53 protein-coding genes and 1 pseudogene (2 of these 54 cut by a window edge) are annotated in these 56,078 nt (G+C 69.5%); 25 read left to right on the top strand and 29 right to left on the bottom strand.

Going from position 1 to position 56,078, the window contains the following annotated elements; translation table 11 throughout:
- Positions 1–93, top strand: partial view of a nucleoside deaminase gene (locus tag FN821_RS01325; RefSeq protein WP_131170743.1) — the 3' portion only. It extends 390 nt beyond the left edge of the window; only the last 93 of its 483 coding nucleotides appear in the window; its start codon lies beyond the left edge, outside the window; the stop codon is at positions 91–93.
- A gap of 26 nt (positions 94–119) precedes the next feature.
- On the opposite strand, the gene FN821_RS01320 is transcribed toward FN821_RS01325, so the two are convergent.
- Complete coding sequence (locus tag FN821_RS01320; protein ID WP_131170742.1) at positions 120–305, bottom strand: hypothetical protein; 186 nt, start codon at positions 303–305, stop codon at positions 120–122.
- Positions 306–479: 174 nt separating this feature from the next.
- Here FN821_RS01320 and FN821_RS01315 point away from each other — a divergent pair, with 174 nt between their 5' ends.
- Positions 480–1,955 carry a glycosyltransferase gene (locus FN821_RS01315; protein WP_131170741.1) on the top strand — a complete coding sequence of 492 codons (1,476 nt, stop codon included), beginning with the start codon at positions 480–482 and terminating at the stop codon, positions 1,953–1,955.
- A gap of 185 nt (positions 1,956–2,140) precedes the next feature.
- Here FN821_RS01315 and FN821_RS01310 read toward each other — a convergent pair whose 3' ends face one another.
- The 4 genes and pseudogenes from FN821_RS01310 to FN821_RS14575 all read right to left on the bottom strand — a co-directional run bounded on the left by FN821_RS01310 (position 2,141) and on the right by FN821_RS14575 (position 6,738).
- On the bottom strand, positions 2,141–3,169 hold the full coding sequence (locus tag FN821_RS01310; RefSeq protein WP_131170740.1) for an aldo/keto reductase: 1,029 nt from the start codon (positions 3,167–3,169) through the stop codon (positions 2,141–2,143).
- Positions 3,170–3,226: 57 nt separating this feature from the next.
- Positions 3,227–5,527, bottom strand: coding sequence for a heavy metal translocating P-type ATPase (locus FN821_RS01305; protein WP_131170739.1), 2,301 nt, complete (start codon positions 5,525–5,527; stop codon positions 3,227–3,229).
- Positions 5,528–5,763: 236 nt separating this feature from the next.
- Positions 5,764–5,961: pseudogene (locus FN821_RS14995) on the bottom strand (heavy-metal-associated domain-containing protein); the annotation flags it as partial.
- A 507-nt stretch (positions 5,962–6,468) separates the two neighbouring features.
- On the bottom strand, positions 6,469–6,738 hold the full coding sequence (locus FN821_RS14575; protein WP_241660041.1) for a metal-sensitive transcriptional regulator: 270 nt from the start codon (positions 6,736–6,738) through the stop codon (positions 6,469–6,471).
- Between the two features lie 675 nt (positions 6,739–7,413).
- Here FN821_RS14575 and dnaB point away from each other — a divergent pair.
- The 4 genes from dnaB (at position 7,414) to FN821_RS01275 (ending at position 11,937) form a co-directional block, all read left to right on the top strand.
- A complete protein-coding gene (dnaB, locus tag FN821_RS01290; protein ID WP_131170737.1) occupies positions 7,414–8,772 on the top strand; it encodes a replicative DNA helicase in 1,359 nt (452 codons plus the stop codon).
- 218 nt (positions 8,773–8,990) lie between these two features.
- A complete protein-coding gene (locus FN821_RS01285; RefSeq protein ID WP_131170736.1) occupies positions 8,991–9,617 on the top strand; it encodes a hypothetical protein in 627 nt (208 codons plus the stop codon).
- A 751-nt stretch (positions 9,618–10,368) separates the two neighbouring features.
- A complete protein-coding gene (locus FN821_RS01280; protein ID WP_131170735.1) occupies positions 10,369–11,241 on the top strand; it encodes an HAD family hydrolase in 873 nt (290 codons plus the stop codon).
- Between the two features lie 9 nt (positions 11,242–11,250).
- Positions 11,251–11,937 (top strand): hypothetical protein, encoded by a 687-nt coding sequence (locus FN821_RS01275; protein WP_180319724.1) that lies wholly within the window; start codon positions 11,251–11,253, stop codon positions 11,935–11,937.
- Positions 11,938–11,968: 31 nt separating this feature from the next.
- On the opposite strand, the gene FN821_RS01270 is transcribed toward FN821_RS01275, so the two are convergent.
- The 8 genes from FN821_RS01270 to FN821_RS01235 all read right to left on the bottom strand — a co-directional run bounded on the left by FN821_RS01270 (position 11,969) and on the right by FN821_RS01235 (position 21,056).
- Positions 11,969–13,048: an IS630 family transposase gene (locus tag FN821_RS01270; protein ID WP_131170734.1), complete on the bottom strand. Its 1,080-nt coding sequence runs from the start codon at positions 13,046–13,048 to the stop codon at positions 11,969–11,971.
- A 154-nt stretch (positions 13,049–13,202) separates the two neighbouring features.
- Entirely contained in the window at positions 13,203–14,129 is a 927-nt protein-coding gene (locus tag FN821_RS01265) for a Pycsar phage resistance system uridylate cyclase PycC (protein ID WP_131170733.1), read from the bottom strand.
- A 39-nt stretch (positions 14,130–14,168) separates the two neighbouring features.
- A complete protein-coding gene (locus FN821_RS01260; protein ID WP_131170732.1) occupies positions 14,169–14,777 on the bottom strand; it encodes a Pycsar system effector family protein in 609 nt (202 codons plus the stop codon).
- Positions 14,778–15,167: 390 nt separating this feature from the next.
- Positions 15,168–15,755, bottom strand: coding sequence for a nucleotidyl transferase AbiEii/AbiGii toxin family protein (locus tag FN821_RS01255; protein ID WP_131170731.1), 588 nt, complete (start codon positions 15,753–15,755; stop codon positions 15,168–15,170).
- On the bottom strand, positions 15,752–15,967 hold the full coding sequence (locus FN821_RS14990) for a hypothetical protein (RefSeq protein WP_221929103.1): 216 nt from the start codon (positions 15,965–15,967) through the stop codon (positions 15,752–15,754). Before FN821_RS14990 ends, FN821_RS01255 begins: the two co-directional genes overlap by 4 nt.
- Positions 15,968–16,451: 484 nt before the next feature.
- On the bottom strand, positions 16,452–17,501 hold the full coding sequence (locus FN821_RS01245) for an MBL fold metallo-hydrolase (protein WP_131170730.1): 1,050 nt from the start codon (positions 17,499–17,501) through the stop codon (positions 16,452–16,454).
- On the bottom strand, positions 17,501–19,759 hold the full coding sequence (locus tag FN821_RS01240) for a hypothetical protein (RefSeq protein ID WP_131170729.1): 2,259 nt from the start codon (positions 19,757–19,759) through the stop codon (positions 17,501–17,503). Before FN821_RS01240 ends, FN821_RS01245 begins: the two co-directional genes overlap by 1 nt.
- A 52-nt stretch (positions 19,760–19,811) precedes the next feature.
- Positions 19,812–21,056: a patatin-like phospholipase family protein gene (locus tag FN821_RS01235; protein WP_165489184.1), complete on the bottom strand. Its 1,245-nt coding sequence runs from the start codon at positions 21,054–21,056 to the stop codon at positions 19,812–19,814.
- Positions 21,057–21,288: 232 nt separating this feature from the next.
- On the opposite strand from FN821_RS01235, the gene FN821_RS01230 reads away from it, so the two are divergent.
- The 3 genes from FN821_RS01230 to FN821_RS01220 all read left to right on the top strand — a co-directional run bounded on the left by FN821_RS01230 (position 21,289) and on the right by FN821_RS01220 (position 24,579).
- Complete coding sequence (locus FN821_RS01230; RefSeq protein WP_131170727.1) at positions 21,289–21,771, top strand: glutathione peroxidase; 483 nt, start codon at positions 21,289–21,291, stop codon at positions 21,769–21,771.
- Between the two features lie 290 nt (positions 21,772–22,061).
- Positions 22,062–23,183 carry a 6-phosphofructokinase gene (locus FN821_RS01225; protein ID WP_131170726.1) on the top strand — a complete coding sequence of 374 codons (1,122 nt, stop codon included), beginning with the start codon at positions 22,062–22,064 and terminating at the stop codon, positions 23,181–23,183.
- A 199-nt stretch (positions 23,184–23,382) separates the two neighbouring features.
- Complete coding sequence (locus tag FN821_RS01220) at positions 23,383–24,579, top strand: MFS transporter (RefSeq protein ID WP_131170725.1); 1,197 nt, start codon at positions 23,383–23,385, stop codon at positions 24,577–24,579.
- Here the strand turns inward: FN821_RS01220 and FN821_RS14985 are convergent.
- A complete protein-coding gene (locus FN821_RS14985) occupies positions 24,550–24,789 on the bottom strand; it encodes a DUF6508 domain-containing protein (protein WP_221929102.1) in 240 nt (79 codons plus the stop codon). The genes FN821_RS01220 and FN821_RS14985 overlap by 30 nt on opposite strands.
- A gap of 157 nt (positions 24,790–24,946) precedes the next feature.
- On the opposite strand from FN821_RS14985, the gene FN821_RS01215 reads away from it, so the two are divergent.
- Both FN821_RS01215 and FN821_RS01210 read left to right on the top strand, forming a co-directional pair.
- Complete coding sequence (locus FN821_RS01215; RefSeq protein ID WP_131170865.1) at positions 24,947–27,274, top strand: ATP-binding cassette domain-containing protein; 2,328 nt, start codon at positions 24,947–24,949, stop codon at positions 27,272–27,274.
- 147 nt (positions 27,275–27,421) lie between these two features.
- The gene (locus tag FN821_RS01210) at positions 27,422–28,084 is read left to right on the top strand and encodes a LuxR C-terminal-related transcriptional regulator (protein WP_131170724.1); all 663 of its coding nucleotides are present in this window, start codon (positions 27,422–27,424) and stop codon (positions 28,082–28,084) included.
- A gap of 236 nt (positions 28,085–28,320) precedes the next feature.
- On the opposite strand, the gene FN821_RS01205 is transcribed toward FN821_RS01210, so the two are convergent.
- Positions 28,321–30,084 (bottom strand): sensor histidine kinase, encoded by a 1,764-nt coding sequence (locus FN821_RS01205; protein WP_131170723.1) that lies wholly within the window; start codon positions 30,082–30,084, stop codon positions 28,321–28,323.
- Positions 30,085–30,678: 594 nt separating this feature from the next.
- Here FN821_RS01205 and FN821_RS01200 point away from each other — a divergent pair.
- Positions 30,679–31,092, top strand: coding sequence for a hypothetical protein (locus FN821_RS01200; RefSeq protein ID WP_131170722.1), 414 nt, complete (start codon positions 30,679–30,681; stop codon positions 31,090–31,092).
- Positions 31,093–31,124: 32 nt separating this feature from the next.
- Here the strand turns inward: FN821_RS01200 and FN821_RS01195 are convergent, their stop codons facing one another.
- Together FN821_RS01195 and FN821_RS01190 are read right to left on the bottom strand one after the other, a co-directional pair.
- Complete coding sequence (locus tag FN821_RS01195) at positions 31,125–31,928, bottom strand: SDR family NAD(P)-dependent oxidoreductase (RefSeq protein WP_131170721.1); 804 nt, start codon at positions 31,926–31,928, stop codon at positions 31,125–31,127.
- 30 nt (positions 31,929–31,958) lie between these two features.
- Complete coding sequence (locus FN821_RS01190) at positions 31,959–32,387, bottom strand: GNAT family N-acetyltransferase (protein WP_131170720.1); 429 nt, start codon at positions 32,385–32,387, stop codon at positions 31,959–31,961.
- A gap of 110 nt (positions 32,388–32,497) precedes the next feature.
- Here FN821_RS01190 and FN821_RS01185 point away from each other — a divergent pair, with 110 nt between their 5' ends.
- Positions 32,498–32,809: a hypothetical protein gene (locus tag FN821_RS01185; RefSeq protein ID WP_131170719.1), complete on the top strand. Its 312-nt coding sequence runs from the start codon at positions 32,498–32,500 to the stop codon at positions 32,807–32,809.
- 104 nt (positions 32,810–32,913) lie between these two features.
- Here the strand turns inward: FN821_RS01185 and FN821_RS01180 are convergent, their stop codons facing one another.
- Positions 32,914–33,429, bottom strand: a complete 516-nt coding sequence (locus tag FN821_RS01180) for a hypothetical protein (protein ID WP_131170718.1) — start codon at positions 33,427–33,429, stop codon at positions 32,914–32,916.
- A 122-nt stretch (positions 33,430–33,551) separates the two neighbouring features.
- Between FN821_RS01180 and FN821_RS01175 the strand changes: the two genes are divergently transcribed.
- The 6 genes from FN821_RS01175 to FN821_RS01150 all read left to right on the top strand — a co-directional run bounded on the left by FN821_RS01175 (position 33,552) and on the right by FN821_RS01150 (position 39,114).
- Complete coding sequence (locus FN821_RS01175) at positions 33,552–34,163, top strand: LON peptidase substrate-binding domain-containing protein (RefSeq protein WP_131170717.1); 612 nt, start codon at positions 33,552–33,554, stop codon at positions 34,161–34,163.
- A gap of 138 nt (positions 34,164–34,301) precedes the next feature.
- Positions 34,302–35,366: a glycosyltransferase family 1 protein gene (locus tag FN821_RS01170; protein WP_131170716.1), complete on the top strand. Its 1,065-nt coding sequence runs from the start codon at positions 34,302–34,304 to the stop codon at positions 35,364–35,366.
- A gap of 71 nt (positions 35,367–35,437) precedes the next feature.
- Positions 35,438–35,893: a YdeI/OmpD-associated family protein gene (locus FN821_RS01165; protein WP_206661938.1), complete on the top strand. Its 456-nt coding sequence runs from the start codon at positions 35,438–35,440 to the stop codon at positions 35,891–35,893.
- 74 nt (positions 35,894–35,967) lie between these two features.
- Positions 35,968–36,624 carry a hypothetical protein gene (locus tag FN821_RS01160; protein ID WP_131170715.1) on the top strand — a complete coding sequence of 219 codons (657 nt, stop codon included), beginning with the start codon at positions 35,968–35,970 and terminating at the stop codon, positions 36,622–36,624.
- 366 nt (positions 36,625–36,990) lie between these two features.
- Complete coding sequence (locus tag FN821_RS01155) at positions 36,991–37,983, top strand: Gfo/Idh/MocA family protein (protein WP_131170714.1); 993 nt, start codon at positions 36,991–36,993, stop codon at positions 37,981–37,983.
- An 87-nt stretch (positions 37,984–38,070) separates the two neighbouring features.
- The gene (locus FN821_RS01150) at positions 38,071–39,114 is read left to right on the top strand and encodes a glycosyltransferase family 2 protein (RefSeq protein WP_165489183.1); all 1,044 of its coding nucleotides are present in this window, start codon (positions 38,071–38,073) and stop codon (positions 39,112–39,114) included.
- Positions 39,115–39,210: 96 nt separating this feature from the next.
- Here the strand turns inward: FN821_RS01150 and FN821_RS01145 are convergent, their stop codons facing one another.
- Positions 39,211–39,684, bottom strand: coding sequence for a YbaK/EbsC family protein (locus FN821_RS01145; protein WP_131170712.1), 474 nt, complete (start codon positions 39,682–39,684; stop codon positions 39,211–39,213).
- A gap of 949 nt (positions 39,685–40,633) precedes the next feature.
- Between FN821_RS01145 and FN821_RS01140 the strand changes: the two genes are divergently transcribed.
- Positions 40,634–41,002: an iron chaperone gene (locus FN821_RS01140; RefSeq protein WP_131170711.1), complete on the top strand. Its 369-nt coding sequence runs from the start codon at positions 40,634–40,636 to the stop codon at positions 41,000–41,002.
- Between the two features lie 160 nt (positions 41,003–41,162).
- A complete protein-coding gene (locus tag FN821_RS01135) occupies positions 41,163–41,756 on the top strand; it encodes a LysE/ArgO family amino acid transporter (protein WP_206661937.1) in 594 nt (197 codons plus the stop codon).
- 118 nt (positions 41,757–41,874) lie between these two features.
- On the opposite strand, the gene cax is transcribed toward FN821_RS01135, so the two are convergent.
- On the bottom strand, positions 41,875–43,014 hold the full coding sequence (gene cax, locus FN821_RS01130) for a calcium/proton exchanger (RefSeq protein WP_206661936.1): 1,140 nt from the start codon (positions 43,012–43,014) through the stop codon (positions 41,875–41,877).
- A 316-nt stretch (positions 43,015–43,330) separates the two neighbouring features.
- Positions 43,331–44,218, bottom strand: coding sequence for a DMT family transporter (locus FN821_RS01125; protein ID WP_131170710.1), 888 nt, complete (start codon positions 44,216–44,218; stop codon positions 43,331–43,333).
- A 233-nt stretch (positions 44,219–44,451) separates the two neighbouring features.
- Here FN821_RS01125 and FN821_RS01120 point away from each other — a divergent pair, with 233 nt between their 5' ends.
- Together FN821_RS01120 and FN821_RS01115 are read left to right on the top strand one after the other, a co-directional pair.
- The gene (locus FN821_RS01120) at positions 44,452–46,284 is read left to right on the top strand and encodes a DUF1737 domain-containing protein (protein WP_131170709.1); all 1,833 of its coding nucleotides are present in this window, start codon (positions 44,452–44,454) and stop codon (positions 46,282–46,284) included.
- A gap of 55 nt (positions 46,285–46,339) precedes the next feature.
- On the top strand, positions 46,340–46,735 hold the full coding sequence (locus FN821_RS01115; protein WP_131170708.1) for a VOC family protein: 396 nt from the start codon (positions 46,340–46,342) through the stop codon (positions 46,733–46,735).
- Positions 46,736–46,788: 53 nt separating this feature from the next.
- Here FN821_RS01115 and FN821_RS01110 read toward each other — a convergent pair whose 3' ends face one another.
- From FN821_RS01110 to FN821_RS01100, 3 genes are all read right to left on the bottom strand, one after another.
- The gene (locus FN821_RS01110; RefSeq protein ID WP_131170707.1) at positions 46,789–47,100 is read right to left on the bottom strand and encodes a Dabb family protein; all 312 of its coding nucleotides are present in this window, start codon (positions 47,098–47,100) and stop codon (positions 46,789–46,791) included.
- Positions 47,101–47,109: 9 nt separating this feature from the next.
- Positions 47,110–47,583, bottom strand: a complete 474-nt coding sequence (locus FN821_RS01105) for a hypothetical protein (protein WP_131170706.1) — start codon at positions 47,581–47,583, stop codon at positions 47,110–47,112.
- Positions 47,584–47,645: 62 nt separating this feature from the next.
- Positions 47,646–48,395 carry a dienelactone hydrolase family protein gene (locus tag FN821_RS01100; RefSeq protein WP_131170705.1) on the bottom strand — a complete coding sequence of 250 codons (750 nt, stop codon included), beginning with the start codon at positions 48,393–48,395 and terminating at the stop codon, positions 47,646–47,648.
- 260 nt (positions 48,396–48,655) lie between these two features.
- Here FN821_RS01100 and FN821_RS01095 point away from each other — a divergent pair, with 260 nt between their 5' ends.
- Together FN821_RS01095 and FN821_RS01090 are read left to right on the top strand one after the other, a co-directional pair.
- Positions 48,656–49,597, top strand: coding sequence for an EamA family transporter (locus tag FN821_RS01095; RefSeq protein ID WP_131170704.1), 942 nt, complete (start codon positions 48,656–48,658; stop codon positions 49,595–49,597).
- Between the two features lie 51 nt (positions 49,598–49,648).
- Positions 49,649–50,209, top strand: coding sequence for a glycerophosphoryl diester phosphodiesterase membrane domain-containing protein (locus FN821_RS01090; protein WP_142640432.1), 561 nt, complete (start codon positions 49,649–49,651; stop codon positions 50,207–50,209).
- 191 nt (positions 50,210–50,400) lie between these two features.
- On the opposite strand, the gene FN821_RS01085 is transcribed toward FN821_RS01090, so the two are convergent.
- The 5 genes from FN821_RS01085 to FN821_RS01065 all read right to left on the bottom strand — a co-directional run.
- A complete protein-coding gene (locus tag FN821_RS01085) occupies positions 50,401–51,612 on the bottom strand; it encodes an NAD(P)-dependent oxidoreductase (protein WP_131170702.1) in 1,212 nt (403 codons plus the stop codon).
- A 290-nt stretch (positions 51,613–51,902) separates the two neighbouring features.
- Complete coding sequence (locus FN821_RS01080; RefSeq protein WP_131170701.1) at positions 51,903–53,849, bottom strand: penicillin-binding transpeptidase domain-containing protein; 1,947 nt, start codon at positions 53,847–53,849, stop codon at positions 51,903–51,905.
- 62 nt (positions 53,850–53,911) lie between these two features.
- The gene (locus FN821_RS01075) at positions 53,912–54,994 is read right to left on the bottom strand and encodes an N-acetylmuramoyl-L-alanine amidase (protein ID WP_131170700.1); all 1,083 of its coding nucleotides are present in this window, start codon (positions 54,992–54,994) and stop codon (positions 53,912–53,914) included.
- A 263-nt stretch (positions 54,995–55,257) separates the two neighbouring features.
- On the bottom strand, positions 55,258–55,680 hold the full coding sequence (gene trxA, locus FN821_RS01070; RefSeq protein ID WP_131170699.1) for a thioredoxin: 423 nt from the start codon (positions 55,678–55,680) through the stop codon (positions 55,258–55,260).
- Positions 55,681–55,717: 37 nt separating this feature from the next.
- A protein-coding gene (locus FN821_RS01065) for an HsmA family protein (protein WP_131170698.1) crosses the window boundary here: on the bottom strand, positions 55,718–56,078 show its 3' portion. 5 nt of this gene lie beyond the right edge of the window; only the last 361 of its 366 coding nucleotides appear in the window; its start codon lies off the right edge, out of view — the gene reads right to left on this strand; the stop codon is at positions 55,718–55,720.

Raw genomic sequence — 56,078 nt, 5'->3', positions numbered from 1 at the left:
TTCGCCCGCGGCCAGAAGGCGATCGAGGTGGTGGGCCCGTTCCCCGAGTTGGCCGCGCTGGCCGCCTCGGTGCACGAGGGCTACTGGGGCTGAGCTACGCGGGCCGATACCCCGGGACGTCAGTGCAGGCCGGGACCTGCCGACATGTTGCCGGCGATGGACGCGTTGGTGACCGCCTCCGGACCCGTCGCCTGGCGCCGATCGGGGTAGAGGATGTCCAGGTCTTCCTGCCCGTGCCGGACCTCGTAGAACACCGCGGCCAGCCAGCCGAAGAACGCCTTGAAGGGCTTCAGCAACGCGTCCATGGGTGCTCCTCGGGGTTGAGATCCGGGCGGGTGGCCCGTCGGCTCCAGTGTAACCGTGGGCGCGTCCGAAGTCATGGCTCGGACGCCGATCGTGCGGACCTGTGACACCGCGCGTGCCGGCCGTCGGTGGTGGGGCGGGAGGGCCTCGCGCGCCGAGCGCAATAGAGTGCAAGGGTGAACGAGGGGGATGCGGGTCCGAACCCAGCCGACGCGCGCGCGTCCGAGCCGGCCGTGCCGGAGGCAACGGACGACGCCCAGCGACGCGCGGCAGACGGGGTTGCGGTGCCCGCCGCCACGGACGCGCCGGAGGCCGCGGCGTCCGTGATCGATGCGGAATCCGGCCTGGGCGACGCGCCGTCGCGCCGCCTGCGGGTGGCGCTGTTCACCGACAACTACGGCCCCGGGCACTCGGGCGTGCTGTACGCGGTGCAGTTCCTGGAGGAGGCGCTGCTGAGCGCCGGGCACGAGTGTCTCGTGGTCGCGCCGGCCTGCGACGGCCCGAATCCGCACGCTGACAAGCCCGGACGCCGCGAGCTGCGGCTGCCGTCCATCCTGCTGCCGGGCGTGCCGGCGCGGCTGGCGTCCGGACGAGGATTTGAAAGGGCACTGGACGCCCTGGCCACCGATCCGCCGGACGTGATCCACGTGCACGGCCTGGGCTCGGTCGGCCTGCTCGGGGTGTGGGCGGCGCAACGGTGCGGCGTCCCTCTGCTGGTCACCTGGCACACCGACTTCGAGGCGTACGCCGACCACTACGCGCAGCTGACGCCGTTCCTGGACGCCTGGGTGCGGCTGATCAAGATGAACGCGCACGGCTTCGACCGGGCGTCGGTGCGGGAGCAGCTGCGGGGGCTGAAGGGCTTCCTGCGTCCGCGGCGGGGCATGTCGCGGCTGGCGCTGCTGAGCGCGGCGGCGGACATGCTGATGTCGGCGGCGCTCGTCACGACGCCGTCGGACAAGACGGCCGTCCGCGTGAAGGAGTTGGCGCCCGAGGCGCGCGTCCGCGTGTCGCCGAACGGCGCGGACGCGCTGCCGCCCGGGCCGGCCGTGGCGCGGGGCGCGGGTCCGCGGATCATCTACATCGGACGCATCGCACCCGAGAAAGGCATACCGCTGCTGCTGGACGCCTTCAGCTGGGTCCGCGAGGCGATGCCGGACGCCGAGCTGATGATCGTCGGCGACTGGACGAAGTCGCCGCTCCTCAAGCAGCGGCTCGCGCGGGCGCGGCGACGCGGCGGCGTCACGCTGGTCGGCGAGGTCGACCGCGACCTGCTGGCGCCCTACTACGAGTCGGCGGACGTGTTCGCGTTCCCGTCGCTGACCGACACCCAGGCGCTGGTGCTGCACGAGGCCGCGCATGCCGGGCTGCCGATCGTGAGCGTGGACGCCGAGCTGAAGCTCGTCATCGACGAGGGCGTCAACGGCCTGTTCGCGCGTCCGTCGCCGGAGTCGTTGGCCCGCGTCCTGGTGCGGATGCTGCGCAAACTCGAGGATCCGACCGCGCGCGCGATCGCCCGGGCGCGCAGCCGCGAGATGGCGTCCTGGTGGACGATTGAGCGGCAGTCGGCCGAGATGATCGGCTTCTACGAAGACCTTGCCGCCGGACGCGTCGTCCCCGAGTCGATGCACGCGATCCCGCCGTGGGGCTGACAGGCCCTTGGGCTTTGGGGTGGCGTGACAGGGACGCATGCGGGCTTCGACAAGCTCAGCCAACGACCCGAGTTCCCAGTTTCCTGAGCGAGTCGAGTGCCTTGCCGAACTCGTTCCCTGAGCTTGTCGAAGGGCCCAGCGCCCTTTACTGAGCTACGCGCCCCGTCCCTGAGCCTGTCGAAGGGTCAGCGGGCGCCTTGGACGTTGCGGCTGCGCTGCTCGATGCCGAGCTCGCCGTACGGGTAGTCCGGCAGGTCGAGGGCGCTGACGGCGTCCAGGCGGGCCGAAGCGTCGGCGTCCAGATGCATGTGGGCGACCGCGAGGGAGCCGGCCAGCTGCTCGGTCGTGCGCGCGCCGATGATCGGCGACGTGACGCCGGGGCGGTCAGCGACCCAGGCGAGGGCGGCCTGGGCCATGGTGATCCCGGACGCGTCCGCGACCTCGGCGAGCACATCGAGGACGCGGTAGGTGGCCTCGGTGTTGCGGCGGTCGTAGCCCTCCATGCCGCGGTTGGCGTTCTCACCGAGGCGCGTCGCCCCTTGTGGGCGCGTGGTCCGGGTGTACTTGCCGGTCAGCCAGCCGCCGGCCAGCGGGCTCCAGGGCATGAGGCCGAGGCCGTAGTCGATGGCCGCGGGGAGGACCTCGAGTTCGATGTGGCGGGTCAGCAGGTTGTACTGCGGCTGCAGCGAGATGGGCGGCACCCAGCCGCGCGCCGCCGTGCGCTCGCCGATGGTGGCGATCTGGTGACCGAGGAAGTTCGACAGCCCCCAGTAGTGCACCTTCCCCGCGGCGACGGCGTCGTCGAGGAAACGTAGAGTCTCGTCCAGCGGGGTCAGCGGATCGAAGCTGTGCAGCTGGTACAGGTCGATCGCGTCGACGCCGAGGCGGCGCAGTGAGGCGTCCAGGGCCTCGGCTAGGTGCTTGCGCGACAGGCCGACGTGGTTGGGGGCGTCCCCCATGGGGAAACGACCCTTGGTAGCGATGACCATGTCGCCGGCCACCTCGGGGCGGGCCGCGAGCCAGGCGCCCACGATCTCCTCGGACGCACCGCGGGTGTAGACGTCGGCGGTGTCGATGAAGGTGCCGCCGGCGGCGGAGAAGGCGTCCAATTGGGCGAAACTGCCGTCGCGGTCGGTCTCGTGGCCGAACGTCATCGTGCCGAGGCAGAGGCGGCTGACGGACAGTCCGCTGGCGCCGAGCAGGCGGTGTTCCATGGTGGCTCCTTCGTCGTGTCCGTCCATCCGAGCATGCGGACGCGTCCGGCGCAACAGCTAGGCGGCCACGCCCCTGAAGGCCCGCAGACGCAGGCTGTTGGCGACCACGAACACTGACGAGAAGGCCATGGCCGCGCCCGCGATCATGGGGCTGAGCAGGCCGGACGCCGCCAGCGGCAGGGCCGCCACGTTGTACGCGAACGCCCAGAACAGGTTCTGCTTGATGGTGCGCAGGGTGCGCCGCGAGAGCCGCACGGCGTCCACGGCGAGCAGCAGGTCGCCCCGCATCAAGGTCAGATCGGACGCCTCGATCGCCGCATCCGTGCCGGTGCCCATGGCGATGCCCAGGTCGGCTTGGGCGAGCGCGGGGGCGTCGTTCACGCCGTCGCCGACCATGGCGACGCGGCGTCCGGTGGCCTGGAGTCGGGTCACCTCGGCAACCTTCCCCTCGGGTCGGACCCCCGCGACCACGGCGTCGATGCCGACGGACGCCGCCACGGCCTGCGCCGACGCCTCGTGGTCGCCGGTGAGCAGGATCGGACGCAGGCCGAGGTCCTTGAGCGCCCGGACGGCCGCTGCGGACGTCGGTTTGACCGTGTCGGCGACCACGATCGTGCCCGCAAAGGTCCCGTCAACGCTCACCGTGACCGTAGTGCGCGGATCGTGGCGGGATTGCTTCTCGTAGTCGAGCCGATTCCCGCCATGAGTGGCGTTGCGGCCGACTTCAACGGTGTGACCGTCGACCTCGGCCCGGATTCCGTGCCCCGGCAGGTTCTCGAAGTGGCCCAGGACGCCCCGTTCGTCGGTCGCCGCCGCGATCGCTCGGGCGATCGGGTGCTCGGACGCAGACTCGGCCGTCGCCGCCAGCCGCAGCAAGTCGGCGGTGCGCTGCTCGTGAGTCGGGTGCACCGTTGCGCCACCGGACGCGCCAGGATCCCCGCGGTCGACCGCGCCGAGCCCGGCGGAGGACTCCCCAGCCACGGTGACGTCGACGACCCGCATCTGACCCGTGGTGACCGTGCCGGTCTTGTCGAGCAGGATCGTGTCGACCCCGCGGGCGTGTTCGAGCACCTCGGCACCGGCGATGACGACCCCCAGCCGCGAACCCCTGAGCGAGCCGACGAGCAGCGCGGTCGGGGTCGCCAGCCCGAGGGCGCACGGGCACGCGATGATCAGCACCGCCACCGCCGCGGTGGCGGCGAACACCAGGCCCTCGCCGGCGACCAGCCAGCCGACCAGCGTCAGCGCGGCCAGCACCAACACGGCCGGCACGAACCACGCCGAGATCCGGTCGGCCAACGCCTGGACGGGAGCCTTGCCGGTCTGCGCCTCCTCGACCATCCGCCCCAGCCGGGCGAGTTGCGTATCGGATCCGACCCTCGTCGCACGCACGACGAGGCGTCCGTTGGTGTTCAAGGTCGCCCCGATGACGGCGTCGCCGGGCGCCTTGTCGACGGGCAGGGACTCCCCCGTCACGAGCGCTTCGTCCACCGCGGACGCCCCCGCCACGACCACCCCGTCGGTGGCGATCTTCTCGCCGGGCCGGACGAGGAACTCATCCCCGACGGCCAGCGCATCGATGCCGACGACCCGCTCGGCGCCGTCCACGACGACCGTCACCTCGGACGCCCCCAGCGTCAACAAGGCGCGGAGCGCGGCGGAGGCGTCCCGGCGGGTGCGGGCCTCGAAGTAGCGTCCGGCAAGGAGGAACGTGATGATGCCGACCACGGCTTCGAGGTAGATCGACGGCATGCCGCGTTCGAGCCGGAACTCGAACGGGTGCGTATAGCCGATCATCCCGGCCTCGGTGAAGAACAGCGCGTACAGCGACCACAGGTAGGCGGCGGTGGTGCCGAGCGAGATGAGGGTGTCCATCGTGGTGGCGCCCTGGCGCAGGTTGACCCAGGCCGAGCGGTGGAAGCGGCGTCCGCACCAGAGATAGACGGGCGTCGCGAGGACCAGCGAAGCCCACTGCCAGCCGGGAAACTGCAGCGCGGGCACCATCGCGAGCACGATGACCGGCACCGACAAGGCGGCGGCGAGGATGAGGTCGCGGAGCAGTCCGGGGGTGTGGTCAGCGGGCGGCGCCTCGGGTTCAGGGACGGCGGCGCCGTAGCCCGTCGCCTCGACGACCTGGATGAGGGTGCCGGGATCGGTGTCCGGCGGCGCCAGCACGTGGGCGCGTTCGGTGGCGTAGTTCACGGACGCCGTGACGCCGTCCAGCTTGTTGAGCTTGCGCTCGATCCGGGCCGCGCAGGACGCGCACGTCATGCCGCTGATCTCGAGGTCGATCGCTTCGCGAAGCCGGACGCCGACGGCGCCGGTGGGCGTGAGGGTGGGCGGGGATTGGGTGGACATGGTGTTCCTTCCCGCACCGACGGACCGGGCATCCGAGGGACGCCAAGTGGTTCGATGCGTTGGGTTTTGCTCCCGGGAGGAGCTCGAGGTGCCGGATGCCCTGACCGACGCCCTCCCCGCGGGGACTGGGTGCTGAAGCTCTCGGAGAACCGAGATGGTCAGCACCCAGTGGCGCGGGGCGGCGACGGTCTGGATGGCTCAGGCGTGGGTGGCGGAAGGCCCGCCGTGGCCTACTCGACCGTGTAGTCGCCGGCCTCGCCGACCGCCTCGACGACGCGGTCGAAGTCGACCGGGGCGTCCGAGGTGATGGTGAGCTTGCCGGAGGCGAGGTCGACGTCCACGCCGGTGACGCCGTAGATGCCCGAGACCTCCTCGGTGACAGCCTTCACGCAGTGCCCGCACGTCATGCCGGTCACGGTGTAGGTCGCCGTCACGCCGGACGCCGCAGGCACGGCCTCGGCCTTGGCGCAGGTGCACGGCTTGCCGTCCTGGCAGCCACAGGAGCAGTCCGGGCCACAGTCGCAGCTCTTCTCACCGCCACACGTACACGGCTTGCCCTCCTGGCAGCCACAGGCGCAGTCGGCGCCGCAGTCGCAGGTCTTCTCGGCGCCGCACGTGCACGGCTTGCCGTCCTGGCAGCCACACGCGCAGTCGGCGCCGCAGTCGCAGGTCTTTTCGGCGCCGCACGTGCACGGCTTGCCGTCCTGACAACCACAGGTGCAGTCGGCGCCGCAGTCGCAGGTCTTCTCGGCCACCTTCTCGGCGTGGCCGCAGCCACAGCCACAGCCCCCCGCGGCGGGCGCGGACGTGTCGGTCAGTTCGATGTCTTTCATAGCGTTTCCCTTGGTTGGACGACGGGCGGGTGATGAGGACCCGTCCGCTGTGGTTGGGTCGTTGTGCCTGGGTGGACGCCGACGCGCGCGACGGCGTCCGATGAAATCTTAGGAACGGACGAGGCGCGCGATCGCCTCGGACGCCTCGGCCATCTTCTCTTCAGCGGCCTCCCCGCCGGCCTGGGCGGCGGCGAGAACGCAGTGCGCCATGTGGTCGTCGAGCAGCCCGAGGGCGACCGACTGCAGAGCCTTGGTGACGGCCGAGATCTGGGTGAGGATGTCGATGCAGTACTGCTCCTCCTCGATCATGCGGTGGAGGCCGCGGGCCTGTCCCTCGATGCGCTTGAGGCGCCGGAGGTAGCCCTCCTTGTTGCCCATGTAGCCGTGGTGGGCGTGGCAGGCGCACCCGTCGGCTCCGTCGGGCGCCTGACCGTCTGCCGGCGCGCAGCAGGCTGCGGGAGCCGTCGGGACAGGGCTGTTTTCGTGTTGTTCACCAAACACAGGAAGATCTGTTGTTGTCGACATGGTGACGTTCATCCTACTGGCCACTCCCTCCGCCTGTCAGCATACCCCTTGGGGGTATCTGGGAGCGCAGCAGTCCTGTGGATGAAGTGTGGATGAGCGAGATATTTTGTCCTCCCTACCATTGGCTACGGCGGGCCTGTCAAGTGGTCGCCCACACCCCACGACTGCTTGAAAAAGATCTCAAAATCCACATGACCGAGGAGCATCGCCCCTTGTCGAACGCGATTTCACTTCAGTCTTGAGCGGGGGGACGCTGTGCGCCGGGCGTGTCGTTCACAGGGCCGACGGCGTGTCTCCACAGTGATCCACATGTTCTCCACAGGGGCCGTGCATAGGCGAGTGGTGAGGTCGCTTCCGGGGGTCTACCTTTCGGTGAACGAGTTGCCCCGAAACCTGCCCCGTCCGTTCTCTGGAACGGGTCGCCGGGCCGGTACGGAGCGAGTGATCCGGGGGGACCGCGGGGTCTGCCGACAAAACTGTCGGAGCCTCTTCGTAGCGTGCGGGCAGGCTCGTGGAAAGGGCGGATTGATGTCAGCGGAGACAGTTGTCGCGTTTGGTGAGCCCCGGGGTGGGTACGCCGACCGGACGCCTCCGCAGGACCTCCCCGCCGAGCAGTCCGTGCTGGGCGCCATGCTGCTGAGCAAGGACGCCATCGGCGAAGTCACCGAGGTGCTGAAGGGCCGCGACTTCTATCGCATGGCCCACGAGTCGATCTACGACGCGGTCATGGATCTCTACGGCCGCGGCGAGCCGGCCGACCCCATCACGGTGGCCGACCTGCTGGGCAAGCGCGGCCAACTGGGGCAGGTCGGTGGCCACATCTACCTGCACGAACTGGTGTCCAGCGTGTCGGTGACGGCCAACGCCACCTACTACGCGGAAATCGTGCGCGACAAGGCGATCCTGCGGCGGCTGGTCGATGCGTCGATGAAGATCTCGCAGATGGGCTACCAGGCGTCCGGCGACGTCAACGACATCGTCGACCGGGCCCAGCAGGAGATCTACGAGGTCGCCGAGGGGAAGGCGTCCGAGGACTATCAGCCCTTGTCGGAGCTGGTCGAGATCACCCTGGACGAGATCGAGTCGCTGTCGCAGCACGGGGTGATGTCGGGCGTCCCGACGGGGTTCATCGATTTGGATCACCTCACGAACGGCCTGCATCCGGGGCAGATGGTGATCGTGGCGGCGCGTCCGGGTATGGGTAAGTCGACGCTCGGGCTCGACTTCGCGCGGGCGGCGTCCATCAAGCACGGGCTGTGCTCGGTTTTCTTCTCGCTGGAAATGACCAAAAGCGAGATCGTGATGCGCCTGATGAGCGCGGAGGCGTCCGTGCCGCTGAACCACATCCGCAAGGGCGATCTCAAGGATGAGGACTGGGCGCGCATCGCCTCGAAGACCGCGCAGGTGTCGCAGGCGCCGCTGTTCATCGACGACAGCCCGAACCTGACGATGATGGAGATTCGGGCGAAGGCGCGGCGGCTCAAGCAGCGCTACGACCTGAAGCTGATCATCATCGACTACATGCAGCTCATGTCGAGCGGCAAGAAGGTCGAGTCGCGTCAGCTGGAAGTCTCGGAGTTCTCGCGGCAGATCAAGCTGCTCGCGAAGGAGCTCGAGGTGCCCGTGGTGGCGCTGTCGCAGTTGAACCGTGGTCCGGAGACCAGGCAGGACAAGAAGCCGCTGCTCTCTGACCTGCGCGAATCGGGTTCGTTGGAACAGGACGCCGACGTCGTCATCCTCCTGCACCGCGAGGACGCCTACGACAAGACCTCCCCCCGCGCCGGCGAAGCCGACTTCATCGTCGCCAAGCATCGCAACGGTGCGACGGACGTGATTCCGGTGGCGTTCCAGGGTGCCATGAGCCGGTTCGTGGACATGCAGCGATAGACCCCTGGTGTCGAGATGCAGGGAAGACTGCACAAACAGCCTCGTGTGCTGCATATGAGGTTCCTGAGCGAGCCCCTGGGCGGTTCTCAGCCCCCGGATGGCACGTCCGGTCGCCTCTTCCTCGCCCAAGAGTGTCGGACTCGACCCCTACCTTTGACTCTGAAAGCGCTGCGTGAAGGGGCGCTCCCGAAGGGCGACCCGGAGAGGCCAGGTTCCTTGTGGTTTGGAAAACAAAGCTCCAGCCGGAGCCTCACCGCCGATACTCCGCCCGGGACCTCGCCAAGGAGCTCAACGTCGATGTAGACGTCGTCATGGAGACGTTGAACGCGATCGGGGAGCACGCGGTCACACCGGCGAAGAAGTCGTTGGAGGAGCCGGTGCGCCTCAAGGTGTACGAGCATCTGGGCCGACACCCAGCGCGACAGATCCAGCCGGTCCCGCCCTGGGAGCGTCGCGGAACGAGTGGGCCGCAGAAGCGCGACGAGGTTGGTGCGTCGGGTCGGCGCCTTGGTGATCGCGATCTTCGCGCGACCACCTTCTCTCCCAAGGATGGGTCGGTCGGCTTGGGCAATTCGGCCTACGACGTTGCCCCAGCGTGGGAGGACGCCTCGTGGGCGCTCCACGGCTTCACAGGCACTGATCGCGATGCATGGCGTGTTTTCCTTCGCCCTGGACAAGCGAAGGAGGCTGCGGCCCTCAGGGACGCTGGCTTCCTCCCCGAAGACCTCGGCGTCGATCTGCACGGCTGGCCGGTGTTCAAGCGACTACGAGCCGGTGAGACCCCCGCCGAAGTGAAACGGCTCTTGGACCGCCTCCGAGGGTCCGCAGGTAGTGCTGCCGGCTAGACCAGCGGCGGTGCCTCATTCCGCTGCCGTCAGGTACCGCATCAGCTGCCAACGAACTGCCGAGAGGGCGAGTTCGACTCGTCTCCGCTTTCGGACCGACGCCGGCAGTTGGAGGCACGCGACCAGTTCCTGCTCCTGTTCGCGCAAATGAGTTCGTTCGATCACAAATCGGCGCCGGCAAGAGTCGCTGCAGAAGCCCTGTGGATGCCCACCGGTCGCCGGCCATAGGGCGGGTTGCCGACACGCGTATCGGAGGCAAGGCTGGCTGGTTGGCCTCGGATAGTCGTCGAGCAGGGCCAACACATCTTGGATAGTTCTCTGCTCCCCCAGTGCCTTGAGAGCAGTATCCAGTCGGGGCTTCATGGGACCTCGTCGCTGGTCACGAGAGCTGGTGAGGCTCGCATTGGTTGGTGAGGGAATTGGGTGACTCCCGTCCGGCAACCCTACTTTGAACGTCACGGTCACACCATAGGCCACCTACGCCAGCCTGCTGTCATCGAGCAGTACTCAATGAGGATGACAAGGCGAACCGGTGTCACCAAGTCGTGACGCGGCAGGGTGCCATCTGCACCAGCAAGAAGGATGATGATCTCCCGAATCGAACAGGCCACCCACACAAACCGCCAGCGCGATCCGTCTGGGTACGTCTCGGTTACACCAAACCTTGTCTGGAGAGCAGCGGGCTCTGCCGCGCTGCCTAGTCGTACGCCCACGGCGACGCAGTGTCAGAGGGAGCAAGTACGTTGGAGCCATGATGCAGGGACGGAAGCTGGTCTTGGTCACGGACCTGGACAACACGCTGTGGGACTGGTTCGCCGCGTGGCACGCTTCCTTCTCTGCCATGCTGCTGGCCCTCGAAGAGGACTCGGGGGTGCCTCGCAGCGTGCTCGAAAGTGAGATCCGTGCCCTTCACCAGAAGCACGGCACCACCGAGTACTCCAACCTGCTGAGCGAAGTCCCCTCCCTGATCGACGCCGCGGGAGGCGTGGAGCCATGGCAGGCGTTCCCGCGAGCCGTGGACCTACTCCGGAGCGAACGCAGACGCTGCACCCAGCTGTACCCAGGAGTCCTCGACACCCTAACCAAGGCCAAGTCAGCCGGCATCTCAGTCGTCGCCTACACGGAATCACTGGCCTACTGGACGATGTGGCGCATCAAGCGGACCGGTCTCGACGGCGTCATCGACGTTCTCTACTCGGCCCCGGACCACGACCTGCCGACGGGCAAGAAGTTCGAGGACATGCGGAGCCAACCCGATTCGTCCTACGAACTCGACCGAACCGAACACAGGCACGTGCCGAGAGGGGTCCTGAAGCCAAACGCCCAGGTGTTGCTCTCGATCCTCGACTCAGTCGGCTTCAAGCCGGACGAGGCCGTCTACATGGGCGACAGCCTGATGAAGGACGTCGCTATGGCGCAGCAGGCGCACGTCACCGACGTCCACGCTCGTTACGGGGAAGTCCAGCAACACCCCGGATACGACCTACTACGCCGTGTCACGCACTGGACTGACGAGGACGTTGAACGGGAACGAACTCACGTCGGCTCCAACCGTCCGATCACAGCGACGCACACCTGTCAGCACGAGTTCGCCGAGGTACTGCCCGTACTCGGCCTGGCCTAGGCTCAGAGCATGGCTGACCCCGAAGCGACCCAAGAGAGCGGGGCAACAGATCCGCCGCTGGCCATCACGAGCCTCAGCCCGAACGAGGCCGTCGGCCACTACGTGACCATGTGGAAGACCAGCATTGAGGTGCAGCAGCACTTCAACGGCATCGAGTGGCGCATTCGGGGTCTCGCATTGACCGTCGCCACGTTCGCGTTGGGCGCTGCCGGAGTCGCCGCGAAGGACAAGTCGACTCTCGGCCCAATCAGCCTCGGCAGCGCGGTGCTGATCCTAGGGCTGATCCTCTGGTACGCGTTCTACTTCGTGGATCGGCTCTGGTACCACCCGCTCCTCAAGGCCGCTGTGGCAGAGGGCACTCAACTGGAGAACGCCATCTCACAGTACCTTCCAGAAGCCCATCTGACTGCGGGCATCACGCAGCGAAGTCCGCAGCCCGTCGGACGCCTAGTTGCCTTCCTTTCTGGCCGCGAGGGCACCGCTCGGGAAGGCGACAGAACGGTCATGCACTCCGACCACAAGCTCCGGTGGTTCTACCGCGTGGGCGCCTCGACGTTCCTTGTCGGCGCCATAGCGCTGCAGGTCGGATCCTGGATGGCGAGCGACGCCTCTTCATCACATACCCCGGAAACCACCGTTCATGCGAGCCCGCTGCCAGTTCCCTCAATGCTTCCTTCCGCAACGCCATCTCCCTGAATGATCCCGTTCGGCAGCCACGCCAAAGACGCTAGTGGCGCGTCGATGAGACGTGTTTACGTTTGCGGTCGATTTTGTCGAGGATTTCGTCGGGGGTCTTGGTCCAGATGAAGGGGTGCTTGCGACGGTTCCAGCCGGTGATGAACGCGCGGATGCTGGCCATCAGGTCCCGCACCGAGGTGAACGTGCCACGGCGGATGGCTTGGCGTTCGATGATCCCGAACCAGACCTCGACCAGGTTGAGCCACGATCCCGAGGTCGGGGTGAAGTGCACGTGGATCCGCGAATTCGCCGCCAGCCAGTCGCGGACCTCGGCCTTCTTGTGGGTGGCGTAGTTATCCATCACCAGGTGCAACTCGCGTTCGGGGTAGGCGCGGGCGACGTGCTTGAGGAACACCAGGAACTCCTGATGGCGGTGCCGGTCCTTGCACAGGCCGGTCACCGTCCCGGTGGCGACCTCCAAGGCGGCGAGCAGGGTGGTGGTGCCGTGCCGGACGTAGTCGTGGGTGCGTTGCTCGGCGTGCCCGGGCCGGAGTGGTAGCACCTTCTGGGTCCGGTCCAACGCCTGGATCTGGGACTTCTCGTCCACGCACAACACCACGGCGTTGTCCGGGGGCGCCAGGTACAAGCCCACGACATCGGTCACCTTGGCGACCAGTTCGGGATCGGTGGAGAACTTGAACGTGTCCTCCTTCCACGGCTTCACCCCGAACTCTTTCCACACCCCGGCGACGGTGGCATGGTCCACCCCCACCCTGGGCGCGAGCAGCCGCGACGACCAGTGCGTCACCCCCAGGCTGGCAGGCGGGGGTACCAAGGTGGCCGCGAGGATCGCCGCCCGGTCCACCTGCCGGGGCCGACCCGGACGCGGTTCGTCCTCCAGCCCCGCCAGGCCACGCGCGGTGTACCGGTCCCGCCACAGGTTCACCGTCGGACGCGACACCCCCACCGTGTCCGCGATCACCTGGTTGCCGACCCCGTCGGCGGCCAGCAACACGATCCGGGCCCGCTGCGCCGCCGACGCCCGCACCGTGCCCGCCCGGGTCAACCGTTCCAACTCGGCCCGGTCACCCTCCCGCAACACCAACGCCGGGGCTGTCTTGTTCGCCATACCCCATAGTGACACACAACCATAAAGTTATTTCATCGACACGCCACTAGGACGCGTCAGGGAGATTGACTGGCCACGGTGACGCTTTACCCTCTCCGGGTTGAGAATGGTGTTGGGTCGCCTCACCGCAGTATCACACTGTCAGGACCGAGCGCTATCGCACCCCTCTCAGGGCGCTGTTGCGGGAGCTGTCGCGCAGGCGTTTTGCTTCCAAGGCCTTCTGCATCTTCATCCTGTTGATGCCGGTGCGGACAGCCGAAGGGATGTCTCGCTTCTTTTCTCCGGCCATGATGGCCTCGCAGAACGCAGGGCCGCACGTCTTGCACCACGGCGAGTTCAGGACAACAGCATCCCGGTCTTCCTCGGGTAGCCGATCCACCGTCACATCGGTCCAGAGATTGGCTGTGGGCCCGTCGCCGCAATCACAACTGAAGGCGATAAAGTCGTTGTCCTTCATCTTGTCCCATACAGCCTGGGTGATGATGACTTGATGACGGTCCGCGCTCTGGGCGCACTTGGCCGCGTAGTTGACGGGCCTGCCAGCCCATACGGCCTCTTGCTCCGAGATCTCTCGCTTGGTGCCGATGCGCTTCACGAGAGTCCGCGCAGCATGGATTCCAACCTTGTAGCCCGTCTCGGGAAGTCCCTCCGGCCAGCGCTTCTCGAGTCGCTCAACGAACTCTTCGCTGAAGGTCCTGATGGTCACCCCCGCACAAAGGGCACGTTCGTGAGCGCGCTCGCCCCAGAAGAGTCCGAAGCCACCGTCGCCTTGGATGTCGATGAAGTTGGCCCCGAACTCGTGAAAGACGCGGACCGCACCCTCCACCCCGCTCTTGTAGATGCGGGCCGTTGATGTGTCGTGCTTCCCCGTGCCGAGGTGGGTGGAGCCCTTCAGGTCGCAGACCACGGCCACGACCTCGGGCAGTTTTACCCAGGTGTCAGATGAAGGGCTGGGGATGTCCTCTGCCTTGAAGTCGCCATCCTTCTCCTCGACCTTGATCGGGGAGTTATTGAGGACGGTGTTGACCTCCTTCCCGAGGGAGTCGAGCAAGGCGGTAAGGAACAGGTCTTCATCACTCATGGTCCGGAGGTTACGGGACGGCCCTGACAGTTCTGGTGCTCACCAACCCAGAGCGACACCCGCCGCCAGCACGAAGAGGCAAACCAAGCCAAGCATCCCGACGAGGATGGACCGGTTCGCCCACAGGTACTTCCGGCTCGCGACATCGGCGTTGGCGTGGACCTGGCGGGCGATCTGTCGGATCAAGGCGTCTTGGCTGCCGATGACGCCTGAGAGGGCGGTGACATACTCCTCGGACTTCCCCTTGAAGTGATTCGCCACGTCGCCGTAGAAGAGCGGGTTCATCTGGGCTTCTTCGCTCTGCCCCTTGAACCGAGGTAGGAGCCCCAGAGAGGCGAGGACGGCCGAGGCGAGGATGAGAACCGCGGCGGCCCCCTCGATGCACAGGATGACCAGCGACGGACATGGGATATCTGCTGCGATCGTGATGAGCCCCGCCGCCATCACACCGACGAATGCTAGGACGACCCCGAGCTTAGCTTCGGAGTGCTTCACCCACTCGTTGACCAGCGACAGTACCGCCCAGGCGTCCTGAGTACTCGTGACATCCGTCGAGCCTGCTGCTGCGACTGCCGTTGACGGGTCCGGCCGCGCGGTGCCCAATGAGCCAAACCACAAACGACCAAGCCAACCGAGCAGCGTGCTCATAGTGCCTCGCTCTCATTGCGTTCGGCACCGCACGAAGCCGATGCCATGTCCCGACCGTACCCAGTCCGGTTCGCCCGAGGCAGAAGCAGCCAGTGGATGGCGCCTGCACCGCCCCCGGGCCCGATCTGACCTCGACATGATCGTGACCGCCTCGCACTCTGAGGGACCCTCTCAGCTCTCTACATTGCACAGCGGGCTGACCGGAGTCGAGGTGTGCGAAGTCCTGAGCGCCCACTAGTGCAGCCTTCGCTGCATCTCGACACCTGGCCTGCAAGCGGATCGTTTGATCTCTGCACAAGGTATCGTTTAGCCCCGCAAACCGGATCGTTTGGCTCGACCTGCCTTGTCACAGGCACCTCGGCGGATCGAGCTTGGGATTGGCTTCGTCGCTTAGCCAGACGCCAGGTAGGACTCGACGAGTTTGATCAGGTCGCGGTCTCGATGGAAGCCGCGCATGACCACCAGGGCCGCGAGACGGAGCGCTTCAGCCTGGTCGTTCGGGCTCAGCACCGCGCGGAGCGCAACGAGGTCAGCGGCGTCCTGGGGACGCGAGTCGTCGTGGGCGAGCAGCTTCAGCACGACCAGGTGCCCTGCGCTCGCGACTGGCACGACGATGCGAGGGAGAATCTCAAGTCGCTCCGCAACGGCCGCTATCTCGCCTTCAACACCGGATGAGGCAAACAGCAGGTCGACGACAACCCCACCGGCAAGCGGCGGGGCTAACCGGACCGTCGCGAGGCGCCCTACGTACTCCTGTTCCACGAGCGCCATCACGTCGTAGCCCAGATCTCGGAGGCAGAGAGTCACGTGCTCTGCCGCCTTGTCATCCGCGGCCACCACGCAGAGGTCGATGTCACGCGTAAAGCGGGGTTCAGCGCGAGTCGAGACGGCCAAGCCACCGATCAAGGCCCAGCGCACGCCAAGTGATTCGAGGTCTCTGACAAGCTGAGCCAGAGCGGCGTAGACCGGATTCGTCACGCGAGCCCTCGCAGTTGGCGCGTAGAGCGTGGCCCGGGGTAGTCCCCATCGAGGGCACCCGGTCGATGCCGAAGCCACGTTCGGATCTCGTCCGCTAGTCGCTGCTCGTCCCACTCTGGGTTCTCGCGTCGAAGCCGGGCGCGCATGAGATCCTGGCCGACCTCGAAGAGATCAAGGGCCGTCTTGAGCCGTGCCGCGGCGTCCTCGGACATGGCCGAAGCTTAGGTCAGCACCTCGACCAAGCGCGGACGGCACCCCTCGAACAAGCGGCAGTCCGAGACCGCCCATGCGGGCAGCGGGGAGCTCTGTCGACGCACTGGGACAGCCGCACCGATACAAGCCCCAGCGAAACTCCGAGCAGTGGCCCTCATCATCCCGACCTCCAATCACTCCTCCTTCGATCGGCTCAAGTGCGCGGACCGCCGCAGCGCCGGATCGGTCAGCCGGCCGTCGGCGTCCCGGAGGGCTTTTGGTCCCCACGCACCCAGCTCGTGGCGCCTTGGCGGCGCGTCGCCGATGAGGTGCCAGACGGTCCAGCCGCGTAACCGATGCCGGCCTCGTTCAGCCATGCCGGGCAGCTCGTCGCGTCCGAACTGAGGACTCCTCCGCGACCCGGGCTGCGCCCGCACGTCGATGACCAGGTCCAAGACCTCGCGCGCCGCCCCGAGCGCACCCCTCGCCGGACCTCTCCTCGGCTCAACCCGCCACCCCAAGATCGACCACGATCCCCTCGCCGCGCTTGCCGCCCCGCATCGGCGGCAGCTCGACCGAATACCGGCTCCCCGCCCCCGTGACCACGTCAGCGGCGAACTTCGTCTCGTAGTTGAACCAGAACGTCGGACGATCCTGGGTCACGATCACCCGAGCCAGCGCCTCCGCGTCCGGGTGCCCGAACTGCGCCCCGTTCGTCGACACCAGCCACCGCGGCGACGAGATCCGCCGACACAACTCGAGACTCGTGTTGTTGCGGGACCCGTGATGCGACAGCTTCACCGCGTCGAACCGCTGGGCCCCAGGCCCCAGCCGGTCGAACGCCGCCAGAACGAACCTCGGCGGCACGTCCGCAAGGAACAGCACCCGGCGTCCGTCAGCCTCGGCGATGAACGCGATCCCGGCACTGTTCGGCTTCGATCGGTCCTCCTTGAACGGCGCCGCCGCAGCCACGTCCGCATCGAACCCCAAGACACCGCCCCGCCGCCTGCTCGCCGGCGTCGGCCGGCCCTTGCCCGCCAGCTCACCGACCGCCTTCTCCCACTCGGGAGCGAGCGCCGCGAGCGCCTCCCTCGTCGGTGCCAACAGGGTCAGCTTCAAACCGCCCGCCAGCTCAACCACCGGCAACGGCCCGGACCTCGGCACGCACACCGCCTCGCCCCCGAACGCCGCGTTCCACCGCTGGGGATGAAGCAGGAGCGACGCCGTCAGCATCTCCGCATCGGGCGCCCCCAAGACCGCCGACTGCACGTGCCGATACCCGTTGAGCCACACATCCCGGAACAGCTTCACCCGCTCCGGATCACTCAGCAGCGACGTCAGCCCCTGAATGTGGTCCGCGTCGATGTGGGTCTGGACCAGCAACTCCACGCGGTCATCCCCAGGCCCCAAGGCCGCCAGCCGACGCTCCAACTCGGGCACCAGCGTGCCCATCGTCTGCACGGGACCACCGTCGATCAGCACGTGCCGCTCCGGCGTCCCGTAGGTGACCCACAGGCAGTCCCCGCGCTCGGCGGGCAGCATCTCGATCTTCATCAGACCTCCCAGTCCGCATCCCCGTACGCCGTCATCGCCAGCGCCGCCAACCACCCGTCCGCCAGCACCTCGCGCCGGACGTCCGTCAGCACCCGTCCCACGGTCTGGCCGCGGCGTCCGGGATCTCTCAACGCCCCCACCAGCCGGGACGCCAGCACCGGCGCCACCGCGGCGTGCAGCAGCGTGAACGACGCGAACACGACGCCCGCCCCCGCCCCGAGGAACCTCGTCGCGAACCCGATCGGGTCGTCCGCCGAGCCGCCCGTGTCGCAGCCGAACAGCACGACGACGGGCTCGCCGGCCCGTCCGCCGGTCACCAGATCCGCCTCGATGGACGCCCGGTGCAGCGTCTGATTCGACACCTCCAGCGTCGGCGGGTCCGGCGTCGTGTGCGGCATCAGCACGAGGACGCCGGCGCCCGGCTCGCTCAGCGCCCGCCGCCAGGCGTCCCAGGTCCGGACGCGGGTCGCGCCGTCCAGTCCGGCCTCGCGCAGGTCGGCTTTCGTGACCTTCGTGGACGCCGCGAGCAGCAGTCCGTCCAGGCGCAGTCGCTGCCTGTCGGCGTCCGGGACCGCGACGCTGACCAGCGCCGAATCCTGCTCGGTCGGGCGGTAGTGGCGCTCAACAACCCTGGTCACGCCCCAGAAGCCGGACGGGCACACGACGTGCTCGTCGTGCGGCGTCGCCGGCGAACAGCCCCCGGACGCCCACGCCGGGCAGAGCGTGGCGTTGGCCCGCGGCGCACGCAGCAGGTAGAGCAGCTCCAGCGGCAGCGCGCTGGCCGCGCGCGACGCCACGACCTGGATCGCGTCGGCGTCCGCCAGGCCACCGAGCACAGGCCGCAGTTGCAGGAAGAGGTCGCGTCCGGCCTGGGCAGCGGCCACCAGGATGGACCGCCACGACTCACGGCTGTCGGCGGTCGCGCGTCGCGGCTGGTTCACCGCCTGGTTGAGGGCCTTGCGCAGCGACTCGGCGAGGTCCGCCAGGTCGGGCACCAGGTCCACCCGGCTCCCTGGGACCGTGACCGTCGGGCGTCCGGCGCCGTCGGCGTCCAGGACCACGGACGGGGCCGTCGACCTCGGACGGCTCGCGTCCAACGGGCCGAGGCCCATGACGGCGGTCAGGGTGACGGGTCCGCCGACGCGTCCGACGAGGTCGGCGACGGCGACGACGCGTCCGTCGCGCGTCAGGGCGAGTTGGGCGCGGGCGTCCGTGGTGCCCGGCGGGACGTCCCACAGCAACGGCAGGTTCTCGGTGCGTCCGGCCTGGTGGACGACCAGTTGGCCGATCGAGGGAGCGCCGACGACCGGTGCGAGCGGCGTGAGCTGGACGGTGATCGTCACCTGCTCGGACGCCTCTAGACCCAGTGCCGCGTTGCTCACAAACCCGGCCGCGACCGCGGTGGACTCCTGGGCGCCCACGAACACGTAGACCGTGTTGCGTCCGGCGCGCAGCACGTTGTCGTGGAACGGCGCACCCTCCGCGCCGACCTCGCACTGCAGCAGCCGATCCGCAGGCGGGGTCGGCGGTGTTGGCGCGGGCGGTGGTGGCGGAGCCGGGTCGTCCCCGGGCAGGGCCTCTGACGGCTCGGTGTTGACCGGGTCCGGAGCAGGAGGCTGCGGCGGTGGTGGTGGGGCGGGTTCGTCCCCGGGCAGGGTCTCTGACGGCTCGCTGTTGACCGGTTCCGGAGCAGGAGGTTGCGGCGGCGCTGGCGCCGGGCCGTCGTCGGATCCTGGTTCCGCGCCGGACGGCTCGGGTGGCCCGGCGTGGGTGAAGTGCGGACGCCCGTCGCTCCAGCGGTCGAGGTGATGCCCGAGCTCCCGCAACTGATCACGCGTCAGCGGCCCTCCGCCCGCGATGGCGTCCTCGAGGAGCCGCCCCAGGTCCGGACGCTCCGTTTGCCCCAGCTGGGGCACCCGCGCGAGCCGATCGAGCAGCAGCTGCGCCCAATCGAACCGGGGTCCGCCGTCCCCCACGCTGACCGAGACGACGACCACGTCGCCGACCACGAGCGATTCGGCGAAGACGACCGTGCAGGGCGCGACGACCCCAAGCCGCGCGGCCTGCCTCAGCCTGCCCTCGATCGCGGACCGCAGCTCGGCGTCCAGCCTCCCCAGGCGTCGGCTCCAGGAGGCCCCCGCCGTCGGCCCCGCCGGACGCACCAGCGCCCGCACGCCCACCCGGCGCCAGCCAGCGGGCAGGTCCAGGTCGTCGAACTCGATCGTGCGGGCGTCCGGCCGCCCGGCGTCCCGGCTCATGACCGGACGGACGCGCCCGACGCGACCGCGGCGTCCCCACGAATCAACGCGCTCACCGGACGTCCCCCACCCCGTCCGGCAGCGGGAAGCCGGCTGGCTCGGGCAGGTTGGGATCGACGTAGGCGCGCAGGCAGGCGTCCGCGACGGCGTAGCCCCAGTTGGCCAGGCGATGCCGCAACTCGGGAGCGAAGTGCGCCAGCCGGGTCGGCGACAGGGCGAGCGCGGTGGCGTCCGCGCGCGAGACCGGCAGCGTGGACGCCAGGCGCGTCAACCCCGCCGGATCAGTGTCGACGGCCCAGAAGCTGCCCGCCCGCTGCTTCTTGACGAGCGCCTTGACCACCTGCAGCCGCCGCAGATCGCCCACCTTCGACTGGATCGTCAGCAGCACCCGGACCGTCCCGAACAGCCAGTCCGTGGGCGGCTTGGCCGTGATCCCGAAGGGCCCACCCCCGTCGGAGACGAAGATCGTCCCGACGTTCTTCAGCACCGGCTCCAGCCCGAGGTTGTCGTAGACGCCGCCGTCGGTCAGCAGGACGCGGCGTCCGGACGGCAGGTCCAGCTTGAAGGGCGTGAAGAACGGCGGGAAGGCCGAGGACGCGGCGACGGCGTCCGCGAGACGCGTGGTCGGCTTCTTGACGGTGTAGCCCTTGTACGCGTCGGTCGACTTGTAGTTGCTGATGGACGCCCTCGAGAACTGCGTCGAGACCCCGTTGCTCAGGTCGGTCGCCAGGATGGTGAAGCGCGGGCCATCCGACGGCAGGTCCTGCAGGGTGGCGCCGCCGAACAGGTGCCGGTCGTAGGCGCCGGCGACGCGTCCGGCGACGTTCCCGGTCCACACGCCGAGGAGCACGGCGGGCACGTCGACGGTGCGTCCGGCGAACTCCAGGATCGGGTCGATGACCACGTCCCTCAGGTTCGTGGCGACCCCGCCGACGAAGTCCAGATCGTTCCAGCGCTGCCCCAGGACGCCCGCCGTGATCGATCCGCCCGACACGGACGCCACGTGCGTCAGCTTCGGCAGCCACCCGGCCTCGTTCAAACGCAGCAGCGAGCCGAGATGGAACAGCATCGCCCGATACCCGCCGCCCGACAGGCACAGCCCGACGCCGCTCGGCGGACGCGGCTCCAGCGCCGGGTCAGGCGGCAGCGGCAGGAGCTGACCGCCGTCAGCGGCGTCCCCGGATTCGTCCTCAGCTGCGCCCTCGGGCGCCGCGAACGCCGACGAGCCGAAGTCGTCCCTCAGGACGCCGCTGGTGTCGGTCCCCGACTCGTCCGGGGCGCTGGGCTGCTCTGTCATCGATCCTCCTTCGAGCGATGACTGCAGCATGCTCCCGGCCGGCCCCCCTCGCCAGGGTGGGGCGTCCCCGGGTGCGCCCCCTCGGGGGCGGAATCCTCGCGTCCGTGGCGCTCAGACGCCGGGGCGTCCGTCGGAGTCTCTCGTTCGGACGCCGCAGGCGCCCGATCCCGGCTCGGAATAGCCGGGGCGGCGTCCGCCTTCCATTGGACGTACCCGGCACAGGAGGTCCCGCATGACCACGCTCTACGACTTCACCCCGTCCGCCCTGACCGGCGGCGCACATCCCTTGGACGCCTACCGCGGCAAGGTCGTGCTGGTGGTGAACACGGCGTCCAAGTGCGGCTTCACCCCGCAGTTCAAGGGCCTCGAAGAGCTGTACCAAGAGTTCGGCGCCGACGAGTTCGCCGTTCTCGGCTTCCCCTGCGACCAGTTCGCGCACCAGGAGTTCGACGACGCCGACGAGATCGGCTCGTTCTGCCAGCTGAACTACGGGGTCACGTTCCCGATGTTCGCCAAGATCGACGTCAACGGCTCCGGCGCCGACCCGCTGTTCAAGTGGCTCCGCAGCGCCAAGGGCGGCGTCCTCGGCGACGCCATCAAGTGGAACTTCACCAAGTTCCTCATCGGACGCGACGGCCAGGTCCGCAAGCGCTACGCGCCGACGGTCGAGCCGGCCAAGATCCGCGCCGACATCGTGGACGTCCTGGCGGCGTAGGCCTGGACGCCGCGTCCTGACCACGCCGCCGGGTTCATCGACAGCCCGCTGCCCTGCAGGTCGCCAAGGACGGACGCCTCTCCACGTTCTGCTCCGAGCCCTGTCAGTGGGTCTGAGAGGAGACGCCCGAGCTGCGATGAGCCTGCTGCGCTCGGCCGGGATCGGGCTCGAGCGGGTGCACTACGAGAGCTTCGGCTGATCGAGCTGGCTCTCGACCCTCCCCCCGCCGTGCCCACACCCGTGACGTCGGCCACGGCTAGAGTCATGGCGTTGATCCTGAGGAGGAGTCCATGGCGAAGCGCGTCGGCGTCCTGACGGCAGGGGGGGACTCCCCCGGACTGAACGCGGCGATCCGTGGGCTGGGTAAGGCCGCGATCGGACGCTTCGGCATGGAACTCGTCGGCTTCCGGGACGGCATCCGCGGGCTGGCGACCAACAACACGATCGAGCTGACGGCGTCCGCACTGTCGGGCATCCTGACGGCCGGCGGGACGATCCTCGGAACTAGCCGCGACAAGGTGCAACGCATGGTCGTGGACGGGGAGGTCCGCGACATGATCCCGGCGATCGGCGAGGTCTACGCGCGCAACAACCTCGACTGCCTGGTGATGCTGGGCGGCGGTGGGACGGCGAAGAACGCCAAGCGCCTCGCGGACGCCGGCCTCAACGTCATTCACCTGCCGAAGACCATCGACAAGGACGTCGCCCAGACCGACAACACCTTCGGCTTCTCGACCGCTCTCGAGATCGCGACCGAGGCGATCGACCGGCTGCACTCGACGGCGCACAGCCACCACCGGATTCTGCTGGTCGAGCTGATGGGGCACCGCGCCGGCTGGCTCACGCTCGGCGCGGGCATCGCGGGCGGCGCCGACATCATCCTGCTGCCGGAGATTCCCTACACGGTCGAGTCGGTGGCGGCGACCATCAACGCGCGCCGCGACAAGGGCTCCAACTTCTCGGTGGTGGCGGTCGCCGAGGGCGCCCGGGATGTCTCGGACGCCGCCGCGGTCTCGGCGGCGCAGGCGCTGGTGGCGTCCGCGAAGACCCCCGAGGCGAAGGCGGCCGCGCGCGCCCACCTGGCCCACGTGATCGACGGCCAACGTGAGCACACGTTCAAGCTGGCCCGGGAGCTGGAGGCCGCGACCGGGCTGGAGTCGCGGGTGACGATCCTGGGCTACGTCCAGCGCGGCGGGACGCCGTGCGCGGCCGATCGGCTGCTGGGCTCGCGCATCGGGGCCGCGGCGGCCTGGCACATCGACCAGGGCGACTTCGGCATCATGGTCGCCTCGCGCGGGGAGGGCACCGCGCCGGTGCCGCTCGACAAGGTGGCCGGCTTCACCAACCTCGTCCCGGTCGACCACGCCTGGGTCCAGACCGCGCGCGACCTCGGCACAGGGCTCGGCGACTGAGGCGCCCGAACTCGACCGTATCGCGGGCTTGACCCGGGAAGGGGCGGCTGGGTCCCGACCGAGAGTTCGGCACCGAATCCCAGCGTCGATGCACACCGCGCCGAGTTTCACGGGCGTGTCGCCCATCGTCCATGGGATCTGGCACGCCCGCCCTACGGCGCCTCAAGGTCCCGTCGGCCCCTCCTGACACACTGACCCGGTGAGACCGCCGGCGCTGAGCGCACCCACCCTGCGCTACGCCGCGTTGAACGCGGCCTTCTGGGCGTCCTTCTGCCTGTTGATGGCGTTCGCGAGCGTCTTCCTGCTGGCCCGCGGTCTCACGAACACCCAGATCGGACTCGTCGCGTCGGCGTCCGGAATCCTGTCCGCGGTGCTGCAGCCGGTCATCGCGGGCCTGGCCGACCGGTCGCGCGTGCCGCTGCGCGTGTGGGTCGCCGCGCTGGCCGTGGTGCTCGCCGCGGCCGGCGGCGCGCTGCTGCTGCCGGGGGCGTCCCCGCTGCGCGACGGCATCCTGTTCGGGCTTCTCCAGGCCACCCTGCAAGCGATGATGCCTCTGGTCAACGCGATGGGCATGGCTGCGGCCGACAGCGGCGTCCCGGTCGACTTCGGCAAGGCCCGCGCGTTCGGCTCGATCTCGTTCGCGATCATGTCGACGCTCACCGGTGTGGCGGTCGCGTCCGCCGGCCCGGACGCCATCGTCCTGCTGCTCGCCGCCGTCCAGGGACTCGTCATCATCGCGGCGCTGACGTTCGTCTTCAGCGCCAGATCCAGATCGGACGCCGACGCGTCCGATGCGCTGCCGGACCCGCCGCCCCTGGACGCCGCCGCACGCCGGGCCTTCATCGTGCTCGTCGCCGGGGCCACCGGACTCTTCGCCAGCCAGGCCGCGATCGCCGGGTTCCTGTTCCAGGTGCTGCGTCCGCTGGGCGGGGACGCGTCGACCATGGGGCTCGCGTTCACGCTGACCGCCCTGATCGAGATCATCCCGATGATCTTCTTCAAGCAGCTCAGCCGCCGCTGGACGCCCGCGACATTGCTCCGCGTCGCGTCGATCGGCTTCACGGTCAAGGCGCTCCTCGCCTGGCTCGCCCCGAACCTCGCGGTGTTCTTCGTGTCACAGGCGCTACAGCTGGTGGCCTTCGCACTGTTCCTGCCGGCCTCGGTGTATTACGTCGATCGGCTGCTGCCCCGCGCCGAACGCGCCCGCGGGCAGGCCTACATGACGATCACGATCACCCTCGGCAACGTCGTCGCAGGGGTCGGCGGCGGCTACCTCCTGGACGCCGCGGGCGTCCCGGCCCTGCTCGCCGCGGGCACCGCCTGCGCCGCGATCGGCGCCGTCGGCGTCCACCTCGGGACGCGGCGCTCAGGCGTACAGGTCCAGCAGGCGGCGTAGCAAGGCCTGGAGGAGCCCCGACTCGGCGGCCCAGATCCACGTGCCCTCGTTGAACCGCTCCTTGCGGGTCAGCGTCGCGATCAGGCGCAGGCAATCCGGGCCGGCACCCCCTGCAGTTGGGCGTCCATCTCGGCATCCGTGGAGTTGCGTTCTATGGACCCATTCTGACGATGGCCTCTCCCGACCGGCTGGATTCCGGCGCTCCGCCAAGAAGACCGTCGAGGTCGGGCGACGTCACCGCTCCTCGCAAGAGTTGCGCCGGACGCCTCCCGCGCTTAGCGTCGTCCGATCGTTCTAGCCCGGAGGCATCGTGACCCTCAGCACGCCGGACGCCGCGGCGTCCAGACTGCCCGCCGACCGTCACGACATGATCCGCGTGCAGGGAGCCCGGGAGAACAACCTCAAAGACGTCAGCGTCGAGCTGCCCAAGCGGCGCCTCACGGTGTTCACGGGCGTCTCGGGCTCGGGCAAGAGCTCGCTGGTGTTCGCGACGATCGCCGCCGAGTCCCAGCGGATGATCAACGAGACCTACCCGGCGTTCGTGCAGGGGTTCATGCCGAACCTGGCGCGTCCGGACGTCGACCACCTCGAAGGCATCACCACCGCGATCATCGTCGACCAGGAGCGGATGGGCGCCAACGTCCGCTCGACCGTCGGCACCGCGACGGACGCCAACGCGATGCTCCGCGTCCTGTTCAGCAAGCTGGCCGTCCCGCACATCGGGTCCCCGCAGGCGTTCTCGTTCAACGTCCCGTCGGTGACCGGCTCGGGCATGATCAAGGTCGCCAAGGCCGGACGCGAAGAGAAGACCGCCAAGACCTACACCGTGGTCGGCGGCATGTGTCCGCGCTGCGAGGGCCGCGGATCGGTGTCCGACATCGACCTCACGCAGCTCTACGACGAGAACCTCTCGCTGCTGGACGGCGCCATCAAGGTGCCCGGTTACACCGCCGACGGCTGGATGGTGCGCGCCTTCGCCCAGTCCGGCTTCTACCCCGCTGACCAGCCCATTCGCACCTTCACCCCCCGCCAGCTGGACGACTTCCTCTACAAGGCGCCCACCAAGGTCAAGATCGAGACGATCAACGTCACCTACGAGGGACTCGTCCCGAAGATCACCAAGTCGATGCTCTCCAAGGACGCCGAGTCGCTGCAGCCGCACATCCGCGCGTTCGTCGAGAAGCTCGCCACCTTCCAGACCTGCCCTGAGTGCCAGGGCACGCGGCTGGCCGAGGGCGCCCGCACCGCCCGCATCGACGGCGTCTCCATCGCGGACGCCTGCGCCATGCAGATCTCCGATCTCGCGGCCTGGGTCAAGACCTTGGACGCCCCCGAGGCGGGTCCGCTGCTGGCGAACCTGTCGGCCCTGCTGGACTCCTTCGTCGAGATCGGCCTGGGCTACCTGAGCCTGAGCCGTCCGGCGGGCACCCTGTCGGGCGGCGAGGCCCAGCGAACGAAGATGATCCGCCACCTCGGATCGTCCCTGACCGATGTCACCTACGTCTTCGACGAGCCGACGATCGGGCTGCATCCGCACGACATCGCTCGCATGAACGACCTGCTGCTCAGCCTGCGCGACAAGGGCAACACCGTGCTGGTCGTCGAGCACAAGCCCGAGGTCATCGCGATCGCCGACCACGTCGTCGACCTCGGCCCGGGCGCCGGCACCCACGGCGGCCAGATCTGCTTCGAGGGCTCGGTCGCGGACCTGCGGGCGTCCGACACGTTGACCGGTCGCCACTTCGACGACCGCTCACGGCTCAAGTCCGAGGTCCGGACGCCGACCGGCACCTTGGGGGTGCGCGGGGCGTCCACGAACAATCTCGTCGATGTGGACGTCGACATCCCGCTCGGCGTGCTTGTCGTCGTCACCGGCGTGGCGGGCTCGGGCAAGAGCTCGCTGGTGCACGGCTCGCTGCCCGGATCCGCGGGCGTTGTGTCGATCGATCAGGGCGCCATCAAGGGCTCCTCGCGCAGCAACCCGGCCACCTACACGGGCATGCTCGACTCGATCCGGACCGCCTTTGCCAAGGCAAACGGCGTCAAGCCCGCCCTTTTCTCCGCCAACTCCGAGGGCGCCTGCCCGGCGTGCAACGGCGCCGGCGTCATCACCACGGACCTGAGCTTCATCGAGAGCGTCCAGACCCGCTGCGAGGAGTGCGAAGGCAAGCGCTTCCAGGCGTCCGTCCTCGAGTACAAGCTCAACGGCAAGAGCATCACCGACGTCTTCGCGATGAGCGTGGCCGAGGCTCACGAGTTCTTCGGCGCGGGGGCGTCCAAGGTGCCGGCGGCGTCCGCGATTCTGGGACGCCTCAGCGACGTCGGCCTGGGCTACATCACCCTCGGCCAGCCGCTGAACACTTTGTCGGGTGGCGAGCGGCAGCGGCTGAAGCTCGCCACGCAGATGGCCGCCCAGGGTGGGATCTACGTGCTGGACGAGCCCACGGCGGGCCTGCACCTGGCCGACGTCGAGCAGTTGCTCGGCCTGCTGGATCGCCTGGTCGACTCCGGCAAGAGCGTGATCGTCGTTGAGCATCACCAGGCTGTGATGGCACATGCCGATTGGATCATCGACCTCGGCCCGGGCGCTGGCCACGACGGCGGACGCATCGTCTTCGAGGGCACGCCCGCAGATCTCGTGAAAGCCCGGTCCACGCTCACCGGCCAGCACCTGGCGTCGTACGTGGGCGCCTGACGAGGGGGCTCATCAGTGGCGGACTAGGCATCGCCAGGCGCTACCAAAGCCGCCAGCTGTGACCCCGCGGTCGTCGAGGTCGGTCCCCACCCACCCGGCGCCATCGTCCGGTAGCGTCTGAGCCAGGCGCTGACGAGGGGGTACGCGGTGGGCACGTTGCGCGTGGTGGTCGTGGATGACTCGGGGATCTTCCGCGAGGGTCTCGTCGCGCTCCTGAACGCGGCCGGCGTCGAGGTCGTCGAAGCGCTGGCGTCCACCGAAGGACTCGGCGCGGCGATCGTGCTGAATCGTCCGGACGCCGTCGTGCTCGACGTCCGCCTGCCGCCGACCTTCACCGACGAGGGGGTCCAGGCCGCGGTCGCGACCCGCAAGCAGAACGCGGGCGTCGGCATCCTGCTGCTGTCGACCTACGCCGAGCCGGCCTGGGTGCGCCGCATCACCGACCGCATTCCCCAGGGCATCGGCTACCTCATCAAGGACCGCGTGGCCGACGTCGAACGGCTCGTCGAGGCCATCGAGATCGTCGCCTCGGGCGGCATTGCGATTGACTCCGCGATCGTGCACGGCGTCGTCAGCGATCAGCGACCGGGCCAGCTGTCCGGGCTGACGGAGCGCGAGATCGAGGTGCTCTCGGGCATCGCCGAGGGCCGCTCCAACGCCGCGATCGCGCGCACGCTCGGCACGTCCGTCCGCACGATCGAGTCGCACGTGGCGTCCATTCTGCGCACGCTCGGCATTCCAGAATCGCCGGACGCCCACCGTCGCGTCCTCGCTGCGCTCGCCTTCGTGCAGGGCCAGCACGCGCTCTGATCGGCCCCACGACACGACCGCCGCCGCGGTGTGCGCCGGCGGGGCCGAGGTTGATACCCCGCTCAGCGAGCGCGCTGGGCCAGGACCTGAACCGTCCGCATCGGGTGGTGGTCTGGGCAGCCAGCGGACGCGAATCGCCCCACAGGCTCGTCCGGGCTCTGCGGGCGACCCGATGCAGGATCTCAGAACGCACATCCGCAACCGGCACGTGCCTCGACCCTTGCGCCGGCCCAGACTCAGACGCGCGGCAGCGTCACCGAGAACACGGTCGGCCCACCGGCGGGGCTCGACAGGTCAAAGCGGCCGCCCAGCGCCCGGACGCGGTCGCGGAGCCCCGCGAGCCCGCCGCCGGGCTCCAGCACGGCACCGCCTGGCCCCGAGTCGTGGACCTCGCCCGTCACGGTGTCCCGGTCCTGTGACAAGACGAGCCTGACGGGCGCCTTGCCGTACTTGTGGGCGTTGGATAGCCCCTCCGACAAGGCGAAATACAGGACGGACGCCTGATCCGGGCCCATGTTGTCGAAGCCCTGTTCGGGCCCCCGGATGTCGAGCACTAGCCCGGGCCACCGATCGGCGAGGCTCTGGGCTCCCCCGACGAGGCCGGACTCGGCGAGCGCCGCCGGGTAGATCCCGCGGGCGACCTGGCGTAGGTCTGCCAAGGCGTCCAGGAGTTGGGTCGTGGCTTGGTCGATGGACGCCGCGACCTGCCCGGAGTCCCCCGCACCGCCGGCGAGCTTGGCCCGCGACAGGGTGGCCGTGGTCGCCAGCAACGACTGCTGAATGCCGTCGTGCAGCATCCGCTCCAGCTCTCGGCGCTGGGCCTCGCCCGCCGCGGTGATGCGCGTCCGGGACGCCGCGAGCTCGGCCACGTAGGCGTCCCGTTCCACCGTCACAGCGGCCGCGTTGAGCGCCATGCCCGCCGCCGACAGTGCCACCCGCCGGCGCACCGGATCGAGCCGATCCAACGGATCCAGGGACGCGACAACAGCTGGACGTCCGTCGGTGGACGCCAGTTCGACGACGTCGCGATCCGGGCCGGTCGGCGGCGTCGACGGCGTCCCGCTGACGTTCATCCACTCGCCGTCGACCCGGAAGAGCAGTTCGACGCTCGGGTCGATCAGTTCGTTGCGGAGCATGTCCTGGAGCGCCAGCGGATCACCGGCCGTCGACAGGACGTGCTCGGTCAGGTGCGCGCTGCGCGCGAAGGAGCGATAGACGGTGAACCCCACGGTGAACACCGACGCCATCATGAACAGCTGGTGGACATCGCCGATGCGGTCCCAGCTGGCGCGCTCGATGCGTCCGGCTCTGAAGAGCAGCCCGCTGATCTCACGGGCCGTGACTCCCCAGGCCAGCACCACAGTTGCCGCGCTCATGAACCGGATCAAGGCCTTCGCAGAGCCGCGGGCTCCGACCCACCGCACCACGCTGATCATGGTGGCGCCGACCCCCATGACGACGCTGCCCCACGCTCCGACACACACCATCACGTCGAAGCCCTCGGGCCAGTCGACGAGGCCGAACCACGCCTCCGACGGTGCGACGCCGTGTCCGATCTGCATCATGGCCGCAGCCAGATGCGGAACGATCGCCCAGATCCAGGCCACCACCATGAACAGGCGGGTCTGGCGGCCTCCGATGCCGCCTTCTGGATAGGTGAGGAACGCCAACGCCAACAGAGGCAACGGCAGCCAGTAGGTGATGAAGGCGACCTCGGCGAAGTAGCCGCTCACCGGCTTCCAGAAGTTCAGCTGGACGAGGTTCGCCGTGGACGCCGCACCCATCAGCAGGTAGCCGGTGGTGCGCTGCTCCGCGATGCGCACCAGGAGAAAGCCCGAGATGGCTAGCACCATCGTGGTCGCCGCCGAGATCAGCCAGAACGGGTCGAACAGCACCGCGACGACGAGCGGGATCGCGATCCCCACGGCGGAGGTGACGATGAGGAGCGCGGTCAGCCAGCCTTTGGACCCCCCGGCGGCCAGGGTCGGCGTGCGCTTCACGGGTGCATTGTGGCGCGTCGGGATCGTGCTGACCCCCCTTTCCACGGACGCCACCCAGCCGGGACGCCTCGCGGCGGCCCCTGGCGCGTCGGTTCACCCTCGCCGCGGCGGGCGACGGGGTGGATCCGTACTGGCACGGATCCTCCGCCGATGTGCTTCTCACTACCGTCTTCGGGGGATGCAGCGGTGGGCCAGAGACGCTGTGTCGCCAGTGTCGGCCGGTGCGTCGCACTGGGAAGCGCAGGGGGGAGCGCTTCCCAGTGACGCAGGCCTGACACGGACCGGTCCGAGGCGCCACTCCCTCCCCGGAACGGTGCGTCTTCCCGGCGCGGGCCAGTACCGCGACACACGCGGACCCACCCCCACGAACGCCTGGGCGTCTGTGCGCGGTGCGTCGGCCGCGATGATCCCCCTGCCGAGATCCCTGACCCCGTCGAAGGGTCGAACGGCCGCCCCTCGGAGAGCTTCGACGAGCTCAGCCAGCGTCCCTCTGCTCGGCCGGACGACCCGCACCCCAAATCGACCCTCCTCCATCGAGCACCGTCCACTTCCCCGGCGCCACCGCGTAACGTGGCCCTCGTCGAGAGGCTGCTCATGGACCCGATTCTGCTGATCCTGCTGTTCGCCGCCGGTGGCCTGGGCTGGTGGTGGTGGCAACGCCGCCAGCCGAAGCCCGTCGAGGACGAGTGGGTGCTGCCGCCGGCCGATCCGGGCGCAGCGAGCGTCCTGACTCGTCCGGTCCGGTCCGTCACCTCGACCCCGCCGGAGAGCCCGGACGCCTCGGCGTCCACGTTGAACCGCGACATGCTGCTCGACCGCAGCCGGATCACCGAACTCAAACCTTGGGACGCCGTGGCCGACAGTTCCCCTGCTGCCCCGCCGCCTAGCGCACCGGCCCCGAGGCCGGCCGCGCCGAAGGCGTCCGGCGAACCACTCACCCGAGACATGCTGGAGCGTCGCGACCGGACCTTCGATCCGCGGAACTGGGACAACTCCCCGGACGCCTAGCCCGAGTCGCGGGCGTCCGAGCCCAAGGGCGACTACCCCAGCAGCTTCTTCATCTGGTCGGCGATCAGCAGGATCGCCCGGCGTGGCGACACGCGCGCGATGGCATCGATCGTGCGGACGTCGGACCCGATGAGCACCCGGAACGTGCCCTTCTCGATCGCCTCGACGATCTGGCGTCCGGCCTCGTCGACCGGCGTGACCTTGGGCGCCTTGCCGCCCGCCTCGGCCATGCCCGGCACCTCCACGCCCGAGTTCTTCGTGATGTCGGTGCCGATGCCGCCAGGGAAGACGACCGTCACGGCGACCTTCGAGCCCTGCAGCTCGGCGTACAGCGTCTCGGTGAGCAGCTTCACCGCCGCCTTGGACGCCCCGTAGGCGCCCTGCCCCGGCACCGGGACCAGCCCACCCATGCTCGACACGTTCACGATGCTGGCCGCCGGACGCAGCTTCAGCGCGGGCAGGAACGCCTTGCAGAAGTAGAGCGTTCCCCAGAAGTTCACGGCCATGACCTTCTCGATCTCTTCGACCGACAGGTCCTCGACGTGGACGAAGCGCTGGATGATCCCGGCGATGTTCAACAGGCCGTCGACGCGTCCGTGGGCGGCGACGACGGCGTCCGGCAAGGCCTCGACGGCGGCCCGGTCCGCGACGCTCAGGACGTGGGTGGTGAGCCGCGCGGCGGTGGTTCCCGCCAGGGCGGCCGTCTCGGCGAGCGCGGGCTCGCTCAGGTCGACCGCGGCAACCCGCGCCCCCTTGCGCAGCAGTTGCAGCGTCACCTCACGGGCGATCCCGTTGCCCGCTCCCGTGACGACGAAGACGTTTCCGGCAATGTGCATGTCCACTCCTTCAGCTGGTCTATTCCGGGTTCAGCACGGACGCCTCAGCGTCACGAGGTGGTGCCCGGGTCGACGCCCGGACTGCTCGAAGCCACAGGCCTCAAAAAACGCGACGGCGTCCTCGGGGCACTCGAGCCACAGGGCGTGGAAGCCGCGCATGGCGGCGTCCTCGGCCAGCGCGGACAACAGGCGGCGTCCGACGCCGTCGCGCCGCCAATCGCCCAGGACGCCGACGAACTCGACGCGGTTCTCGCGGCGTCCGGCGGCCCCCACGAGATCCCGGACGCCGCCGGCGGTGGCGACCATGATCGTGGGCAACGAGTCGGGTGAGTCGGCGAGCAACCGGGCGGCAGCCTGGCGGTCGGGCAGTTCCGCCAGGATGGACTGGGCCAGGTCCTGCATCCGGGGCTCGTCGCCGGCCGCGTGCCGGCGAACCGTGATCTGCTGCGCGACCATCATGGGCGCTCCTTGCTGCGGGCAACGCTGCTCGGGTCTGACCTGCTTCTTCTGCCCAGTATCGAGCACCCGACGCGACAACGCACCCGTGCTTCGTGCCCCACAATGGTCCGATGATGTCGCCCACCGCGTCCCGGCCCGTTGGCGATCCGTCCGAGCTCGGCGGATCGTGGCTGATGGGCGCCGTCTACTCCATGGGCTTCTACATCGCCCTGTCGCTGGTCATGACGCTCGGCGAGGGCTTCGGCGGACTCGTCGGGTGGGCCTGGGTCCTGGTCGTCGTGGCGTGGGCCGTGACCGCGATCCGGCTGGCCATCCCCCGCGCGTCACGCAAGACGGGCATCGGCATGATCGGCTTCGTCGCCGTGATGGCCGTGGTGTTCGCCCTGGTCGGAGCCCTGTTGTCCCTCGTCGTGCGGCACTGAGGCCGTCGGGGAGCACCGACCTCGATCGCTGCGTTTGTCGAAGCCGCCACCTTCAGGGGCTTCGGCAGGCTCAGCCAACGGTTTACCGCCTGGTCAGCTCTTCCTTAGTCGGTCTTCTCCTGATCGGACGCCGCGGGCGCCGGTTCGTCGGTGAGCATGGCCACGAGCTGCTCGGCGGCCGAGGGATGGGTCGCCTTGTAGGCGTCCGCGGCGGCGCGGAGGCGTCCGATCGCGGCGTCCTCGGCGTCCGGATGGCGCGGATCCGACAGGCCCACCAAGACGAGGTGGCGTCCGCCGCGCAACGTGAGTTCGGGCGTCGAGCCGGTCGAGCCGAAGGCGTAGGTCGACTGGCGTCCGACGAACCGGACCTCACTCCACGACCAGGCGCGCGTCCGGACCAGGCCGTGATACCGGCCGCCGTCGGCGTCCCACTCGACGCGGGTGCGCAGCGCGCGCACGACCACGACGGCGAGGAAGGCGATGCAGATCGGTCCGGCGGCGAACATCGCCGCCATCTTGCCGCGGCCGATCGCCCACCACGTGACGACCGCGATCAGCGCGGCCATGACCACGGCCACCCCGGCGATCAGAAAGCGCCTCGGAGACGAAACCACCTGCATGGACGCCCAACCTACTAGTCGCCCGCGGCAACCCAACGAGCGCCCGGGCAAGGGCGGCCCGCGCGGCGATCCAGGGTGGGTACTGGGCGGCGCCCGTTGACAGCACCTGCCATGCTCGGACCATGAGCGCGCTGCCGATCTTCCCGCTGGGATCGGTGCTGCTGCCCGGGATGCCGCTGGCACTGCGGGTCTTCGAGCCGCGCTACCTGGAGCTGATGCGCGACGTCCTGGCCGGTGAGCGCGAGTTCGGCGTGGTCCTGATCGAGCGCGGCCACGAGGTGGGCGGCGGGGACGCCCGCTTCGACCTCGGCACCGTCGCGCAGATCGCCGACCTGCAGCGGGCGGCGTCCTGGCTGCAGGTGCTGGCCCGCGGCACCGACCGCTTCCGCGTGACGCGCTGGCTCCCGGACGATCCCTACCCGCGCGCCGAGGTCGAGCGCCTGCCCAGCCCCGCCTGGTCGGACGCCGATGCGCCGCTGCTGTCCCGCGCGGACAAGGTGGTTCGCAGGGGACTCGCTCGGACGTCCGAGTTCGAGAACACCGACTGGAACCCCGGCGTGCAGCTGCCGGGCGAGGGGACGGCGCTGGCCTGGCGGCTCGCCGGCATCGCGCCGATCGGCCCGCTCGACCACCTGGACCTGCTCTCCAGCGAAACGGCGTCCGAGCTGCTTACCCGCCTCATCGCCCATGTCGAGGCTCTCGAGGAGACCTGGATCGCGTCCCTGGGCGACTGATCCGCGGCGTCAACGCCGGCCATCTGGTGGGTCCCACCAGAAATCCCGGCGAATCCCTCGGGGGCCGGGTGAAGTCCGCGCGATGGGCGTACATTTTCCAACGACACACGAACAGCGAACTCAGCGAGGAGTTTTCAGATGCAGGTCGCAGTCAAGTACGGGGCCCTCACGACCGCCCCCATGATCGGCGCGGACGGCCACGCCACCACCGAGAGCGGGCAGGCCACGATGGCGCGCCGCGTGCTCGAGCTCTACCCCGGATCCGTCGTCGTCGGACGCGAGAGCCAGCGCGTTCCGGAGTTCGACGTCGTCACGCTCGACCAGATCGACCCCGAGAACACCGTCGTCATCAACATGGACGTCCTCGACTCCGTGGGCGTCTTCCAGCGGCTGCACCGCGGGGGCGCCGAGCCCAAGATCATGAACTTCCAGTGGATCAACCCGTCCGCCTACCACCACCCGGTGAACTACGCCGCGATGGGGCTGGCCTACTCGTTCTTCCCGACGTTCTGCTCGGGCGAGCGCGTCGCCGCCGAGGTGCGCGAGGTCGTGTCGCGGTGGGCCATCCCGTCGCTGTCGAACCGCGCGGTGATCGCGTACTCCGAGCTGGGCATCGACGCGTCGCGTCCGGTCAACCACTCCGACCTGTCCGAGCCGATCGTGCTGTACCCCGCCATCACCATGGAGGAGCGCAAGCAGCCCGGCGAGTTCTACAAGATCGTCGCGGCCGTGGCGAAGCGGGTGCCGATCCGGGTCGTGGCGCGCCTCGCCCCGTCCCACCTGACCAGCAGCGCGGCCATGAAGCTGGCCACCGAGCGTTGGTCGACGGTGTCGCCGCTGCGCGCCTCGGCCGACGACTACTGGACCGAGCTTTCGCGCACCACCGCCTTCGTCGCCACCGCGACCGAAGAGGCGTACGGGCTCGAGTACGTCGAGGCCATGCGCGCGGGCGCGATCGGTATCTTGCCGAACCGTCCGTGGGCGCTGCGCCTGGTCCCGGAGGGCTACCCCTACCTCTACGGCAGCAACGCCGAGGCCGAGGCCATGCTCTACGAGGCGGTCACCAACCCGCAGCTCGCGTCCGACAAGGTCGACGAGGCTGTCGGCGGCGGCCACTTCACCTCCTGGATCCGCGAGCACCACGACAAGGCCACCTTCGACCAGGCGCTCAAGTCCAAGATCAACGAATGGTTCGGCGCCTGATCGTCGCCATCGCTTCTTCCCAGCCGGACGCCGACGCGCACGTCGGCGTCCGGCTGGGTTAAGGTCTCGCCATGGCGGCACGGTGGGGCGGGACGGAGGATCGTCCGGCGCTGTTCTTCGACGACGCGTCCGACTTCGACGCCTGGCTGGCCGAGCACTACGCCACCGAGACGGTGCTCTGGATGGGCCTGAACAAGAAGCACGTCGGCCACGGCCTGACCTGGGCGGACGCCGTGCCTGTGGCCTTGCGCTGGGGCTGGATCGACTCGACCTCGCAGCGCCTGGACGATCGCGTCCGCGTGGATCGCCCAGGCCAAGCGCGACGAGACCCGCGGGCGGCGCTTCACCCAGCTGCTGGAGTCGTCCGCCGCCGGGCAGTTGATCCCGCCGCAGCGCTACGGCGACGTGCCGTCGTGGCTGACCCGCGCGGCAGCGGCTGCGGCTGCGGCGTCCGGACGCCCGCAGAGGCCGCCGCAGGGCTGACGACGGCTCAGGTGATTCGTGCCGGGCTCCGAGGTAACGCATAGGTCTTTGACAGGTCGGCGCCCTTACCTAGTGGTCAGACGCCGGCGAACAGCGCTGGCAGCCACAAGGAGAAACGATGTCTTTCACGAAGACGAGTGTCCTGGCAGGCCTCGCCGTCGCCGGGCTCGCCACCGCAGGCGCCGTCGCGCTGGGCACCAATGCGTTCGCCGACCCGACCGCCACGCCGACCGCGGCTCCCACCACGTCCACCACGGCGCAGCCGGGCCAGGACAAGGCCAAGGGCGCCCAGGACGGCACCCAGCGGGGCCCGAAGGGTCAGTCCGCTGACACCGCCGTGACCGGCGACGAGGCGAAGAAGGTCACGGACGCCGTGGTCGCCAAGAACGCCGGCGTCACCATCAGCGAGGTCCGGAAGGATCCCGACGGCTCCTACGACGCCCTCGGCACCAAGGCCGACGGCACCAAGGTCATGTACGACGTGAGCGCCGACCTCGGCACCATCACCGAGAACGCGGGCGGCCAGGGTGGCCCCGGTGGTCACGGTGGCAAGGGGGGCCCGGGTGGGGCGTCCCAGGACACCCCCGTGACCGGGGACGAGGCCACCAAGGTGAAGGACGCCGTGGTCGCCAAGAACGCCGGCGTTACCATCAGCGACGTCCGCAAGGATCCCGACGGCTCCTACGACGCCCTCGGCACCAAGGCCGACGGCACCAAGGTCATGTACGACGTGAGCACCGATCTGCAGACCATCACCGAGGGCGGCCGGCGCTAATCTCAACTCTCCACGCGAACGGCGCCCCTGGCTCTCCCAGGGGCGCCGTTTCGTCTGCCAAACCACCGGTTTCAGCTGCTCAACCACCGTTTCGTCTGGCGGCGCCACCGCGCTGGGTGGAGGGCTGGTGTCACGCCGGCTGAGCTTGCCGAAGCAAGATCGCCAAGGCTTCGACAGGCTCAGCCACCGCCTCGGCGGCTCAACCGACGGAGGAGTCCGGTTGATCATCGTGGAGGTTGGGCGCCGCCTGCGCGCGTCCGAGGCAGGCGCCGCGGACGCCCCGCCTCCGCACCAAAGCCCCCTGGTCACGTCCGCGCGTCCGAAGCGCGCGGTCGCGTAGGTTGGTTCACCACCCGGAGGAGCCCCATGATCACCGTTGCCGCGCTCGGGACCAGCGCCATCACCCGCCGCACCATCGCCGCCGCCCGCGGGGTCGACGGGCTGCGGTTCACCACCGTCGCCAGCCGGGACGCCGCCCGCGCGGCGTCGCTGGCGTCCGAGCTGGGTCTGGACGCGTCGACGTTGGACGCCGTCCTCGCCGATCCGCGCATCGAGGCCGTCTACGTGGCGACGCCGAACGCGGTGCACGCAGGCCAGATCCGAGCCGCGCTGGACGCCGGCAAGCACGTGCTCGTCGAGAAGCCAGCCGTCGAGACGGCGTCCGACTGGGACGAGGCCTGTCAACGGGCGTCCGTGCGGGGAATCGTGCTGCTGGAGAACATGCGGATCGATCGCGATCCGGTGCTCGCTCGGATCGCCGAGCTGCTGCCGACTCTCGGGCCGATTCGGCGGGTGGCGGTGGGGCTGTCGCAGCGCTCGTCGCGCTACGACGACGTGCTCGCCGGACGCCCCGTCAACATCTTCGACCCCGCCCTGGGCGGCGGCGCGCTGGCCGACATCGGGGTCTACGTCGCCCACCTGGTGACCCAGTTGTTCGGGACGCCGACGCGCGTCTCCGCTTGTCTAGTGCCGATCGCCACCGGCGCGGACGGAGCCGGGGCGGCGCTCGCGTCCTACCCGGGACTGGTGGCCGAGCTGTCGTGGTCGAAGGTGAGCTCAGGCGGCGAGGGCGGCATCATCGAAGGCGAGGACGGCACTCTGCGGTTCGACCACGTCACCGAACTGCGCACGCTCACGGTCGAGTACCGCGACGGGCGGCGGCTCGACGAGCGTCCCGAGAAGGAGCCCGACAACATCACCTACTCCCTGCGGCGGTTCGCGTCGTTGGCGGCGTCCGGCGAACTCGCCACGAGCGGGGGCGCGCCTGCGGCGTCCGATCAAGCGCGGACGCGCGCGACGCTCGCGCTGATCGAGCGGATCAGGCGGGCAGCGGAGGAGGAAGGCCCGACGGAATCGTGACGTCGCCGGGACCGTCCGGGCCGCGGGGACGGCGGCGCGGTCGAGGGGTACCGGCGGCGCGCAGCGGAGTCCAGTAGCGTGACGCCCGTGGAGGCTGCTGCGCGACGACCGCTGGTGAGCATCGTCGTGCCCGTGTACAAGGTGGAGGAGTACCTCCCCCGCTGCCTCGACTCGATCGTCAACCAGAGCTACCGGCCGCTCGAGATCATCGTCGTGAACGATGGCTCCCCGGACGGCTGCGGCGACATCATGCGCGACTACGCGTCCCGGGACGAGCGGCTCAAGCTGATCTTCCAAGAGAACGCGGGCCTCGGCGCGGCCCGCAACGTCGGGGTCGCGGCGGCGACGGGCGAGTTCGTCTGCTTCATCGATTCCGACGACTATGTGGCCCCTGACTACGTGTCACGCATGATCCGGCTGACGCGGCGCCGGGGCGCGGACGTGGTGATCTGCAACTTTTTCTTCGAGCTGCCGTCCGGGGTGAAGATTCCGTTCCCGCTGATGACGGCGCACCGCAGCCTCACCGGCGAGCAGGCCGGACGCCGCGCGCTCGACCTGCTGACCATTCCGACTTTTGCGTGGAACAAGCTCTATCGGCGGCAGCTCTTCGTCGACGGGGCGATCGCGTTTCCGTCCATCTACTACGAGGACGTGGCGACGGTCGCGCAGATCCTGGCGCGCGCCGAGCGGGTGGCTGTCACGCACAAGCCGCTGTACTACTACTGCTTCCGGAAGGGCGGGATCACCGGGAACTTCCAGGGAAAGAACGTCCGGGACTACCTGCGCGCGGTCAACATCATCCGGCACTTCATCTGGGACGAGGGCCTGTGGCTGGAGTGGCAGCGTCCCTACCGGGGGTTCCTGAGGCGGGTGGAGACGCAGTTGGTGGTGTCGATCCAATCGCGGCTCGACCTGCCGCTGCGCGATCGGGTGCAGGCGTCCCGGATGGCGTCCCGCGAGATCCGGCGGCTGCGCGCGGCGCCGTCGTCGTCGCCGAAGGGTCCGGATCACGGGCTCGACCTCGACGCCGAGGACGTCTTCCGCGATCTCGTCCCCCGCGGGGATGCGCCTCGGAAGGCCGGTCCCCGGTTGCCGCGGTTCCTGACCCTTGGACGCCGACGCGTCCGCTGAGCAGCGAAGCCCCAACTCACCCCGGGCACACCCTTCGACAGGCTCAGGGAAGGGTGGCTGAGCTCGTCGAAGCCGATGGCTGAGCTCGTCGAAGCCCTAGAGAGAGGGCCGCTGAGAGACGTCCACCCAGCCGACCGCACCGGAGGCGTCCAGAAGTTCGTCGATCGTGAGCCGGACCGCACTGTTGGCGCTGCCGGCCGCCGGATAGACGACGTCGAAGCGGCGTAGCGAGGCGTCCAGGTAGACGGGGACGCCGTCGGCGGCGCCGAACGGGCAGACGCCGCCGGGCGCGTGACCGACGAGAGACTCAACGCGATCCCCGGCGATCATGCGGGGCTTGGCGGCGAACTGGTCCTTGAATCCGCGGTTGTCGACGCGAGCGTCGCCAGCGAAGACGATGAGGATGGGTCCGCCGTCGACCTCGAACGCCAGCGTCTTAGCTATGCGCTCGGGCGGGCAGCCCACGGCCGCCGCGGCCAACTCGACCGTCGCGCTGGAGACGTCGAACTCGACAACGCGATCGGCTAGCCCGTGGGCGGCGAGGTGGGCGCGGGCGGTGGCGAAGGACATGGGTCCCGATCGTAGGTCGTGCGGGCCTTTCGCGGATCCGGGTCCACGTGCTCGCGCCGCACGCGGCGTTGCTGGCCTACCCATGGGTTGAGTTGAGAGCGCCCGTGATCGCGGTTGGTGCGCGGGGTCGCGTCCGGGATCCGAGTGGCGGCGTTGCCGGGAATCGGCCCCCGAGAAGAGCCCTGGCCGAGTAAGTCCTCGATATCGATGCTCCGCCTATTCGCCGCAGCGCCACTGGAATGCTCTTTTCTACGACCGCCCAAACCATTTGACAACGCGGCCGTGGCAGTCCTAGATTCCTCGCATGCGCATTGCGCGCGACGATGAGACCGAAAGGTGGTGGTTCCGATGATGTTGATCCAGTTCACGATCCTGAAGGCTGGGCGCCTCCGCGGTGACCTCAACCTGGTCGCCGTCGCCCCGGCCGCCTAACGGCTGCTCTTCTTCCACTGCTGTATCGACGCTCCGCTCGGGGCATCGATGCTTGTCGTGTGAGGTAAAGACAGCCAGGCCCCTTGGCTCAGGCGCCGACCTTCAGGCACGCACGGTGATGTTCGCCGAGGTGGCCTGCCATGCTCAGAGCAGGCACCCACAGACCTGACGGACTCACCGGCGGTCCGCTGACGGCGATGATCCCCCAAGTCACCTGTCTGCATTGGGACACCCTATTCATCAACGCAGCGTGCTTTTTTCGCGCCCATTTTCGGCGCGCCATTCATCACCCACATCGGCGTGTTTGTCGCGCCCTGGGAATGCCCGCGAAAGGGGGTCATTGTCATGTTTCGAAAGTACTCGGCCCTCGTTCTCGCCTGGGCCTGTCGAGTCGCCGCCGCCTGTGAACGGCACGAGCACGTCCGCCGCTGCGAGTCGCGGCTGGAGGCACAGTCGCTCAACCACCGGTGGCGCTGACGCCTGGCTCCCGTGGGCCGATCCCTGACAGGATCGGCCCATGGGAACCGTGATCGACGACTACATCTCGGGCTTCGAGGGCAGCGCCCACGACAAGCTCGTCGCCATGCGTAACCTGGTCCGCGGTGTCGCTCCAGAGGCGTCCGAGAAGATCGGCTACGGCATCCCGACGTGGGTGCTCAACGGCAACCTGGTCCACATAGCCGGGTTCGCGAGGCATGTCAGCCTGTTCCCGGGCGCCGAGCCTCTCGAAGTGTTCGCCTCCGAGCTGGGCGGCTACAAGACGTCGAAAGGCACGATCCAGTTCCCGCTGGACGCCGACCTGCCCATGGACCTGATCGGACGCATCGTCGAGTTCCGGGCCGCCCAGCAGCGGGCCAAGCAACCGGCGCGGCGTCCGAAGAAGTAGGCGACACCAGTCGTCGGGCATCCGATTCCCGGCGGCCCAGCAACGACGAGAGGCCTGCGGCGTCCGACGATGACGGAGACGCCCGTCGTGGGGCAGGTGCCTGCGAGGACGCCCCACGGACGGGGACGGATCGGGGCGTCCGATGCCGTAGCGTCGCGGCGTGACCATCGCCCTAGCCGGACTCCTGACCGGGCTTTCGCTGATCGTCGCCATCGGCGCGCAGAACGCGTTCGTGCTGCGACAAGGCATTCGGCGCGAGCACGTCGGGGTCGTCGTGGCGATCTGCGCCATCTCGGACGCCGTGCTGATCATCGCCGGGACGCTCGGGATCGGCATGTTGGTGACGACGTTCCCCGTGGTGCTGGACGTCCTCAAGTGGGGTGGCGTCGCCTACCTGCTGTGGTTCGCGTTCACGTCGTTCCGCTCGGCGGCAAGGGCGCAGGGACTGAAGGAGTCGGCGCCGCGGACGGCCGGTTCTGTCGTGGCGACCACCCTGGCCCTCACCTATTTGAATCCCCACGTGTACCTCGACACGGTCGTGATGCTCGGCAACCTCGCCAACCAGTACGGCGCCGACCGGTGGCTGTTCTCGGGCGGAGCGGCGTTCGGGTCGCTGGCCTGGTTCACCGGCCTCGGCTTCGGGGCGCGGGCGCTGGCGGTGCCGCTGGGGCGTCCGTCCGTGTGGCGGGTCATCGACATGGTGATCGGCGTGATCATGGTCGCGATCGCGATTCGGCTGGCCACGTTGTCCTGAGCGTCGGCTCCGGGCCCACGCACATTCCCGACTTCTTCATGGCTGACCAAGCAGAAGTCGGGAATTAGATCGGGACGCTGGCCGGATCGGCAGCCGCCTGGCTGATCCGGGAGGGCGGTCAGCCCCACCAGAAGGACGCCGCGATCAAGGCGTAGAGGCCAAGGAGCGTCGCGCCTTCCATCCAGGTCGACTCGCCGTCGAACGTGATGAACACGGCCAGCAACACCGCCAGAGCGACCGAGACGACCAGCATCGGCGGGAACACCAGCGTCAGGGGCGTCAGGCCGAGCGTCGTCGACAGGATCACGAGCAACGGCGCCAACACCAGCGCGATCTGCAGGGGCGAGTTGATGATGACGCTGAACGCGTACTCAGCCCGGTTCTGCGCGGCCAGCTGGATGCCGACCACGTTCTCGACGGCATTGCCCGCGATGGCGACGATCACCAATCCGGCGAAGGCCTCCGAGATGTGGAACGTCGCCATGGCTGGCTCGAGCGCCCGAACGAACCAGTCCGACACGAAGGCTGCCCCAGCCGCGGATGCGACCAGCATCCCGAGCGCCAGCCACAGCGGCCAGTGCGGACCCTCGGCCTCGGATTCTGCCTCCTCGCGGACGACCGCCTCGTCCGACGAGCCGGGACGCGCGCCGGCGTCCGATGACCGATGACGCCGCAGCGAACCGGGCAGCCCGACGAAGAACAGGACCAGCAGGACAACCGACGTGATCACGCTGAGCGTCGTCTCGTGGCCCTCGGCCGGAGTGTGCATCAGCGCCGTGAGCGACGGCACGAGCATCGCCGCCACCGACAGCACCATGAGAACAGCCGTCTCGCGCGCGCGGTGGCTGTCGAGGCGCTGGACGCCGTGTTTGAGTCCGCCGACGACGAAGGACAGGCCCAGAACGAGCAGGAGATTGGCCAGGATCGACCCGATCAGGGCCGCCTGGACGACCGTCACCAGCCCGGCGCGGAGCGCGAACAAGGCAATGAACAGCTCCGGCAGGTTGCCCAACGCCGACTGCAGGACGCCGGTGGCGCCGGGTCCGAAGCGGTCGCCGAGTTGGTCCACCGACCGCCCCACGACCGACGCCAACAGCGCCACCGCACCCGCCGACAGCACAAACGGGACGACCTGCCCGCTCGGCACGAACGCCGTCACGCCGGCCCCAACCGTTAGAACGAGTGCCCCGATCAGGACGATGAGGTCCGAGCGGCTGAACGGTCCGATCCCGACCGCTGGGGCTGTGGTGTTCGTCACGGGCGTCATCCTGCCACCGCGGACGGCCCCGCGCGTCCTGGCTCCGCGGTGGGGGTGGATCACCTCCGCGCCCCTTACTGGGTGCTCGACGTCCCGGTCTTCCGCGACGCTGAGCACCCAGTTGAGCCGTCGGACGACCCGTGCGCGGTGGTGAACCGGTCGGTCACGAGGCTGAGCGCGTCTGGGAGTCAGCGGGTCCCTGACGATCATCGCTAGCGAACGAGTGCTCGTCTGAGTGCTGAAGGTTTCGGTTTTCCGACACGTTGAGCACTCAGTCAAGGCTGGCGAACCACCGGCCTCGACCTGCGCAGGTGGGTCAGCCCTCGTGCCCGACCGCGATCAACACCACGGACGCCGCGGCGAGGACCAGCCCAACGATCTGGCGCGCGGTCGGACGCTCCCGCAGCACCGCAACCGCCAGCAGCACCGTGAACGCCGGGTAAAGCGAGGTCACGACGACCACCAGCGACAGCATGCCCGCGTGCGTGGCGACGAAGTACAACACCGTCGCGACCAGGGCCAACACGCCCATCACCCAGGCGCCTGAGCCGTCGCGGAGGCGTCCGGGCGGGCGCAGCCACGCGGCCACACCGACCAGCAGCACCAATGCCGTCACCTCGAGCGCCACCAGCGGCCAGCCGCCGGCGGAGGCGTCCGGACGCGCCAGCGCGACATAGAAGACCGCGAATCCCAGCCCCGCCAGGACGCCGTCGCGTCCGCCTTCGGGCAGTCCACGGCCGAGGCCGGACGCCGCGGCGACGCCTGGTCCGCCGGCGACATCCGGGGCCTCCTCGCGTCCGCCGGCTGCGACGAGCCAGACCGCGGGCAGCGCCGCGGCCACCCCGACCCAGGACAGCGCGCTGGGCCGCTCGCCGCCGACCACCCCGACCACGACCGGCAGCGCGGCCCCGACCACCGCCGACAAGGGACCAGCCACATGCATGGCCCCCGCGGCGAGTCCTCGCATCAACATCAGCGAGCCGAGCACGTGTCCGACCGCGCCGAGCATGCCCCAGGCGATGGCCGACGGCGTCGGCGTCCCCGGACGGAAGCCGAGCACCCACCCGATGACGCCCACGGTCAGCACGCACTGCGACACGAGCGTCACCCAGACGAAGTGCGCCGAGCGCGAGCGCAGTCCGCCCACGAAGTCGGACACCCCGTAGGCCACGGCTGACGCGAAGGCGATGAGGAGGGCATTCACCGGGCCAGCCTAAGGCGTCCGGTTGGATCTGCCCTCGCCCCCTCGCGACCCCTGCTGGGGACCAGGCGGCGAGCCGTGCGCTCCCACGGTCGACACGACGCCCGGTCAGCTCGGAGCCACGCCACGACGGGCAGCCCAACGAACGACCACGTCGAGCGAGACGAGAAGCCCGGTGCGGCGTCCGGACGGCACGCCCACTTCACGATGGGACGCGGATGGTCCAGGGTGGAGCCATGGCGAACACGCGCGCGACGCTGACCTTCCTGGGTGCTGCCGGCACCGTCACCGGATCCAAGTACCTGCTGACCTTCGACGACCGCAAGGTCATGGTCGATTGCGGCATGTTCCAGGGCGAGAAGGAGTGGCGCCTGAAGAACTGGGACGACTTCCCGGTGCCGCCGGCGTCCATCTCGGACGTGCTGCTGACCCACGCCCACATGGACCACTCCGGAATGATCCCCGCCCTTGTCAAAGGCGGTTTCAACGGCACCATCTGGATGACCGAGGGCACCCGTCGCCTGGTCGAGATCGTGCTGCGCGACTCCGCGCACCTCCAGGAGATGGAGGCCCAGGACGCCAACGAGAAGGGCTACTCCAAGCACACTCCGGCCCTGGCGCTGTACACGACCGAGGACGTCGAGAAGGCCCTCCCGCTCATGAAGGTGATCGAGTTCGACCAGACCGTCGACCTCGGCGGCGGCCTCACCGCGCTCTACGTCCGCGCAGGACACATCCTCGGGTCGGCGTCCGTGCTCGTGAAGCGGGCGGACGCCGAGGTGCTGTTCTCCGGCGACCTTGGACGCCACGACCACCCGATCCTGAAGTCGCGCGGGACGCCGCCCGGCTCGCCGTACGTCGTGATCGAGTCGACCTACGGCGACCGCGAGCACCCTGAGCCGACCGGCCTCGAGCACGAGAAGATGGCGGACGCCATCCGCCGGACCATCGCGCGCGGCGGCTCGGTGCTCATCCCGGCGTTCGCGATCGACCGCACCGAGCTCGTCCTGAAGACGCTGGCCGAGATGCGCCGCGACGGACGCATCCCGCAGTGCCCGATCTGGGTCAACTCCCCCATGGCGCTGTCGGCGCTGGACGCCTACCGCAACATGCCCGACGAGATCCGCGACGACGTCCACATGGACGAGTTCGCGAACCTCAGCGACCTGCACGAGGCCCGGACGCGCGCCGACTCCGAGGCCTTGACCAGCCCGGAGTCGAAGAACAAGCCGGGCATCATCATCAGCTCTTCGGGCATGGCGACCGGTGGACGCGTCGTCCATCACCTGGCCGCGATGCTGCCGAGCCCGAAGAACGCTGTCGTGTTGACGGGCTACCAGGCCGTCGGCACCCGCGGCCGCCAGCTGCTGCAGGGCGAGAAGCAGCTCAAGATGTTCGGCCAGTACGTGCCGGTCAAGGCCGAGATCGTCCAGGACTCGGAGTTCTCGGTGCACGGCGACGCGTCCGACCTGATCGACTGGCTGCGCGACCTCTCGCCCAAGCCGAAGACCGTCTTCATCACCCACGGCGAGGAGGGCTCGGCGACCGCGCTCGCGGCGCGCATCCGGTCTGAGTTGGGGCTCTTGACCGTCATTCCGAAGTACCACGAGGTCGTCAGCCTCGATCCGACAGGAGCCGCGTACGACGTGGTGTACGCCGGGGACGACGTCCCCGGGCTCACGCCGGAGGAGTTGGCGGACGCCCATGCCGCGTCCGAGGACACCGAAGGCGTCCCGTCGGAGGCCCCGGGCACTCGGACGCCGACCGGCGCGTCGGCGTCCGGCTGGCAGCGCGGGGACGGGACGAGCGCCGGTTCCGCCGGTGGCGTCGCCGGACCGGCAGTCACGACCACCGCCCCACTGGCGGCAAGCTTCGGTCCGGCGACCTCACCGTCGCCGCTGCCCGAAGGCAAACTGCGCTACCGGTGCCTCACCGGCCCGGACGACGCCGAGTTCTGCAAGCGCGTGAGCGCCGCGCTGGACGAGGGCTACGTCCTGCACGGTGGCCCGTCGGCGACGTTCGACGGCAAGTCCGTGGTGCTCGCCCAAGCGGTCGTCTGGCCGTCGTAGTCGTTGGTCGGACGCCCCCGGCGCGGCTCGGGCCGGGGGCCAATGAGGAGGAACCGTGTCCAGAGTCGTCCACTTCGAGATTCACGCCGATGATCCTGAGCGCGCCATGCAGTTCTATCGGGACGTGTTCGCCTGGCAGTTCGAGGACTACTCCGGCATCGCCGGGACGCCGTACTGGGGCGTCATCACCGGGCCGGATTCCGCCATGGGCATCAACGGCGGCCTGCTGAAGCGTCCGTGCCCTGGCCCAGCAGGCCCCGCAGGCGTGACCGCGTTCGTCTGCACCATCGGCGCGGGCGACTACGACGAGACCCAGCGGCGCATCCTCGCCGCCGGCGGACTGGTGGCCATGCCCAAGTACGCGCTCCCGGGCATGGCTTGGCAGGGCTACTTCCTGGACACCGAGGGCAACACCTTCGGCCTCCACGTCCCGGACGCCGAGGCCCGGTAGTCCTCAGGCTTCGACAAGCTCAGCCAACGGAACCCGAGGCGTCGGCGTCCGGACTACAGCTCGTAGTCGAAGGCCCAGCGTCCGGTCTTGACGGTCGCGATGAAGGCGCCGGCCCGCTGATGAAGCGGGTGCGACGCGTAGGCACGCAGGGCGTCCACATCGGTGAACTCGGATTCGAGCAGCAGATCGAAGGACGCCTCGAGGCCCTCCTGAGGACGCGTCAGCTTGAAGGCCGTCACGCCCGGCAGGTCGGCGCAGGCGCTCAGCAGCTCAATGACGCGACGGCCGGCGTCCGACTTGGTGACGGTCGCACCCTCGGACTCGATGCCGTCGGAGAACGTCCAGGCGACGATGTGCTTGATCATGGCGCCAACCTACTCGGCGCCGAGCAGCGCGCGCCGGTCGGCGGCGAGATGGCGGTGGCCGATCGGTTCGAAGCCGACGACGGTGACGAAGGGTCGAGCATGACGACGAGCAGGCAGATGCCGAGCCTGACTCCCGCGACCGCGAGGCCGATGGGGCGGCGATGGACGCGAACAGCGGCAGGTGAAGGTAGCCGAAGGCGAACGAGCGGTCAGCAGGGCGACCCGCATCACCACGGAGCCGAGCACCATCGTCCGGTGATCGAAGCGCTCGCCGACAAGGAGTGATTCGTAGAACGCAGGCAGTCCCAGCGCCAGGATCACGACCCCGACCATCCCGAGCATCGACATCAGCCGGAACGCCCAGTCGTCGTTGTCATAGAGGAGTGGTCTGCTTCTGGCGCTCGCCACCTCAGTCCTCCCCATCAAGGCGGCGCGCCGTCCGTCCTCAGCGGTCGACACGCCGCCAAGACCCACCCGGCGCATCGGATTCGCGGAGCTTGGAACGCCCCCCAGCCAGCCGGGCCGAGACCAGGCCTATCACTGGATCAGCCGAGGGCCCGCTTCAGGAGCTCCTCGAGTTCGGCGTAGTGGCGCTCGGCCCCGGCCTCTTGGTAGCGCGGCGTGTCGGCCATGGTGTAGCCGTGCGGGGCGTCCGGGTACGTGTCGATGGAGTAACGCGCGCCCGCCGCGTCCAGGGCCTCGGCCAAGACCTGCTGCGACTCCGGGGTCGCGCCGGGGTCGGCGTCCGCGAACCTGATCAGCAATTCGGCAGCGATGGACCCGACGGCCAGGTGGGGGCTGTCGGGGGCGTCCGACGCCAGGCCCCCGGCGTGGAAGATGCCGACGGCTGCCACGCGATCGCCGAGGGCTTCGGCCAGTTGCAGCGCGATGTAGCCGCCCCGGCAGTAGCCGACGATCCCCTTGCCGCCACTGACAAAGCTCTGCTCGTCCAGCCAGTCCAACCAGGCGACGGCGTCCGCCGAGACGTCGGACGCGGTGAGCGCCCGCGTCCAGTCGAAGGTCGCCCGGAGCGCGCTCATCATCTTGTCGGGGTTGCGCAGATTCATCAGCGGGAGCAGGGGCAGCCCGTGGTCCCGATACAGGATGTTCGGCGCGAGCACGACGTAGCCCCACGAGGCGATGCGCGCGCACATCGCCCTGATCTGCGGCCGCAGCCCGAACACGTCCGGGATCAGCAGCACCGCCGGGTGACTGCCCTCGCTCGGACGCGACAGGTAACAGGCGGCGTCCCCCTCAGCGGACGGGACGTTGATGGACGCGGTGACCGTCTCCATGGACGCATCCTGCCCCCTGCGCGTCCGGCAGGCGTCCGAAACGACCACACGCACGAACGCCCACCCCCCGCGCGAACCCGGTTTTGCGCACTCTCAGCGAGCCGTTCGGCGGCGATCGCCGCGCTGAACTGCCCTGAGAGTGCCCAGATTTGTGTTGGCCCTCCCCGCGTTTCGCATCCCCGGTACGTGTTGAGCGTCATGGTCGCCGCCGCACGTGGACGCCGACGCGCCGCGGTCGGCGTCCGCTCTACCCTGGCCCGATGACCGCAGCGACCGAGGAGCCGACCGGCGTTGCCGCGCACCGCTTCGGGCCAGGCCTCGGGTTCGCGCTGCTGTCGGCCCTGTCGTTCGGCGCGAGCGGGACATTGGCGTCCGGCCTGCTTCGAGCCGATTGGACGCCGGCCCTGGCGGTCACGCTGCGGATCACGATCGGCGCGCTCGCACTGTTGCCGTTCACCCTGCGCGCGCTGCACCGGCGGTGGCACCTGCTGCGGGAGAACGCCTGGGTGATCGGCCTGTACGGAGCATTCGCCGTGGGACTAGCGCAGACGTGCTACTTCTTCGCGATCGAGCGCATCCCGGTGGGTCCGGCGCTGCTGATCGAGTACATCGCACCGATCGCGGTGCTGCTCTGGCAGTGGGCGGTGCATCACCAGCGCCCGACGCGGCTCATCGTGCTGGGCACGATCGTCGCGTTCGCCGGCCTGCTACTGGTGCTGGGGCTCACGACCGACACGCCGCTGGACCCGATCGGGGTGCTGTGGGCGTCCTTCGGGATGCTCGGGGCGGCCGGCTTCTTCATCCTCTCGGCGCGTCCCGACACCGGCCTGCCGCCGATGGCCTTGGCTGGCGGCGGCCTCGCGGTCGGCAGCGTCGTGCTCTGGGTGATGGGGCTGACTGGGCTGCTCACGTTCGGGGCGGGTCAGGCGAGCGCTCACTACGGCGTGTGGGACGTCCCGTCATGGGTCGCCCTGCTGGCGCTCGGCCTCGTCACCGCGGCCCTCGCCTACTCGGCCGGCATCGCGGCCACGCGGCGGCTCGGGTCGCGGCTGGCATCCTTCGTGGGACTCATCGAGGTCGTCATCGCGTTCGGCTACGCCTGGCTGCTGCTGGGACAGGTGCCCGGAGGCGTCCAGGCCCTCGGCGCCGTCCTGCTGCTCGGAGGCGTCGCGCTGGTCAAACTGGGCGAGCCGGACGACTGACAAACCCACTGCCAAGCCGCGCCGGACCCCCGCACGACCTGGCCGCTCGTGGTGGGCGCCGTCCTGGTGTGGGCCGCGGCACTGGTCGCGCCGGGGTTGTTGCGGGCGCTGGACGGGCGTCCTGACGATCCGGCCCACACCACGGAGTTTCCGCTGCTGCTGGTGGCGCTGACTCCGGCCGTGGCGGCGAGCTGTGCCGTGGTCCTGCTCGCGCTGGCGGGCAGGTCGGCGGGGATCGTCCTGGCCGCCCAGGCGCTCTCGGGCATGGACGACCGGCGGCGATGGTTACAGACCTGGGCGATCGTCTCGTCGGCGGTGCCCAGGCTGGTCTCAGCGGCGGTCTTCAGCGGGGTCGTCGCCGTCGCGGCCGTCGTCTTCGGCGCAGTCGTGGGGCTCACCGTCGGGGCAGACGGCCGTGGCCTGCTGGCCGGGGTGGCCTGCGCCGCCACCCTCGTCGGCGCGATCTCGGTGCGCAGCGCCTACGCCTTGCACGGGGTGATCCTGGCGAGGATGCCCTGCTGGGACGCCCTGCGGCACTCCTGGACGCTGACGCGGGGCCGATTCTGGCGTCGGTTCGTCCCCTGGCTGCTCGTCCCCGCGATCGCGTGGTGAGCCATCGGGGGCATCGGCTGGCTCGCGTATCAGGAGGGGCCGTGGTCGGCACGCTTCCTGGCGGCCACCCTCGCCGTCACCGTGGCCGTCGCTGCCTGGCACGCCCGGATCGATGCGTTCGGAACCGTCACCTTCCGCGCCAAGGACGCCCCCTCCCCGGCCGTCTGAGACAGCCCGGACGACCCGCGCGCCTACAGCTCTCGGACGATGACGCTGAAGACGTGATCTAGCGCGCGCAACGACTCGACCAGCTCGTCGGACGGACGCTGGTGCAGCTCGATCTTCACGATCGCCGCCTCGTCGCCGTCGAAGACGTTGTTCGCCATCTCGTGGACCTCGAGCCGCGCCTCGTCGATCGCCCCGAGCACCGCGGCCAGGACGCCGGTCGCGTTCGCGTGGCGAATCGTGAGCCGACAAGCGGCGGGAGTCGCCCGCTCGCGGGTCATGTTGACCACGTTCGGCACCTCGAAGCCGCCCTTGAACTCGCCCACGATGCGCACGGCCTCGGCCGCGATGGCCTGCTGCGCCTGATCCGTGGACGCGCCGATGTGGGCCGTCCCGATGACGTTGGGCAGCTTCACCAGCGACGACGAGTACTCCCCCGCGGACGCCGACGGCTCGCCCGGCCACACGTCCAGTGCGACCCGCAGCTTCTTGGCGACGGTCGCGGCCTCGAGCGCGGCGGCGTCCACGATCTCGGCGCGGGACGTGTTGACGAAGGACGCGCCCTCGCGCATCGCGTCGAAGAAGGCGGCGTCTACGAAACCGCGGGTCGCGTCGTTGAGCGCCAGGTGGACGCTGACGATGTCGGACGCCGCGGCAACCTCGGCGGGGGTCGCGGCCCGGGTCATGCCCAGGGCCTCCGCGGCCTCGTCGGTGAGGCTGCGCGACCAGGCGATCACCGTCATCCCGAAGGCCTGGGCGCGACGGGCCAGCTCGGTCGAGATGGAACCGACGCCGATGAGGCCGAGCGTGCGTCCGTACAGGCCGCGCGCCTTGCTGAACTCGCCCTTCGCCCACCTGCCGTGTCGCAGGGCGTCCACGTTGTCGGCGATGCGGCGATCGAGCGCGGCGATGAGTCCGAACGCGAGTTCGGCGACGGCCACGGAGTTCTGCCCGGGGCACGTCGCGACGTAAATGCCGCGACGGGACGCCGCCGGCACGTCGATGTTGTCGTAGCCCGCACCCGCCCGGATGACCAGGCGAAGGTTCGGCAGGCCGGCCTGCAGCGCCGCCTCGGGGACCTTGGTCGAGCGCACGATCAGAACCGCCGGACGCTCCTGCCCAACCGCCTCGACAAGCGTCTCGCCCGCCAGCTTGGGCGACACCGTCACGTCGCAACCGAGGGCTTCCAGACCGGCCACTCCGGACGCTTCGAAGGCGTCCGCAATCAGAACACGCATGGGGCCAACGGTAACGAGAATCGGCCCGCGCCGCGCGTTGGGAGAGCCTCTGAAACGCTTAACTCTGGCAAAAGTATCGGAAACTTGACCTGGTCAACTTTCACAGTGGTTTGGCGGGGCCATCCCCACACCGGACGCCCTCACCGGTTTGCGTCGCGTCGGATCGGCATCGTTTCCCAGCGTCTCAACCTCATCTTCGTCCTCGACGCCGTCGAGAAGGGCGCCCGACCGCTGACCTCGATGGCGACCCGGACGCCGACGCGCGCGACATCCGGACGACCGCCCCACTGTCAGCGCGAGTTCGCGGCCGTCAGGAACGCCTTCATCAGCGGCCCGCAGGTGGACGCCCCATAGTCCCCGTCAGCCACCATCACGGCGACCGCGAGGTCGCCTTGAATGGCCAGCAGCCAGGTGCGGTACCGCTTCTCGGTGCCGGACATGTACGCCGCCGTACCGGTCTTCGCCATGATCGGACCGCCCGGCGTTCCCGCCAGCACTCGCGCCGCCGTGCCCTCGACCGCGACGCCCCGCATGAGCGTGCGCAGGGCTTCGGCCTCGGCGGCAGTGATGCCGTTCTCGGGCGCCGGGGAGGGCGAGGGGGCCTCCGATCCGGTCAGCAGCACCGGACGCACCGTCGCGCCCTTCGCGATGGACGCCGCGACCGTCGCCATGCCGAGCGTCGACGCCTCGACCTTGCCCTGGCCGATCATGGACGCCGCATGCTCGGTCGCGCCGGGGGCGTCCGGGACGCTCGCGAACGACGCCGACACGCCGAGCCCCGGCTTGCCGCCGATGCCCAGCGCGGACGCCGCGGCGATGAGGTCCGCGGACGTGACGGTGCTCGCCTGGCCCAGGACGGCCGTGTTGCACGAGTGCGCGAACGCGGTCGTCCAGGGGATGTTTCCGGTCGCCGCTGCGGGGTAGCCGTCGTCGTTGTTGAAGGTGTAGCCGTTGATGGTGATGGACGGCGGACAAGCCAGAATGCTGGCCGGCGTCAGGCCGTGCCGCAGCATGGCCAGGCCGGACACCGTCTTGAAGGTTGAGCCGGGCGGGTACATCGCCTGCGTCGCCGTGGACGCCACCCCTGCCGACCCCGGTCCCGACGAGATCGCGAGCAGGGCACCGTCCGACGGGCGGATCGCGACCAGGCCGGACGCCGGGCCGACCCCGGCGAGGATGCCGTCCGCAGCGGTCTGCAGTTTGACGTCAATGGTCGTGGAGATGGACGCACCGTCGATCGCCGCGACCCGCTTGAGGTCGCGAGTCTGGTTGCCCTGCCGTTTGAGCGCCTGCACGGCGTAGCCGGCCGTGCCGCGCAGCGTCGCGTCCTGGGCGAGCTGCAAGCCACCGGTGCCGACGAAATCACCGGCCACCACCTGGCCACCCGCGCCGGCGACGATGTCGGCCGTCGCCTCGCCCACCTGACCCAGAATCGGCCGGAGGAACGACGACGAGATGCCCAGGGCCCGCGTCACCTGCTGGGCGTTCACGCCGGGCATGCTCTTGACCGCAGCGGCCGCCTCGGCCTGCTTCGGGTCTTGGGCGCGCAGGATGACGGCCTCCACGTACGCCTTCGGCCCGGCCGCGAGCACCTTCTTCGTCAGGGCCTCGCCGTCGACCGCTACCCCGCGGGTCGCCAGCGTGAGGACCAGCGCCTTCGTGGCGGCCTCGAAGCCACCCGGATCCAGGCGCGCCTTGTCGATCCCGACGCGGATCGCCGGCTGGTTGTAGGCCATCGGCACGTCACCGGCGCCGAGGATCGCCCCCCGGGAGCCCGTCAGCCGGTTGTAGACCAGCTTCTCGTCGTCGGCGAGGCCCGGCGCCACGACGCCAGCCGACCAGGTTGCCCGCCAGCCGTTCGGCGTCGACTCCAGGGGGACCTTGACGTCGTAAGCCCAGGGCTCCTGGCCGGGCGGCGTCCAGACGTAATGCAGCCCGACATCAGCGAACTTGGCATCGGAGCGCGGCTGCACCGACGTCACGGTCACCACGGGTTTCAGCCCCGCCATGCCCCGCATCACGGTGGCGAACTCGGCCTCCGGATCAACGCCGCTGGCGGCCTGGAAGTCGCCCTTGTCGATCTTCCCCGCCGACACGGACGCCGCGACGCGCGCGGCAAGCTCGCGCTGCAGGCGCGTGTCCTCGCTGCCCTTCCAGTAGAGGTAGCCCCCGCCCCCCGCCGCCAGCGCGACCACGACGATGGCGGCGACGATGAGGATGATTCGACGGCGAGCCATGCGCCTATTCGACCACAGGCCTCCGACAGTTTCGTCAGACGACGGTCGCGGGGGCGTCCGACTCAGCCCAGAATCTTGACCGCAGCCGACGCGAAAGCCCGCGCGATGGCGTCCTGACCGGCGGACGTCTTGAGCACCGCCCAGTCGGACGCGTTGCGCAAGTTGCCCATCTCGAGCATCACGCCGGGGCTGGTCTGCAGCAGGTTGACCCCGGCGATGTCCGTGCGCGGCGCGATGCCCGTGCCCGACCCGATGTAGTTCGAGCGCGGGATGTCGGTGTGGTCCAGCTCGCCTACCAGCACCTTGGCGGCGGCCAGCGACTTCGCCTCGAGGGCCGATCCGCCCGCCATGGTCGACGACACGATCACGTGAAAGCCCCGGGCCGAGCTCGAGTAGTTGCCGTCGCCGTGGATCGACAGCACCAGGTCGGCGTTGTTCCGATTCGCGATCGCCGCCCGCTCGTCGACGCACGGCCCGACGCCCGCGTCGTCCGGACGCGTCAGCAGCACCGTCGCCCCTTGTGCGCGCAGCAATCCGACCAGCCGGACGCCGATGGCCCAGGTCGTCTTGTGCTCGGGGGTGCCGTCCGCGGACTCGGTGCCGGTCGTATTGCACGCCTTCGTCTGGCCGTTGCCGGCGGGCACGAGCTTGTTCTGGATCGCCGAGATGAACGTGCCGTTGTGGCCCGGATCGACGACGATCTTCTTGCCGCTGAGGGGTCCGGACGCCGTGGGCGCGAGCGTGACGCCGCCCGTGATGGGGCGTCCGTAGGCGCCAGGAGCGGGAACCATGCCGGCGAGGGCGCCACTGGTCGCCATGGGCGGCGCGGTCGTCGCCTGGGTCGCCGGCGGAGCCGAGGTCGCTTTGGGCTGCGGGGTCGTGGACGCGGCGGGCTTGGCGGTCGGGCTGGCGCTCGCCGGAGCCGGGGTGGCCTTGGTGGTCGTCGGGGCCGCCGGCGAAGGGGTCGAGGTCGTCGAGCTGGCCGCCATCGACGGCGTCACGGTGGAGTCGATGGGGCTCGACTGTGCGGGGGCGCTCGGCTGCAGTGGGGTCGCGATCGGAGCGGGGCCAGCCTGGCAGCCGGCGAGCACCGCCAGCGATACGAGCAACCCGGCCCAGCGGCCCCTAGCTGCGTCCCGCCTCATGTGGCCCCCTTCGCGTGCATGCACAGCGTACGTCAGCCCGCGTGGTCAACCGCGCCCGTGTCGCGTGCGAGCTATGGAAACGGTGACGTCTCCCGACCGCGCCGGATGTGCAGTCCGGGCTGAGGGATTCGGCCGGTCGGGCGACGCCACCGTCCCAACAACCGAGGTGCAGTCTCGAGCGAACGAACGCGCGAACAGTCACAGCCCCCTCGTGGACGTCTCCGGACCGACCCGGGGCCCTTCGCGCCGCCGGGCCACCGGAACTACGCCTTGGCGTCCACCCACTGTCGCAGGGCGGGCAGGGGCAGCGCGCCCCGCTGGACGCCGACCTGGCGTCCGCCGGAGAACAGCACCAGCGTCGGGATCGACGTCGCATTGAACTGTGCCTGGGTCACCGGATTCTCGTCCACGTTGACCTTGACGACCTTGAGGCGTCCGGCGCGCTCGCCCGCGAGCTTCTCGAGCAGTGGCGAGAGCTGGCGGCACGGACCGCACCAGGGCGCCCAAAGGTCGACGAGCACCGTCACCTTCGCGCTGTCGGCGACGACGGCGAAGTCGTCATCGGTGGCGGTGGCGATCCAGGGCAGCTTCGACTTGCAGGTCGGGCACTGCGGGACGCCCTTGGCGACGGCCGGGACGCGATTCCGAGCCCCGCACTCGGGGCAGGTCACGATCTGAGGAGCCATACCGAGAATCTAGTTCGGAGGCCGGCGTCCGGCCAGGTCAGCGGGCCATCGCGACGACCATGGGGCTGAAGTACGGGATCAGCCAGATCGCCCACACCACGATGCTGAAGCGGTGGAAGGTGCGCAGCGCGGCGGCGTCCTGTCGTCGCAAGACGACGAACGCCCAAGCCGCGTGGATGAACATCAGGATGATCGCCGCCAGCCCGGCGATGCCGTGGACGTCGAACGACATGCCGCCCACGAACTCGAACATCATGCCGGTGCCGATGCTGTCGCAGATCAGGCCGCCGACGAAGAGGGCGAAGTTCCACCACTGCAGGCGTCCCTGGAGGCGTTCACCCCAGACGCCCACGGTGTAGAGCACCAACGCGGACGTGATGAACGTGCTGGCCAGGGGA

The organism is Propioniciclava tarda (assembly GCF_900182665.1).
Taxonomy (GTDB): Bacteria; Actinomycetota; Actinomycetes; order Propionibacteriales; family Propionibacteriaceae; genus Propioniciclava; species Propioniciclava tarda.
Note: the sequence above shows the minus strand (reverse complement) of the source record. Positions and strands in the feature narration are given on the sequence as shown.

Bases quoted from the DNA above. Each gene is read 5' to 3' on its own strand.
- FN821_RS01265 (WP_131170733.1), bottom strand. From the start codon at position 14,129: ATGAGTGATGAAGACCTGTTCCTTACCGCCTTGCTCGACTCCCTCGGG.
- FN821_RS01160 (WP_131170715.1), top strand. From the start codon at position 35,968: ATGTCTTTCACGAAGACGAGTGTCCTGGCAGGCCTCGCCGTCGCCGGG.
- FN821_RS01085 (WP_131170702.1), bottom strand. From the start codon at position 51,612: ATGCGTGTTCTGATTGCGGACGCCTTCGAAGCGTCCGGAGTGGCCGGT.
- FN821_RS01305 (WP_131170739.1), bottom strand. From the start codon at position 5,527: ATGTCCACCCAATCCCCGCCCACCCTCACGCCCACCGGCGCCGTCGGC.
- FN821_RS01200 (WP_131170722.1), top strand. From the start codon at position 30,679: ATGGACCCGATTCTGCTGATCCTGCTGTTCGCCGCCGGTGGCCTGGGC.
- dnaB (WP_131170737.1), top strand. From the start codon at position 7,414: ATGTCAGCGGAGACAGTTGTCGCGTTTGGTGAGCCCCGGGGTGGGTAC.
- FN821_RS01180 (WP_131170718.1), bottom strand. From the start codon at position 33,429: ATGCAGGTGGTTTCGTCTCCGAGGCGCTTTCTGATCGCCGGGGTGGCC.
- FN821_RS01225 (WP_131170726.1), top strand. From the start codon at position 22,062: ATGGCGAAGCGCGTCGGCGTCCTGACGGCAGGGGGGGACTCCCCCGGA.
- FN821_RS01100 (WP_131170705.1), bottom strand. From the start codon at position 48,395: ATGGAGACGGTCACCGCGTCCATCAACGTCCCGTCCGCTGAGGGGGAC.
- trxA (WP_131170699.1), bottom strand. From the start codon at position 55,680: ATGGCTCCTCAGATCGTGACCTGCCCCGAGTGCGGGGCTCGGAATCGC.
- FN821_RS01215 (WP_131170865.1), top strand. From the start codon at position 24,947: ATGATCCGCGTGCAGGGAGCCCGGGAGAACAACCTCAAAGACGTCAGC.
- FN821_RS01280 (WP_131170735.1), top strand. From the start codon at position 10,369: ATGATGCAGGGACGGAAGCTGGTCTTGGTCACGGACCTGGACAACACG.
- FN821_RS01195 (WP_131170721.1), bottom strand. From the start codon at position 31,928: ATGCACATTGCCGGAAACGTCTTCGTCGTCACGGGAGCGGGCAACGGG.
- FN821_RS01245 (WP_131170730.1), bottom strand. From the start codon at position 17,501: ATGAAGATCGAGATGCTGCCCGCCGAGCGCGGGGACTGCCTGTGGGTC.
- FN821_RS01105 (WP_131170706.1), bottom strand. From the start codon at position 47,583: ATGCGCCGGGTGGGTCTTGGCGGCGTGTCGACCGCTGAGGACGGACGG.
- FN821_RS14575 (WP_241660041.1), bottom strand. From the start codon at position 6,738: ATGGGCAACAAGGAGGGCTACCTCCGGCGCCTCAAGCGCATCGAGGGA.
- FN821_RS01235 (WP_165489184.1), bottom strand. From the start codon at position 21,056: ATGACAGAGCAGCCCAGCGCCCCGGACGAGTCGGGGACCGACACCAGC.
- FN821_RS01155 (WP_131170714.1), top strand. From the start codon at position 36,991: ATGATCACCGTTGCCGCGCTCGGGACCAGCGCCATCACCCGCCGCACC.
- FN821_RS01320 (WP_131170742.1), bottom strand. From the start codon at position 305: ATGGACGCGTTGCTGAAGCCCTTCAAGGCGTTCTTCGGCTGGCTGGCC.
- FN821_RS01310 (WP_131170740.1), bottom strand. From the start codon at position 3,169: ATGGAACACCGCCTGCTCGGCGCCAGCGGACTGTCCGTCAGCCGCCTC.
- FN821_RS01270 (WP_131170734.1), bottom strand. From the start codon at position 13,048: ATGGCGAACAAGACAGCCCCGGCGTTGGTGTTGCGGGAGGGTGACCGG.
- FN821_RS01080 (WP_131170701.1), bottom strand. From the start codon at position 53,849: ATGGCTCGCCGTCGAATCATCCTCATCGTCGCCGCCATCGTCGTGGTC.
- FN821_RS01165 (WP_206661938.1), top strand. From the start codon at position 35,438: ATGGCGGCACGGTGGGGCGGGACGGAGGATCGTCCGGCGCTGTTCTTC.
- FN821_RS14990 (WP_221929103.1), bottom strand. From the start codon at position 15,967: ATGTCCGAGGACGCCGCGGCACGGCTCAAGACGGCCCTTGATCTCTTC.
- FN821_RS01190 (WP_131170720.1), bottom strand. From the start codon at position 32,387: ATGATGGTCGCGCAGCAGATCACGGTTCGCCGGCACGCGGCCGGCGAC.
- FN821_RS01230 (WP_131170727.1), top strand. From the start codon at position 21,289: ATGACCACGCTCTACGACTTCACCCCGTCCGCCCTGACCGGCGGCGCA.
- FN821_RS01145 (WP_131170712.1), bottom strand. From the start codon at position 39,684: ATGTCCTTCGCCACCGCCCGCGCCCACCTCGCCGCCCACGGGCTAGCC.
- FN821_RS01120 (WP_131170709.1), top strand. From the start codon at position 44,452: ATGGCGAACACGCGCGCGACGCTGACCTTCCTGGGTGCTGCCGGCACC.
- FN821_RS01275 (WP_180319724.1), top strand. From the start codon at position 11,251: ATGGCTGACCCCGAAGCGACCCAAGAGAGCGGGGCAACAGATCCGCCG.
- FN821_RS01240 (WP_131170729.1), bottom strand. From the start codon at position 19,759: ATGAGCCGGGACGCCGGGCGGCCGGACGCCCGCACGATCGAGTTCGAC.
- FN821_RS01095 (WP_131170704.1), top strand. From the start codon at position 48,656: ATGACCGCAGCGACCGAGGAGCCGACCGGCGTTGCCGCGCACCGCTTC.
- FN821_RS01140 (WP_131170711.1), top strand. From the start codon at position 40,634: ATGGGAACCGTGATCGACGACTACATCTCGGGCTTCGAGGGCAGCGCC.
- FN821_RS01075 (WP_131170700.1), bottom strand. From the start codon at position 54,994: ATGAGGCGGGACGCAGCTAGGGGCCGCTGGGCCGGGTTGCTCGTATCG.
- FN821_RS01175 (WP_131170717.1), top strand. From the start codon at position 33,552: ATGAGCGCGCTGCCGATCTTCCCGCTGGGATCGGTGCTGCTGCCCGGG.
- FN821_RS01170 (WP_131170716.1), top strand. From the start codon at position 34,302: ATGCAGGTCGCAGTCAAGTACGGGGCCCTCACGACCGCCCCCATGATC.
- FN821_RS01110 (WP_131170707.1), bottom strand. From the start codon at position 47,100: ATGATCAAGCACATCGTCGCCTGGACGTTCTCCGACGGCATCGAGTCC.
- FN821_RS01185 (WP_131170719.1), top strand. From the start codon at position 32,498: ATGATGTCGCCCACCGCGTCCCGGCCCGTTGGCGATCCGTCCGAGCTC.
- FN821_RS01260 (WP_131170732.1), bottom strand. From the start codon at position 14,777: ATGAGCACGCTGCTCGGTTGGCTTGGTCGTTTGTGGTTTGGCTCATTG.